Consider the following 57,223-nt stretch of genomic DNA (forward strand, 5'->3'; position numbering starts at 1 on the left):
GCCGGCGGGCGGACCGGGAAGCAGGCGCACCCGGCCGCTTTTGCTGATGCCGGCTGAATGCTGACCCCGGCTTTGCTGCGTATGGCAGTTACCTGCAACAATGTTGCAGCAAGCTGGGTGGGTGGCTGAGAACAACGAATCGAGAGGGCGCCGCGTCCGCACGTCGATGACCCGCAAGGAGTGGGCGAGCCTCGGCGGGATGGCCGCCTTCATCCTGGCGCTGCACGTCATCGGCTGGTTCATCCTCGTGGTGGTCGTCGCGCCCGAGCACTACAGCCTGGGCACCAAGACCTTCGGCATCGGCATCGGCGTCACCGCCGCCGTCACCGGCCGGGCTCGACGCCGATCCTGGTCCTCCACGCCCGGGAGCACGCCTTCTGCCTCCCGTGCAAGAACCGGAAGGCCGACTCGACGTCATCCGCGTAACGCCCGGCCACGTCCTGCCAGTTGACGACGGCCCACATCGCGTCGAGCGCAGCGACCGCGGTGGGCGGCGTGACGCCGTGAGCGCGTCCGTGTCCGCACGGATGTCCTGCTCGTGATCGTCTTCTCCACCTTCACCCGTGGGCGGCACGCCAGAGGGCTCCCGCGAGGCGCGAGGACATGACTTGCGGGAGCCCTTCTGCCGTCGACCACCGTGCCGGCGAGTACGCAGCGGGCCGGCGGACGACTCGCGACCTGCCCCGGTGCACATACGGCCACCGGCCGTGGTCACCGCGACCCCGCGCCCGGCAACTGGCCCACACCGGGTGCCACAGCCGTGCGCGACGGCGGCCCTCGGTGCCTCAGCCTCATGCCACCGGCACCGGCACGGACGAGCGAGGGCCGGGTGCCTCGGCCTTGCGGATGTCCGATCCCGTGCATGGCCGCAGAATTGGCGTTACGGCCTGTTCGTCCCGGAATCGGAGGCGTCCATGAAGGACCTCAAGTTCGAGCAGAAGAGTTCGCTGTCACGCATCGAGGCGGCTGACCGGCTCACGGCGCTCGCAGCCGCCCTGCGGGAAGGCGGGGATGCCGACCTGGAGCTCGGCGCCGGAACGTTGAGCCTGCGGATCCCCGAGAACCTCCGCACCGAGATCGAGGTCGAGATCGGGGGCGGGGAGATCGAGTTGGAGATCGAGTTCAAGTGGCCGACCGCGTCGGCCCGGACCGCGCCGGCCCGCACAGCGTCGGCACGGACGGCCACGGGCTCCGGGACGGGCTCGGGCTCGGGTTCGGGCTCGGGTTCGGGCTCGGGTTCGGACAAGGCCACGAGACGGAAGACCGCGTCGGCGGAGTCCGGCCGAAGCGGCACGGGGGCCGACAGGAGCAAGACCGCGAAGCGGGCCGCCGCGAAAACGTCCTGAGCCGTGCCCGGGACCTCGGGCCGACCGCCACGCTCCGTGCGACGCCAGCTTTCGACGCCGACGTATCCCGCCTTCGCGGCGCGGCCCCTCGCGTCCCGCCCTCGCGGCGCGGCCCCTGCCGAACGGGAGCCGGGTTCCGCGACGGCCCGGGCCACGTCCGGCCCGGGACTGCCACCGTAGTGCCTCAAGGGTGCGCCGCAGCCGGGGGCACCGCACTCCGAGGGGTCGTGGCGGGACTCGCCGTGTCGGCCGCCGTCCGCGGGTCTGCGGGCGGTCACGCCTCCTGCGGCGACGGGGCCGGGAGTTCGCCCGAGCCCCGGACGATCAGGTGCGTGGGGACGGTGATGGTCCGGGCGCGGGAGCGATCGCCGTCGAGCCGGGCCAGGGCCGTGGTCGCGGCCGCCCGGCCGAGTTCCTCCGGGTCCTGGGCCACGACGGTCAGCGCCGGTTCGAGGGCCTCGGCCAGCGACACGTCGTCGAAGGCGACGACGGCCACGTGCTTGCGCCCGCTGCGGGCCAGTTCGGCGACTATGCCCAGCGCCATGATGTTGTTGCCGGCGAACAGGGCGGTGGGCGGATCGGCCAGGCCGAGGAGCCGGGCGGTCGCGGTCTCGGCGCCCCGCTGATCGTGTGCGTTGGTGACGAGCGAGCGGTCGTGGGGGAGACCGGCCTCCTCCAGCGCCGAGCGGTAGCCGGCCAGACGTTCGCGCCGGGTGTACAGCTTCGGGGGCAGGTCGCCGACGAAGCCGATGCGCCGGTGCCCGTGGGCGACGAGGTGGGCGACGCCGTCGTGGGCCCCCGCCCGGTTGGAACTGACGATGCTGTCGGTGGCGAGGCCGACTCCGGGACGGTCGAGGAAGACCACCGGCAGTCCCGCCGTACGGTGGGACTTGAGGTGGGAGTGGTCGGCGCCGACGGACGGCACGACGAGCAGGACGCTGACGCGGCGCGCCAGGAACTTGTCCGTCAGGGCGCGTTCACGCTCGGGGTCGTCCGCGGAGGAGCCCATGAGCAGGGTCAGTCCGCGTTCGCGGACCGTGTCCTCGATGGCGCGCGCCACGGCTCCGAAGAACGGGTTGGCGAGGTCGGGGATGACCAGACCGATGGTGGTGTCCGGGCCGCCGACGCGGATGTTGCGGGCCATCAGGTTCGGCTGGAAGCCGAGCTTGGCCACTGCGGCCAGCACCTGTTCCCTGGTCTGCGCGGAGGCGGGCCCGTCCTCGTTGAGGACCCGGGAGACCGTCTTGGCGCTGACGCCGACTTCTCGGGCGACGTCGGCCAGGGTGGGGCGGCGGTTCGCTGCCATGGAGGAAACCGTCTCCTGAGGGCTCTCGGTTCCGGCCGCGGCCTCGGCCGGAAACTACGGGAGCGGTGTTGTGCTGTCAGGTGGCCTGGACTCCGGCGGCTTTCGCGGCCTCCGAATCCGCTACGACAGTATCTCCGGCCGCGTCGACGGTGAGAGCGCCGGTCATGATGGCGACGACCTCGGCCATGGAGTAGTCGGAGGGCTTGATCACGGCCGCCCGCCGACCGAGGCGGTGGACGTGGATCCGGTCGGCGATCTCGAAGACATGGGGCATGTTGTGGCTGATCAGAACCACCGGCATGCCCTTGTCCCGGACCCGGCGGATGAGGTCGAGGACCTGGCCCGACTCCTTGACGCCCAGGGCGGCGGTGGGTTCGTCCATGACGACGACGCTGCTCGCCCAGGCCACCGAGCGGGCGACCGCGACGGCCTGGCGCTGCCCGCCGGAGAGCGTCTCCACCGACTGCGTCAGCGAACGCAGACCGATCTTCAGGTCGGCCATGTGCTCGGCCGCCTCCTGGCGCATGCGCTTCTTGTCCAGCATGCGCAGGACGCTGCCGAGGACGCCGGGGCGGCGGAGCTCCCGCCCGAGGAACATGTTCGAGGCGATGTCCATCGAGGCGGCGACGGCGAGGTCCTGGTACACCGTCTCGATGCCGTGGGCGCGGGCGCTCTGCGGACCGGAGAAGGTGATGGGCGCGCCGTTGAGGCGTATCTCGCCGGCATCCGGGACCACCGCGCCGGTGAGGGCCTTGATGAGGCTGGTCTTGCCCGCGCCGTTGTCCCCGATGACGGCGAGGACCTCGCCGGGGAGCAGGTCGAAGTCGGCGCCGTCGATGGCGGTGACCTGGCCGTACCGCTTGACCAGGCCGCGGGCCTGGAGGACGGGGGTGGGGGTGGTGGCGCTCATCGGGCCTTCCTCCGGGAGATCTGGTCGACGGTCACCGCGAGGATCACCAGGACGCCGGTGATCAGGGTCTGGTAGATGGAGGCGACGCCCATCAGCTGGAGGCCGTTGCGGAACACGCCGACGATGAGGACGCCGATGAAGGTGCCCAGGACCGAACCGCGGCCGCCGAAGAGGCTGGTGCCCCCGAGGACCACCGCGGTGATGCTGTCGAGGTTGTCGGTCTGTCCGGCCTGCGGGTCGCCGACCCCGGTGCGGGAGATGAGCAGCAGGGCGGCGACGCCGTACAGCAGGCCGGCCACGGTGTAGATGCCGATGGTGAGACGGGAGGTGCGGATGCCGTTCAGCCGGGCGGCCTCGGCGCTGTTGCCCAGGGCGTAGACGTGCCGGCCCCAGCCGGTGCTGCTCAGCGCGTAGGCGAGGAGGAGGAACAGGGCGATGGTGACCAGGGAGCCGTAGGTGATGTCCGTGTGGCCCAGCGGGAAGGTCTCCCCGAGAGCCGTCAGGGGGCCCGGCAGACCGGTGACCGTCTGCTCCTCGGAGTAGATGTGGGTCAGCGCGAACGCCACGTTGAGCATGCCGAGGGTCACGATGAACGGCGGCAGCGGGATCTTCTGCACCAGCAGCCCGTTGAGCAGCCCGAAGCCACCGCAGACGGCCAGCCCCAGCGCGATCGCGACGAGCGGCGGGATGGAGCCCTCGGCCGCCGTCTTGGCGATCACGATGCTGCCGAACGCCATCACCGCCCCGCACGACAGGTCGATCCCCGCCGTCAGGATGATCAGGGTCTGCCCGATGGCGAGGGTGCCCACGACCATGACCTGCTGCACGATCAGCGAGAAGTTCCCGCCGGTCAGGAACCGGTCGGTCGAGAAGGAGAAGAAGGCGCAGGCCAGCAGGAGGGCGGCCAGGGGTCCGGTGGTCGGCGCCGTGAGCAGTCTGCGGGCCGTGGTCGGCGCTTTGAGCTCCGAGTACGGCGTGGTCGTGGCTGTCATGCGAAGTCCTTGTCGGAAGACAGAAGTCCTTGTCGGAGGACGGGGTTTCGAGCGGCTCCGGCGAACGACGCGCGTCCTGCGGAGGACCCGGCCCCGCCGCGGGGACAAGGGAGGGGGCGGACGTCCCCGGTCGGGGGGATGGGCCGACCGCCCCGCCCAGGGGAGTGACGGTGTCGTACGGTCCCGGGGGCCGGGGAGGCTCAGCCCCAGCAGTTCTCCAGGCCGTAGGCGGTGTCCTTCGAGGTGACCCCGGCCTGCGCCTTGTCGGTGATCAGCGTGACGCCGGTGTCGGTGTAACCGGACGCCTTCTTGCCGTCCTTGGCGTACGTCACGACGGCCTTGACGCCCTCGGCGGCCATCTTCAGCGGGTACTGCTGCGAGGTCGCGGCGATCTTCCCGTCCTTGACGGCCTGGGTGCCGGTGCAGCCGCCGTCGACGGAGACGATCAGGACGTCCTTCTCCCGGCCCTTGGCCTTCAGCGCGGTGTAGGCGCCCAGGGCCGCCGGCTCGTTGATGGTGTAGACGACGTTGATGTCCGGCGACTTCTGGAGGCAGTTCTCCATCGCCGTCTGGCCCTTGGCCTGGTCACCGCCCGTGTCCTGGGCACACACGACGTCCTTGTCGGTGGCGCCGAAGCCCTTCAGGAAACCGTTGTGCCGCTGGACGCCGACGGAGACGCCCGGCGCCAGGTCGAGGGCGGCTATCTTCGCGGTCTTGCCCGCCATGGCCGCCTTGGCGTACTCGCCGATCAGCTGGCCGGCCTTGAGGTTGTCGGTGGCGAAGAGGGCGTCGACCGCGGACTCCGGCTCGGTCGGGGTGTCCAGCGCGATGACCAGGACACCCTTGGCGCGGGCCTTCTGGATCGCGGGCACGATCGCCTTGGAGTCGCTCGGGGTGATCAGGATGCCCTTCACCCCGGCGGCCACCATGTTCTCGATGGCGGTGACCTGACCGGCGTTGTCCCCGTCGAACTTGCCCGCCGCGGTGGACAGTTGAGCGCCGTTCTCCTTGGCTGCCTTCTCCGCGCCCTCCTTCATCTTCACGAAGAACGGGTTGGTGTCGGTCTTGGTGATCAGACCGACCTTGACCTCGCCCGAGCCCGAGTCCGAGCCGGAGGAGCCCGAACCGGAGCCGGAACCGCAGGCCGTCAGGGTGAGCGCCGCGACGCCCGTGACCGCGGCGGCTCTGAGGAGGGAGGAGGACAGGCGAGTGGTGCGAGACATGATCGACTCCTGAGGGATAGCGGGCGGTACGGGTTGGGATCGGAGCGGGCCGCTCGGAGTGTCATCGTTGACTTATGTCATCGTTGACACTGCCTGGCCAGGATGATGGACTCCGGATCCCGGCAACGTCAATGCCTTCCACCCGTCACAAATCGGCAACGTCCGTGACCGCCGCCCTCGCACGACCGGTCAGTGGCCGTATCGCCGCCCTGCCCGGCGCACGGTCCTACCGACCCCGTCAAGATCTTCCGAGCCCCGCCAAGACCCTCCTAGACCTTCCGAGACCTTCCGAGCCTGCCGAGAGAGAGCAGCCCATGAGCCCGCGTCAGATCACCGTTCTGGGGGAGTGCGTCGCCGACGCCTTCGCGGAACCGGCGAACGCCTCGAACGAACTCGCTCTGCGGGTGCTGCCCGGCGGCGGACCCGCGAACACCGCGGTGGCCCTGGCCCGGCTGGGCACACCGGCCCGCTTCCTGGCCCGGCTGTCCGGCGATGTGTTCGGCCGGCTGTTCCGGGCCCACCTGGAGGCGTCCGGTGTGGACCTGTCGGACGCCGTCGCTGCCGCCGAGCCGAGCACGCTGGCCGTGGCGGAACTGGACGCCACCGGGCAGGCCGCGTTCTCGTTCCACGCCCAGAACACGGCCGACTGGCAGTGGACCGCGGACGAACTGGCCGGGGTGGACCTGTCCGCGGCGGCCTGTGTGCACACCGGGTCACTCGCCCTGGTCAGCGAGCCCGGCGGAGCGGTGGTGGAGGATTTCCTGGCGGTGGCGGCCCGGCGGACCACCGTCAGCATCGACCCCAACGTCCGGCCGCTGCTGGTGCGCCCCGAGGTCTACCGCGCCCGGCTGGCCCGCTGGTGCGCTCTCGCGGACATCCTGCGCCTGAGCGAGGACGACCTGGCACTCCTCCTGCCGGGCACCCCGCCCGAGCAGGCGTGCGACATCTGGCATGCCGCCGGGGTGCGGCTCGTCGTGATCACGCTCGGCGCCGACGGCGCCCTGGCCTCACTCGACGGCGAACGGGTGCGGCTGCCCGCGGTGGCCACCCGGGTCGTCGACACGGTGGGCGCGGGGGACTCCTTCACCGCCGGCCTGCTGCACCACCTCGGTGCCCGCGGACTCCTCGGTGGCAGACTGACCGGGCTCGGTCTCGACGAGGTCGCGCAGGCCTGCCGGTTCGCCGCCCGGGTCGCGGCCCTGACCTGCTCGGTCGCCGGCCCCAATCCGCCGTGGCAGGACCAGCTGACACAGCTTTCGGCCACCGGCGCCTGACGGGCGACGAGGTCGGGGAACCGGACACGAAGGTCCCGCGACCCCACCGTCGGCGCCCCGCAACCGACGCCCGCCGGGCCACCTCCGACGCCGGAAACGCCGCCGCACGACCGACGCCGGGATCCATGACGCAGAGAGTCCATGACGCCCGCAGTCGACGCCCGTAACGCCACGCCGCCGCACGACCCACGCCCCGCAACCTGCGCCCACCGGCGCCACGACCGACAAGGACACGAGACCGTGAAGAAGACCCTGCTCGCCGAGTTCACCGCCCGTGACGGAGCCGAGGGCGAGGTCGCCCGTCTGATCGGCGACTACGCCCTGAAGGTGCGCGAGGAAGAAGGCAACATCACCTTCGACGTCTACACCAGGGCAACCTCCCCGCGCGCCTTCTGGATCTTCGAGGTGTACCGGGACGAGGACGCGTTCCAGGCCCACCTGAAGGCCCCGTACGGCGGCCCGTTCAACGCCGCACTCGTCCCGCTGATCGAGGAGGATGCCTCCGTGCTGACGTTCCTGGACCCGCTGACCACCCGCCCGTGACGAGCCGTCGTCCGCGAGGGCCCGCCATGTGACCGACGGTCACCGGCGGGCCGTCAGCGCAGCACCAGCGCGTCCCCGTAGTGCCGCAGTGCCACGGCGAGGGCAGCGGCAACGGTGACCGCGAGGGCCGGTGCGGCGATGTCCGCCGCTCGGCGTCCGGTGGCCCACGCGGGCAGGAGTCCCGCGGGAACGGCCGACGCGCACAGGACGACCGCGAGTCCGGCCAGGGAGCTTTCGAGGAGCACGGTGACCAGCAACTCGAACGGATTGCGCCAGTCGCCGAAGCGGGCCGCCCACAGGGCCGTCGAGGTGAGCACGGTGGCGACGATCGCGGCGTACAGGGCATGGCAGAGACCGCCGGATCCCCGCAGCGCGACGAGCACGCCGGCGCAGACGGTCCCGGCACACAGCGCGGTCAGCACATCCAGCCGCCACATTCCGGTCCCGTCGCCGACGGCCGAGGCCGGCCGGTAGGCCAGCCGGGTCACGACCGAGGCGGCGACGGCGGCGACGGCCGTCAGCGCCGCGAGCCGGTACGCGGCCCGGTGGGTGTCGCGTGCGGCGGCCCACAGGGCCGGGACGGCGATCGCCGCCAGTGCCACGGCCTTGTACGCGCCCGACGGTGAGTGGGGGCCGTCCAGCAGGGCGGCGTTCAGCACCCGGTCCGTGCGGAACACGCTGAAGTCCATGGCGAGCCACAACGCGCCGCCGAAGATCAGTGCGCCGACCGCGATCACCGTCAGCCGGTCCCGCGGCCCGATGCGGTCGGCCCCGCGCCGACGGCTCCACAGGTCGGCGAACGCCGTGGTCAGCGCTGCGGCTCCCACGACGGCCACGGGAAGGACGATCAGCAGCGGCCATCCGAGCACGGTCCCCTCCGGGGCGGTGCCTTTCCGGGGTCAGGCGTCCGGGGCGCCCGAGCTCTCGCGGATGATCAGTTCGGTGCCGGCGAACGTCGGGGCGGGGAGCCGGTGGTCGTTCTCCAGTTGGCGGCGCAGCAGAGCGAAGGCGTCGCGGCCCAGCCCCTGGAAGTCCATCCGGACGGTGGTGAGGGAGGGGGTGACGAATGCCGAGTGCGGGGCGTTGTCGAAGCCGATCACGCTGACGTCTCCCGGTACCGTCCGCCCGGCGTGGTGCAGGGCGCGCAGTACGCCCAGCGCCAGGTCGTCGTTGCCGCACAGGATCGCCGTGACGCTCGGGTCGTCGGCGAGTTCCCGGCCCTGGTCGTAACCGGCCCGGGCGTCCCAGCCCTTGCCGCCGTGCGGCTCGGGCGGGGTCACACCGGCCGCCTCCAGGGCCCCTCGCCAGCCCTGCGCGCGCGGTCCTTCCGAGCCTCCGGTGCCCACCGACGTCGGGATCGCGACGTAGTGGACGGTGCCGTGGCCGAGCCCCAGCAGGTACGCGGTGGCGGCACGGGCCGCTTCGCGGTCGTCCGCCCATACGGCCGGACGGGGAGGGGTCCGGCCGTGGGACGGCGCTTCGACGATCGCGGCGCACGGGACGTTCTCCGGAATCCGGTCCAGGGCCGAAGCGGCGAGCCGGTCGAAGCCGATGACCATCAGTCCGCCGCCCTCGGCCGCGGCCGAGGAGATGGTGCGGTCGAGGTCCTCCTCGGGTGTCAGCAGCTTCACGCCGAGTGCGTAGCCCGCGGCTCGGGCCGCCTCCTCCAGGCCCTGGAGGGTGGCCGCATAGCCGTACAGGGTGGTGTTCGACGTCAGTACGGTGACCGCTCGGGTGACGCCGCTGGCCAGGGCGAACGCGGTGGCGTTGCGCCGGAATCCGAGTGTCTGGATCGCGGCCTCGACCCGTTCACGGGTCTCCTCGCGGACGTTCGGGTGGCTGTTGATGACCCTGGAGACGGTCTGGTACGAGACGCCCGCGGCCTTGGCGACGTCCCGGATGCTGGCAGCCTTGCGGGGTTCCCGTTCGGCATCCGGGAGACTGGCAGGGCTTCTGTGACCGGTCACATCCATTTGCCGATTGTCCGCGGTCATCACGTCGACGGTCAACAGAAGGCGTCGATTCGCCGGTGATCGTATCAAGGGGGCAGCCGGCGAGGCGGGCGTGATGCGCGGGAGCAGCGGCGGGGCAGGGTCAGGGGCGGTTGGCGTCGTCCTCAGTCCTGCGTGGCGTAGACGATGAGGTTGTTCACCGGGTGCCCCTGGGCGTCGAAGTCGCCGTCGCAGGTGATCAGCCGCAGGGCCCGGTCCCCCGTCGGGCCGTAGACCTTCTCGGTGGGGAAGGAGCTCTTGCTCACGCTCTCGGTGCTCGTGACGGAGAAGTGCGCAGCCTTTCCCCGCCGGTCGGTGACGGTGATGTCCGCACCCTTCGCGATCTTGTGGAGGTCGTGGAAGACGGCCCTGCCGAACCGGGTGTCGTTGTGGCCGATGATGACGGCGGCACCGGGTTCACCGGGCACGGCCCCGCCGGTGTACCAGCCGGCGGTCATGCCCTTGTCGGCAGGCGGGACCTCGACGGTGCCGTCCGTGTGGAGACCGAGCTCCATCAGCGAACTGCTGATGCCGAGGGAGGGGATGGAGACCTCGACGGGGGCCGGAGACCGCTCGGTCGGCTGAGCGCCGCCGGACGCCGGAGCGCCCGCGGCGGTCGGGGAGGCCGGGTCGGCCGCGGCGGCGGTCTTTCCCGGCGCGGACGAACAACCGGTGAGCACGGCCAGCGTCACGGGTACGGCGAGGACGAGGCGGGCGAAGCGGGCGGTGGCCGGCAGGGTGGCGCGCCGCCGTACCGGACGGTGTGCAGGGGACACGACGGAACTCCAGGCAGGGACGGGCGCAGGCGCGGCGAGACGCGGCGGCGCGGGTGGCACGGGTGACAGGCGATGGCGCCGCCCGGTGAGGGGCGGCGCCACGTGGTGCCGGTCGGACGGGGCGGGCGGGGTCGGCCGGGGTGCCGGCCGCAGGGTGGGCCTGGTGGGCCGGGATGCCGTTCCGCGTCCGTGGGTCAGTCGTGGTGCCGGGCGGCGGTGCGGCGGCGCACCACGAAGGTGCCGGCGCCCGCGAGCAGCAGGGCGCCGGCGGCCGAACCGGCGAGAGCGGTGGTGTTGTCGCCGTCGCTCCCGGTCTCGGTCACGGCCTCGCCCGCGGCGACACCGCCCCGCGGCAGTCGGTCGTCGCTTCCGGCGTCCCTGGGGCCCTCCTTGGCCTCCTTCGCCTTGGCGGCCTTGTCGGCTTCGGCCTTCCTCTTGGCCACGGCCGTGTCCTGGTCCGTGGCGGGGCTCGCCGACGGGGTCGGGTCGGCGGCGACGGCCGCGGTGGCGGGGGCGAGCAGCACGCCGCTCGCGAGGGCGGTCAGTACGGCGAAACGCAGGGTGAGACGGCGGGGCATGTACGACTCCAGTGCCGGCCCGGCCTCCGTGACCGAGCGCTTGACCGAAGACTCGCCCTTAGTTGTGAAGAAGCTGTCAGAGCGTCATGGTCATCGGGTCATCGAGTCACCGGGTCATCGAGGCGGCGGGGCGCGGTCAGAGACTGCGGAACACCTCCACGGTCGTCCATCCGCGCAGCGTCGCGTGAATCGACGAGCGGAATGCGGCCTCGGCCGTGGCGGCGTCGAGAGCCCCGGCCAGTTCAAGAGTCACGAGCCCGTGCAGGGTTGTCCAGATCGAGTGGGCGATCGCCGTTGCGTCGCCGGCGAGGACGGACGAGAAGAAGTTGCAGCCAGGGACCGGCAAAGGCGGGCGAGACTGCGAAGCCGCCCGGGCCCTGCGCGAAGTACGGCCAAGGGTGAACTCACTCCTGGTCCGGAAAGGAACCGTCGGTCATGGGGTCATCGGGTGGTTGCGGGGCGGGGAGCCGCAGGGTGAAGACCGAGCCCCGTCCCTCGGTGCTCGCCACGGTGACCGTGCCCCCGTGCGCCTCGGCGAGCTTGAGCACGATCGCCAGCCCGAGACCGCTGCCGCCGGTGCTGCGGTTGCGGGACTTCTCCGCCCGCCAGAAGCGGTCGAACACGTGCGGGACGTCGGCCGCCGGGATGCCGCTGCCGGTGTCGGACACCTCCACGGCCACCTCGTCCCCGGCCCGCGTGACGTACGAGCGCAGCGTCACCCTGCCGCCGGCCGGGGTGTGGCGCACCGCGTTGGAGAGCAGGTTGCTGACCGCCTGGCGCAGCCGGACCGGGTCGGCCTCGACCGGCGGCACAGGAGGGGAGCCGGGCGCCGTGCGGACCTCCAGGGTCACGCCCGCGGTCTCGGCAGGTGCCAGGTGTGCCGCGGCGACCTGGCCGAGCAGGTCGTCGACCCACACCGGCTCCCGGTGCAGCCGCAGCGCGCCCGCGTCCGCCGCCCCCAGGTCCTGGAGGTCGTTGATGAGGTGCTGGAGTTGCAGCGCCTCGTCGAGGAGCGAGGAGACGAACGCCGGGTCCGGCTCGGCCAGTCCGTCGTGCGCGGCCTCCAGCCAGCCACGGATGTTGCTCAGCGGGGTGCGCAGCTCGTGGGCCACGTCGCTGACCATCACCTTGCGCTGTTCCTCGAGCCGGGCCCGGTGTGCGGCCATGTCGTTGAAGGCCGCCGCCAGCCGGCCGATCTCGTTGTCCGGGCCGACCGGCACGGGCGCCAGGTCCAGGCCGTCCCGCATACGCTGAGCGGCGCCGGTGAGTGCGTGCAGCGGACGTACGAGCCGGGCTCCGGCGATCACCGAGGCGCCGACGGTGAGGGCGAGGACGAGGGCCGTGACACCGGCGATGCGCGCGGTGTTGGCCGGTGAGAGGTCGAAACCGGACACGCTGACGGCGCCGGGGCCGTCGATGAACAGCAGGGCGGGCGCGGCGACATAGGCCGTGAGCTGTTCCCGGCGGGCGCTGCCGACACAGGCGGCCACGGCCCGGTCGTTCCCGCTGTCGCGGGTGCGCGGGGCGGCGTCGGTCGGACGGCCGGCCTCGGCCGCCTTCTTCTCGTCCGTCCGCCGCTTGACCGCCTCCTCCTCGGTCGAGCCGGTCTCGGGCACGGGGACCGGCTCCGCCGAGCCGGTATCCGTGGCTCCCTGCCCGTATCCCCGGTCCCAGGACAGGTCCAGGTTCAGGTTCGGCTTCACGTCCGTCAGGCCCTGCCGCTTCAGACAGGCGTCGGCGAGCTGCTCGAGGGCGCGCAGCGCCTTCTCCTCGGTCGGGGTCGTCCCGGCCCCGTCCGAGGCCAGGCACCTCAGCTCGAGGCCGCGGTCGGCGCCGTCGCTCACGAACCGGACCCGGGGCCGCCCGCTGGGACTGTCGACGACATCCGCGGCGATGCCCATGTCCGCGAGGCACTCCGTGCTGCGCGAAGTGGCCCGGCGCAAGGCCGCGCGCTCCTTCGCGGGCAGCAGGAACGGCCCCACGGCTCGTGGGTCGACACGGTCCGTGCCGACCGGAACGGCGTCGGGCACCAGCACGGTGTCGACCGACAGGGGGTCGACGACCGCCGACGCCTGCCGCGGCAGCGAGGCGGCGGGCGAGGCGCCGGCGGCGGAATCGAGGAGCGGCTGACGGCTCTCGGTGGTCAGCACGATCCGGCGCCCGGACTCCCTGGCCAGCTTCCGCACGGTGCCGGCGGCGCCCGCCCAGTCGGGGTGGCCGGCCGCGTAACCCAGCAGGGTGTCGTAGATCCGGGCGTCGGCACTGAGGTTGCGCCCCTGCTCCTGGCGGATCGCTACGGAGGTCGTCTGCACGGTGAGCCAGGCGGTGGCGGCCACCGAGCACGACGCCACCAGGGCCGACACCGTCAGCAGCCGGCCGAGCAGGCTCCTGCGGAGCGGCGGCCGCGTCGGCTTCATCCGCTTCGTCCGTTCCCCTCGCGGCGGCTGCTCGTCACGACGACGCACGGCGGGTGTCCTTCGCGGGGTCGGTCAGCTTGTAGCCGACGCCGAACACGGTGATCAGCCGGACGGGCCGCCGCGGGGCCCGTTCGATCTTCTTGCGCAGATGCATGACGTGTACGTCGACGGTGCGGCCGCTGATGTACTTGTCGAAGCCGTGCAGTTCCGCCAGGAGCCGCTGTCTGGTGAACACCCGGTCGGGCTCGGCCGCCATCGCCGCGAGGATGCGGAACTCGCCCGGGGTGCACACGACCGGGGTGCCGCCGACCGACACCTCGTGCCGGACCGGATCGACCCTGAGCGCGCCGACCGTCAGCGTCTCGTCACCCCGGACGGGTACGGGTGTCTCGGGTGCGGGTGCCACGGGTACGGCCGCGGAGGCGGGGCCTGGGGCGGGATCGGGCACGGAGGATGTCGTGCGCCGGTTGCGGCGCAGCAGCGTGCGGACCCGGGCCACCAGCTCACGGGGGCTGAACGGCTTGGTCATGTAGTCGTCGGCGCCGAGATCGAGCCCGAGCAGGAGATCGTCCTCGGTGCTGCGGGCCGTCAGCATGAGGACCGGTATCTCCCGGTCCTCGGCGCGCAGGATCCGCACCACGTCGAGGCCGTCGGCCCGCGGCATCATCACGTCGAGGACGAGCAGGTCGGGTTCCCGGTGCCGGACCTCCTCGAGAGCCGCACGGCCGTCCCCGACGACCGTGACCGCGTGTCCCTCGTGTTCGAGGTAGCGACGCACCAGCTCTGCCTGTTTCGCGTCGTCTTCGGCGACCATGATGTTTGCGCACACGCCGAGGATCGTAGCGAGCGCCCCACCGTGCACCGCGGCAAGTGGTCCCGGTGGAAGGGGAGTTAGCTGCCCGGGCAGGTCACCACAGGGCGGTCGTCCAGTCCAGTTGGCGGGCGATCTCGGCGTCGGGCCGAGGCGGCGCCTGGTTCCCTGAGGTGCGGGGCGGGGACGCGTGGACGCCTCGTGAGATGTTGCCGCTGACCGTGGTGTTGTGCTCCACACGGGGGCGGCGCAGCGTCTCGTAGCGGGTGAGCGCGGACTCGGTGTCCGGCGCGTCGCGAAGGCACTTGGCGAGGATCACCGCGTCCTCCAGGGCCATGGAGGCGCCCTGTCCGGTCGCGGGGGAGGCGGCGTGGGCGGCGTCCCCGACGAGAAGGGTCCGGCCGCGGCGCCAGGGCGTGCCGTTGGGAATCTCGGTCGCGTTGGTGACCAGGACGGGGGCCGTGGTGGCCGCGACGATGTCCGCGGCGGGCGTGGCGTCCTCGCGCAGCAGCGGAACGAGCAGGTCACGCCATTGTCCCGGGGTCGCTGAGGCGATCTCGTCGGTGCTCAGCGGGGTGTCGGCGCAGACCCGGGCGAACCAGTACGTCTCCCCGTCCGGTGACGTCGTACAGCCGAAGGCGGCCGCACCGCCCCGGATCATCGTGATGCACGCGGGCTCGTCCGCCTCGGCCTTCGGGGCCGTGGTCGTGTAGCCGTAGAAGACGTGCTGTCCCGCGTAACGGGGCCGAGCGGTCGGGTCGGTGGCCCCGCGGACCGTGGAGTTCAGGCCGTCGGCGCCGAGCAACAGCTCGCCCGACGCCGTGCTGCCGTCGGTGAAGTGCGCGGTGACGCCTTCGGGCCCGCTGTCGACGGAGGCGAGCCGGGCGCCGTGGATCACCTCGATGCCACGGCGGGCGGCCTCCGACCGCAGGGCCGCGCCGAGTTCACCGCGGCGCAGGCACCGGTACCGCAACGCGGGGTCGTCGGCTTCACCGAGCGGAGCGCGGGCCACCTGACCGCCCTCGGCGTCGAGCAGCCGCATGACGGTGAGCGGGAAGCCGACCGACGTGACCGCCGAGGTCGCGTCGAGCTGCGCGAGGGCCCGCATACCGTTGCTCGCGAGGGTGAGGAACGCGCCGATGTCCTCGGCGGAGTCGGGATGCGCCTCGTACACGGCGACCTCCTGCCCGGCCCTGTCCAGCGCCAGAGCCGCCGCCGTGCCGGCGATCCCGCCGCCGATGACCAGTAGGCGCGTCATGCCCCACCCCGACCTTCCGTCACGGACGTACGGACCCCGTTGTCGTACGCCCCCCGGTGGAACGCCCGGCCGGGGGCCCGGAGTTCCGGCCGGGACCCGCATGGCCGGTTCGGGGCCGTCCCGTCACCCGTTCAGCGTCCGGCAGCCGCCAGCAGGGCTTCGAGCTGGCGCAGGGGCTCGGGGCCGACGATGCGCAGGACGACCGTGTCGGCGCCGGAGTCCCCGAGGGCCCGGATGTCGGCGACGGCCCCGTCGGGCCTGCCCGAGACGGTGAAGACCTCCTCCTGGGGCCGGCCGAGCCAGGCCCCGTGACCCTCGGTGTGCGGGTGCAGGGTCCGCGCGACCTGCTCGGGGTCGTCGCCCACGCAGGCGAAGGACAGCACGGTCAGCGTGTGGTCGGGACCGGCTCCGCCCTTGGCGGTGAGGGCCCGGGTGTTCTCCAGATCCCGCGGGCCGTGGCCCTCGGCGATCAGGGTGCCGTCCGCGACCCGGCCGGACAGTTCGAGGGAGCGGGGACGGACCACGCCCGCCACCACCGGCGGCACCTCGACCGGCGGATGCACCAACTTCACACCGTCCAGGCGCACTTCGCGCCCCTCCAGGGCGACCCGCTCACCGCGCAGCAGCGCGCGCACCGAGGTGATCGTCTCCTCCAGGAGGGCCAGCGGCGACCGGGGGGCGGCACCCACCGACTCCATCCACTCCCGCACCCCGTGCCCGATCCCGGCCACCAGCCGCCCGGGGAACACCCGGGCCAGCGTGGCCAGTTCCATCGCCAGCAGCGCCGGACTGCGCAGCGGGGCCGGGGTGATCCCGATGCCCACCCGCAGCCGCTCGGTCGCCCCCAGCGCCACGGCCGCCGCCGACACCCCGCCGTTCCAGCCGAGGTCCTCGACCACCCACAGGTCGTCCACCCCGAGCGCCTCGGCCCGGCGCGCGAACCCGGGCAGGTCCTCGGGAGCCCAGTCGCGGTCGTACATGACACCGAGCCGTACGTTCGTCGTGTTGGTCATGGACCGGAACCTACGGCTGGACGGCGAATGGATCAACGGCGTATCGAGGCCGCGCCGGTCGCCCGGGGAAGCCGCCCGCCGCCTGCGCCCGGGGCATTGTCAGTGGTGGCAGGCAGGATGTGAACCATGACAACACCCGGTGCAGTGATTGTGGACGCCGTCGCCTACGCGCAGGCGATCGAGGACGCGGTGCGCGCCTCGGCCGCCTACTACGCGGGTGGCACCTCGGTGCTGGACGACGACGCCTACGACCGGCTGGTGCGCTCCATCGCCGAGTGGGAGGACGCGCATCCGGAGCAGGTGCTGCCCGACTCGCCTACGGGGAAGGTCGCCGGCGGGGCGGTGGAGGGCGACGTCCCGCACACCAGGGCGATGCTGAGCCTGGACAACGTGTTCTCCCCGGAGGAGTTCACCGCGTGGACCGCCTCCCTGGCCCGGCGCGTCGGCCACGAGGTCACCCGCTTCAGCGTCGAACCGAAGCTGGACGGTCTGGCCATCGCGGCCCGCTACACCCGCGGCCGCCTGACACGGCTGATCACCCGGGGCGACGGGACGGCCGGGGAGGACGTCTCCCACGCGATCGGCACCGTCGAGGGCCTGCCGGCGGAGCTCACCGAGCCGGTCACGGTGGAGGTGCGCGGCGAAGTCCTGATGACGACCGCCCAGTTCGAGCACGCCAACGAGGTCCGCACCGCGCACGGCGGCGCGCCGTTCGCCAACCCGCGCAACGCCGCGGCGGGCACCCTGCGCGCCAGGGACCGCGCCTACACCGTGCCCATGACCTTCTTCGCCTACGGCCTGCTGCCCGTGGACGACACCGAGCCGGAGCTGACCGCGCTGCTGGAGGAGGGCGCGCACAGCGACCTCATGATCCGGACCGGCGCGTACGGAGTGCACACCACCGCGGCCACGGCCGTTCCCGGCATCACCGCGAGCACCGTCGAGGAGGTCCTGGCCCGCGTGGGCGAGATCGCCGCGCTGCGGGCCTCGCTGCCGTTCGGCATCGACGGGATCGTCGTCAAGGCGGACCTCGCCGACGACCAGCGGGCCGCCGGCTCGGGCACACGGGCTCCGCGCTGGGCGACCGCCTACAAACTGCCCGCGGTCGAGAAGATCACCCGGCTGCTGGCGGTGGAGTGGAACGTGGGCCGGACCGGCATCATCGCCCCCCGAGCCGTCCTGGAGCCGGTGCGGATCGACGGCTCCACGATCACCTACGCCACCCTCCACAACCCGTCCGACATCACCCGCCGCGACCTGCGCCTCGGCGACCACGTCATGGTCCACCGGGCCGGTGACGTCATCCCCCGCATCGAAGCACCCGTCGCCCACCTGCGCACCGGCGACGAGCAGCCCATCGACTTCCCCGAAGCGTGCCCGCGCTGCGGATCGGAGATCGACACCAGCGAGCAGCGCTGGCGTTGCGTCAACGGCCGCAACTGCCACCTCGTCGCCTCCCTGTCCTACGCCGCAGGACGCGACCAGCTCGACATCGAGGGCCTCGGCCACACCCGGGTCGTCCAACTCGTCGAAGCCGGCCTGGTCGCCGACCTCGCCGACCTGTTCGCCCTCACCCGCGATCAGCTCCTCGGCCTCGACCGGATGGGGGAGACCAGCACCGACAACCTCCTGGCGGCTCTCGCCACGGCCAGGAACCAACCGCTGTCCCGCGTCCTGTGCGCCCTCGGCGTCCGCGGCACCGGCCGCTCCATGTCCCGCCGTATCGCACGCCACTTCGCGACCATGGACCGCCTTCGTGCCGCCGACGCCGAAGCGATCCAGCAGGTCGACGGCATCGGCACCGAGAAGGCCCCGTCCATAGTCGCCGAACTCGCCGAACTCGCCCCGCTCATCGACAGACTCGCCGCCGCCGGGGTCAACATGACCGAGCCCGGCGCCACCCCGCCCGCCCCGGCAACGCCCGACGGAACCGAGGGGCCGGAGGGGGCCGGGGGTGAGGGCACGCGGGCCGCCGGTGCCGGGCCGCTGGCCGGGATGACCGTGGTCGTCACCGGCGCGATGACCGGAGCCCTGGAGAAGCTCAGCCGCAACCAGATGAACGAGCTCATCGAACGCGCCGGCGGCCGCTCCTCCTCCAGTGTCTCCAAGAAGACCAGCCTGGTCGTCGCAGGAGAGGGCGCCGGATCCAAGCGGGCCAAGGCCGAAACCCTGGGCGTCCGTCTCGCCGCGCCCGACGAGTTCGCCGTTCTCGTCGCCGACTACGTCGAGGCGGGTCCGAGCGGGGAGCCGGCCGTGTAGACGAGGTCTCCGGCCGAGGGGACGAGGTCTCCGGCGGGACGAGGTCCGGCAGGACGGTCCCCGGCGGGACGAGACGGAGAAGGTCCGCGTCCGCGTCCCTGGGCAGCGGGAAGCGCGTGCGGGCCCGCCGACCCTGAGGTCGGCGGGCCCGTGGCGGTGACCGGTCGGGCGAGGCGCGATGGGGGACGCTGCCTCGGGCCGGTCACAGGGGGAGGGTCGCACCCGGCTGCCAGGCCACTTGGGCCTTCGGCGGCGTCAGCCCTTGACGGGCTTGCCGCGGCCCCACGCCCAGGCGAGGCGGTCGGCACCGGACTGGTTGGTGGTGGCCAGCCAGGGGCGGGCCGTGGTGCCGGTCAGGGTCTGCACCGAGTACGTGTCGTCGGTGCGCAGACCCGGCCAGTACACGGAGCCCATCTTCAGCTCGCGGAAGGTGTCGGTGACGGCCTGGACGTAGTTGACGAAGTTGTTGTCCGGCGTCTTCACGTTGTAGTTCAGCCCGGTCGTCATCGGGGCGCCGAACTCGTCCGCGACGGTGCGGTTCGCGCAGTCGCCGATGCGCACCTTGAGGTCGGCCACCCACTGGTCGTAGGTCGCGTAGTCCTTCCAGAACCCGTAGTGGTGCAGGGAGAGGTACGTGCCCTTCAGGCGCGGGTCGGCACAGACGGTGGTGACGTGGTCGTTGTATCCCGCGCCGCTGACGAACACCCGGTTGCGCGGGACCTTCGCGTACGTCGACAGCCACTTCGCCGCGATGTCGGCCCACTCGGTGTCGGTGTAGCCGTGCGGCTCGTTCATCGGCTCGAAGTAGACGCGCTCGTCGTTCTTGTACGCCTTGACGACGGTGTTCCACATCGGCCAGTAGGTGGCCGTGTCGTCGATGTAGCCGTCCTTGCGGGCGCCCGTGCCCTCCCAGTAGGACACGATGACCTTGAAGCCCTGGTCCGAGGCCGCGTCGATGACCCCTCGGTACGACTTCCAGTACGCGCCGTTGACCGTGTACGGGTTGATGGGCAGCCGCACCGTGTTGGCGCCGAGGTTCGCGCGGAACGCCGCGATGATCCGGCTCGCCTTGGTGTAGGTCTGCCGGTACGTGTCGGTCGTCGACAGGCCGGAGAGCTGGAGCAGGTCGTCGGCGAAGTTGTCGCGCGGGTCGGCCCAGTTCACGCCCTTGAACTGGGTCGTGTCGGTGGCCCGTGCAGCGCCGGAGGAGGCGGAGGCCGGACTGCCGGCCAGGGTCGCGCCGGCGACGGCGGCGACGGCGACCGCGACGAGGCCGGTACGCAGGCGTGGGGTGCGGGAGGTGCTGGTGGGGGGCTTGCGCATGGACGTGCCCTTTCGGGAGAGGCGGCCCGGCGCAGGGGGGAACGCGCGGGCTGGGCGGCGACCGCCACACGATGTTTGCGTAAACATGAAGTCCCTGGAGTGGCTGGATGTTTACGTAAACACGGCGGCGCCGGAATCGTGACACCCGGCACTGTGATCGTCAAGGTTTCGGGCACGTAACGTCTGAAGCGGGAGTGACGGACGGGGTGTTGGTCGGCCTTGGCGAGGTCCCCCTCCCGGAGGCCGGACCTCACCCCGTTCTGATGATCCCGTCGGCCGACACCCTGGCGATCGCGTCGGCGGACACCCTGGTGATTCCGTCGGCCGACACTCCGGCGATCGCGTCGGCGGACACCCTGGTGATTCCGTCGGCCGACACTCCGGCGATCGCGTCGGCCGACCCTCCTGCGGCCCCGTCGGCCGACAGGCGGTCGGCGCAGGCGGGACGGGTCCCGGGGCGGGCGTCCAGCGGGGCCCGGTCCAGGCGGCCAGCACCCGGGGTCCGGCGTCCAGCGGTCCAGGGCCGGACGCCCAGGGTGCGGCGTCCAGCGGTGCAGGCGTCCATCGCTCGCGGGCCGGGGCGGGGTGTCCGGGCCTCCAGGCCAGGCGCCAAGTTGTCTCGGCTCAGGCGCCCAGCGGTCCAGGGCCGGACGCCCCGGGTCCGGCGTCCAGCGGTGCGCGTCCATCGCTCCCGGCCCGGGGCGGGGTGGCCAGGGCGTCCAGGGTCTCGCGCCCAGTCGGTGCCCGGCTCAGGCCCAGCGGTCCAGGGGGCGCCCAGCGTGTCCCGGGTCAGGCCCCCAGCGGGTCCAGTGTCAGGGGTTCGATCTTGCCTTCCAGCATGGCGCCCAGGCCCTGGGCGGCACAGATGTCGGGGCGTTCGGCGATGTGCACCGGCATGCCGGTGGCCTGACGCAGCATCTGGTCGAAGCCCGGCAGCAGGGCGGAGCCGCCGACCATCATGATCCCGCGGTCGGCGAGGTCGGCGACCAGGTCGGGCGGGCATTCACGCAGCACCCTGCCGATGCCGTCGAGCACGGCGGTCAGCGGAGTCTCGATGGCGTCCCGTACGGCCGCGGTGTCGACCCGCACGGAGCGCGCGAGGCCGGTGGCGACGTCCCGCCCGTGGATCTCGGTGGACACGGGCCCCTGCGAGGTCAGGCCGTTGCCCGAGAGGGCTACCTGAAGGGGCCGCACGGACTGGCTCGGCAGCATCAGCTCGTGCTCGTGGCGCAGGTGCTGGACGATCGCGTGATCCACGGCCTCGCCGCCGACGGGGATGCGCTCGGCGGTCACGATCGAGCCGAGCGAGAGGACGGCGACCTGGGTGGCGGCCGCCCCGCACACCATGATCATGGTGGCCTCGGGGCGTTCGACGGGCAGCCCGCAGCCGACGGCGGCGGCGATGAGGGTGTCGACGAGTTCCACCCGGCTGGCGCCCAGGCCCACCAGCGTCTCGATCGCGGCGCGCTGGGCTAGCGGGTCGGCGTCGTGCGGGGTGCAGGCGGCGGCCCGCAGAAACGGCTTGCGGCGCAGCTGACGGCGGACCTTGTCCCCGAGCAGATGACGCAGCATGCGCTGCGCCATCTCGATGTCGACGACCGTGCCGCCGGAGACCGGGCGCACGACGCGGATGTAGTGCGGCGTGCGCCCGGTCATCTTCTCGGCGAACTCGCCGACCGCGATCAGCGCGCCGGTGCGGGTGTTGACGGCGGCGGCGGACGGCTGGTCGACCACGAGCCCGGCCCCCTTCACATAGACCCGCGTCCGCGCCGCTCCCAGGTCGACGGCGAAGTGGCAGCGGCGCAACTGCTCCAGACTGGCGGTCATGGGAGGTCCCTCCGAGAGCACAGACCGTGGGGGCTCGCCGGGCCGGCGGGCCTCTCGTGCGGGGGCCGCCGGGCGGTCGGCCTCCTTCGCATCGTGCGGGGGCGGGGAGGGAGCCGCCTTCTCAGGGGGGCCGGGCGGGGCGCCGCCGAATGGGGGTTTCGTCCGTGGCACGCGGAGCAGGTGACACGCGATCGGTGAGTGTCGGTCGACGATCTCCCGACCAGGGACCAGGATCCCCCGCGGGCTGTGGGTGCGCTCCGCCGACTTCGGTCCCGGCCAGGCAGGACCCGCCGACTTCGGTCCCGGCCAGGCAGGACCCGCCGACTTCGGTCCCGGCCAGGCAGGACCGAAGCGGGTGCGCCGGTCGGCGGGCGTGGGCGGATGCTGCCGACGGGACAGTGCGTGCCCCCGGTGGCGGCGGGTCTCCAGGCGGAGCGGTCGGCCGCGAGCGGGCGTTCGCTCGCGGCGCTGTCGTCCGGCGGTGGCGGCGCTCGGCAAGCAGTTTTCCCCGGAGATCTTCATGAAGTCGCCAAGTCCCTGACAGAGGAAGCCAGTTCATCCCGCCCGGTGCTGAATTTCGCCGTTACCCGTGCCGGGCCGCGCCCGTGCCCGTGCCGGGCCGCGCCCGTGCCCGTGCCGGGCCGCGCCCGTGCCCGTGCCGGGCCGCGCCCGTGCCCGTGCCCGTGCCGGGCCCGTGCCCGTGCCCGTGCCGGGCCCGCGCCCGTGCCGTGCCGGGCCCGCGCCGTGCCCGCGCCCGTGCCGGGCCCGCCCGCGCCCGTGCCGGGCCCGCCGGCGCTACAGCGCGCGGGCCGCTTCCAGCACTGGTGTGAGGGAGGGGACCACCGCGTCACAGCCCGCCCCCAGCAGGGCCTGCTCGACGGTGGGGTTGCGCGCCAGACCGATGAAACGCAGGCCGGCGGCCCGGGCGGCGGCGAGCTCGGCGAGCGTGGAACCGATCAGGACGGCGGTGGCGGCGGGCGCGCCGAGCGGCTTCAGGGCGCCCAGCAGCCGGTGCGGGCTGGGCGTGAGGGTGCCGAGGTCGTCGTCGCGGCCGTGGACACCGGCCGTGAGCGGAAGCCGGTAGGACTCCAGACAGCGGTGGACGGCGGGCGCGCAGACGTCCGTGGCCACCCCGACCCGGCGGCCTCTGTCGTGCAGGGTGCGGACGAGGACGACGCAGTGGTGCGTCCTGGGCGCGTCCGGTACGGCGTTCAGCTCCAGGTGGTCGAGACGGTCCCGCAGGATCGGGCCCGACCGGTCCTGGGCGAAGGTCCGCAGCACGTCCAGCGGGTGCACGAACAGTTCCCGGCCCGCCCCCGCGGCGCCCGGGCCGCCCAGCGGGCGGCCGGCGAGGGCGTCCTCGGGGTCGCGGTGTTCGGCGACGATCCTGAGCAGGTCGAGGGCGGCCTCACGGGCGGTCGTGGCCGTGAACAGCCGGACCAGCGGGCCGTCGAAGCCGAACAGTACGGTCTCGGAGTCGGCGAGCAGTTCCTGGAGCGGCCGTGCCGAGGGCCCGGCCGGCCGGCGCACCTCGGGAGGCGGGGCGTAGTCGGGCGCGAGCGTGACCGCGCAGCTCACCGTCAGACCCGGCACCGGCCACCTGCCGAGCTGCGCGTTGACGGCCCGCTGCGCGCCGGCCGCCCGGCGGACGGAGTGGTGGCGGGTGACGAGGGAGGCCGCCTCGCGCAGATGCGCCAGCAGCCGTCCGGGCACGCCGGTGGCCTGCGCGCGCACGAACGCCACCGGGTCGTGGACCCGCCAGGTCAGCTCGGCGGCGGCGGTGAAGACGCCCTTGCCGGAGCTCGGCAGGGAGATCCGGTCGGCGGTGTGCCGGGGGGTGAGGTCGACCTCGTAGTACGTCGCCGTGCGGGGCGGCCGGCCGTCGTAGGGCAGGACGGGGTCGAGGAGGGTGAGGGGGCAGTCGGGGCGGGTGTGCACGATCGCGGTGCGGCCTGGGGCGGGTATGCCGAGCAGGCGGAGGTCACGGGTGAGGAAGGGGCCGCGCACCAGGTCACGAACGTCTTCGCGGTCGTCCGCCCCGCCTGTTCCGTCCGCCCGTCCCGTCCCCTCCACGTCGTCTCGGCCCAGCGGGCAGTACCAGGCGTGCGGCGGGGCGTCCGGGTCGTCGCCGAACAGGGGCCGGAAGCGGTGCGGACCGGCGGCGGCGGAGCTGTCGGCGAAGGCCGCGTAGAGGTCCGGGGGGACGGTGAGGACGACGGGGGCGGTGCTCGGCGGGGGCGCGGGCATCCCGGGTCCGTCACCGAACGTCACCCGCAGGAGAGGCCGCCCGGCCGGCTCGGCGAGCGGACCGGGGAGCCCTCGCAGGGCGGCGGCCAGCACCGGAAGGAGGTACGTCCCGGGCCGGATCCGTACGAGGTAGCCGTTCTCGCGGACCCGGACCTCGTACTGCTGGGGAGTCAGATCGCCCCTGGCGAGGACCTCGTGGACCGCGTATTCGAGGGTGATGCGGGTTTCGGGGCTGGCGGTGAGGTCGGTGGCGGTCTCGAAGAGGAGCGTGGTGCGCTCGCTCGCTCCCGCCACCGGCCGCTCCGCCACCGGCCGCTCCGACTCCGGCCGCTCCGCCACCGGCCGCTCCGACTCCGGCCGCTCCGACTCCGGCGAACCGGCGCCCGACGGCGGCGGCCCGGGCGTCTCCGATGCCGGCGGTTCGGACTCCGGCTGTTGCGGCCAGGGCCGTTCCTCGACGTTGCCGCCCAGCCTGCGTACCGTCTCCTCGCTCACCGTGGCGAACGCCGGGGCCGTGCCGTCGGGGCCGCCGGTCTCCGCGCGGAACTCGCCCGTCCTGAGACCCGCCCGCTCGTCGATCAAGGCGCCGATCCGGTCAAGGAGTCCGCGGGCGCGGCCGCGTGCCGTGCGGGGCAGGGTGCGGAGCAGCAGATCGCGGACGCCGGGGCGGAAGTCGTACGAGCCGGGCGGGCCGGGGGCGGTGGTCAGCAGGCCGCTGAGGATCACCTCGGCCAGGTGCTGGGGCCGCGGGTCGCGGCTCACGGCCCGCTGGACCAGGCGCATCACCGGGACCGAGGGGACGGCCAGGGCCAGATGGCCGGCCAGTCGGAAGGCCTCCCGGGAGGCGGTGGAGCGAAAGCGCAGGACCAGGTCCTGCGCGGACAGCGCGGCCCCACCGGGCTCCTCCTGTCCGGAGGAGGGGGGTGGAGCGGGCGCCGCCGGCAGCCAGGCCACCGCCCCCGGGACGCGGGCTCCGCCCGGGTCCGCCACCAGCGCCGCCCAGTTGGCCAGCCAGGGGGCGCCCGGTTCCAGGACGGGGAGCGGGAGCGCCCCGCCGGGCCGGGGCGCGGCGTCGGGGTCGTACGCGGTGAAGGCGAGCGCGCGCAGCGGGGCCGCCCTGGTGGCGGACGAGAGCAGTCCCGGCTCGGCCGGGAGGGCCGTGGTGGGCCACAGATGTTCCGGGAGCGGCTGCACGACGGCCAGCGGCATCCTGGTCGCCCAGTGCCGCAGGGTCCGGTACCAGTGCTCGCCCGCCGGACCGGGGCGCCACTGCGGGCCCATGCAGTCGCTCACGATCAGGGTGACCGTCCGGCCGTCCGCCGGGTCGGGGACGTGCCGGGCCTCGCCGTCGGGCGTGGCCGGGTGCAGGGTGACCGTGCGGAAGACGCCCGACTGGGCCAGGGCGGTGTGAAGTTCACGGACGAGGGGTCGCCAGACCGGCATCGTCGGGCCGGTGTCGTGGACGAGGTTGAGCCGCAGCCAGCGGTCGCGCGCGGGGCGCAGCACGGGGAGCCAGACGTCGGGGTGGGCGCCCAGCCGGGCGATGCGGTCGGCCGTCGCCCGCTCGTCGAGGAGACGGGCGCGCGCCGAGGGCACCGTGCGCTTCAGCGGACGCAGGGCCCGCTGGAGGGCGAGGGGGTGCGGGAGCATCGTGGGAGCGGGGGCGAGGACGGGACTGCTCCCGGCGGTGGCGCCGGAGGCGGGCGCGGGTGTGGGAAGGCGGAGGGGGACCCGCTCGGCGGGGGCCGCGGGTGTCGGCCCGGCCGGGGCACCGTCGTCCGCACCGCCGTCCGCACGCCCGGCCGTACCGCCGGCCGCGCCCGAGGGCGTGCCGGCGTTCGTGTCGCCGGCCGTACCGGCGCTGTCGCGCTCGGCCCGCTCGGCAGCCGCCGAGGCCGCCGGGTCCGTCCCGTCCGGCGCGTTCCGCTCCACCGGGTCGCCCGACAGCTGGGCCAGCCACAGGAGTTCGGCCAGCTCGCGGGGTGTGGGCGGGGTGTCCGCCGCCGCCGTCAGCAGCGCGGTCAGCCGTTCCAGGGCGGACGGGACACCCTTCGGTTCGCGCATCGGGTTCGTCGTCGGCGCCTCCTCAGAAGCCATCGCCGTCCGCCGTGGCGCTGAGGTAGGGCATCAGTCGCTCCGCCAGCCCGTCGCGGGAGTCGGCGTCCAGACCGGCGACGCCGGTGAGGTAGAGGGCGTTGAGGAGCTGGTCGGTGGCGAGTTCGCCGTCGGCGGCGCGGGTCAGGAAGCGGTCGATGAGGTGTTCCGCCTCGCCGGGCGGAGTGTCGAGGTGGGCCCGGACGATCTCGGTGAGCTGGTCGCGGCCGGGTCGGCGCAGCTTCAGCCGGACGCATCGGCGCAGGAACGCGGGCGGGAACTCCCGCTCGCCGTTGCTGGTCAGCACGACGAACGGGAAGGCGCGGCAGCGGATCCGGCCGCGGGTGACCTCGACGGGGGTGTCCGAGCCGTCGGCCAGGACCTCGGCGGTGACGTCCTCGGCGGAGTGACGGGCCGCGCGCATGAGTTCGGGGATCTCGTACTGACCCTCCTCCAGGACGTTCAGCAGGTCGTTGGGCAGATCGAGGTCGCTCTTGTCGATCTCGTCGACGAGGAGCGCGCGGGGGCGTTCGTAGGGCAGCAGGGCCGTGCCGAGGGGGCCCAGGCGCAGATGGTCCTCGACCCCGCCCCCGGATTCGCCGTCCCGCTCGCGCCGGGCGGCCTGCCGGGCCGCGTACAGCCGGGACAGCGGGTCGTACTGGTAGAGGCCGTCGGCCAGGGTGGAACGGCTGGTGATGTTCCAGCGCAGCACAGGACCGAGGCCCAGCTCGCGCGCCACCGCGTACGCCAGGGAGGACTTGCCGGTGCCGGGCGGGCCGGTGACGAGCAGGGGGCGGCGCAGCACGAGGGCCGCGTTGACGAGTTCGACGCTCTCCGGGGTGGCGACGTACGAGCGGGCGCGGTGGACACGGTCGGGGGAGACGGCCGCCTCGTCGTCGGCGTCCCGGGGCGGCGGCACGACGGGCTCCCCGTCGAACGCCCGCCAGGGCGGCGGCGCGGGCAGCCGGGCGACGCCGTCGTGCGGCTCGCTGTTCCCGGTGTAGACGGACCAGTGCGGCATGGTTCTCCGAAACTCGCGGTGACTCGGTGTGGCCGGTGGGGCTCGTGCGACTCGGTCGTGTGCGGGGGCGGGGGCGGGGGAGCGCCGGGGCTCAGGTCACGGGTGAGCGGGGGTGGCCGGACGTGCCGCCGTGCGGGTCGGCGAAGAGGCGCGGGTCGTCCCACAGCAACTGGATGTCGTGCGCCCAGTGGCCGTCCTCCGCGTCGGCCTCCTCCCGCAACGCGAGGATCCGGCGCGGGAGTTCGGCGGGCGGTACCCCGGACACACAGGTGTCGAGCTCGTCCAGGAACGTCTTGCCCGCGCAGCCGTCCCCGCCGGCGCACGACTCGTCCGGCCCGGTCCGACAGCCCTCGCGGGACCAGATGACCATCGGGGCGGGCGCGTTGAGGGAGGTGTCGAAGTGCGGGCGGGTGTGGGAGGCGGCCGGGGCGGTCGCGAAGCCGGCGAGACAGGCGTCGTCCTGGCGCAGCCGCATCCGCAGCCGGCGGGGTTCCTCGGGGCTGCCGCACTCGACCCGGTGCACCCGGGCGCCGGGCGCCGCGTCGAGCCGGTTCCACACCCGGGTCAGCTGGTGCCGGACACCGGCCCTGCGGCGCGCCTGGTCGGTGACGACGAGCGGGTACACACAGCCGAGCGGGGTGTCGTCGTCGGGTGTGCTCGCCCACCGGTCGACGGGCAGGTCGATCCAGTCGCGGGGCAGCGCGAACGCGAGCAACTCGTCGCAGCCGGGCGTCAGATACCGGAAGGCGGCCTCGATCCGCTCCTGCACGTAGGCGCGCAGCCCGGTCTGCGGGACGGTGTCCGAGCCCACCGGGTGCCGGCGGCCCCCGCTGTACGCCGACACCTCGACGCGCACGTGTCCCTCGCCCGCGCCGCTGTGCTGGAGGTCGACGAGGATGGGCGACCAGTCGGGTGCGGCGGCCGTCTCGACGGGGGCCCGGAGGATCGCCTCCACATGGGCGGTGAAGCGGGCGACCGTGGCGGCCGCGTCGGCGCCGTCCACCTCGCAGAGCACGAACAGGGCCGCCGACCACAGCGAGTCGAACCCCTCCTCGGGCGCGTCCGGGTCCAGCGGACCCCTGGCGGACTCGTAGAGCCGTACGCGCCGCGCGCGATCGCCGTCCAGACCCGCGCGGACGGCGCGCTCGACGAGGGCGCGCAGCCGGGCGCGGTCGGCGGTGCCGTGGTCCGAGGTGGGGACGAGGCCCTCCAGGTCGGGCCAGTAGCGGGCCATGACCTCGGTGGGCATCATCCGCCCGTTGTGCACGCCCCGGTCACCGGCCGCCGCGGTGACCATGCCGACGACCTCACCGGTGTCGGCGAGCGTGACCGCGGCGCCGCTGAACCCGGGGGCGAGCGGCTGGCCGCCGGGCTGCCACGCCTCCAGCTGGATCCACTCGCGGTTCAGCAACTGCGTCGCGGTGATGCGGTATTCGGCGAGAGTGCCCTCGTCGAAGCCGACCGGGAAGCCGTAGACGACGAGCTTGCGGGGCCGGTCGGGCCGCCGGTCGTGGGCCGCGTCCACGGGGGCCAGCGCGGCCGGGGCGACCGGGACCTCGTGCGCCAGCTCCAGGACGGCCAGGTCGCCGAGGTCGGCGGTGCCGCCGCCCCAGCCGCCGTCGGCGACCACGCGGGCCGGTACGGCGGGAGAGCCCGGGCGTTCGGTGAACGTCACCGTCAGGGCGTCCTGGTCGGCCCCGTGCACGACATGGGCGCAGGTCAGGACCCTGCGCGGGGTGACGAGGAAGCCGGCGCCCGCCACCTGGCCCGCGCTCTCGATCCGGGCGTGCCATTCGGCGCTGTTCATGAGGTGGGGGAGGGCGACCACGTCAGCCGCACGACGAGGTGACCCTCGGCCGTGCCCTTGGCGATGATCGCGCCGGTCTCCGCCGACAGCTTCACCCCGAACTCGATCTCCACCCCGTCAGGCCGTAACGTCCCGTCCCGGAACACCCGCAGGGCGGACTCGGCGGCCGCGCGCACGCCCTCCAGGGCGCCCTCGAAGGTGCGGGCCGCCTGAACCGTCCCGTCCCCCCGGGCCACCAGCCGGGAACCCGGCCGCCCCTCCGCGACCGCCTCGACGGAGACGACGGCACCGTCGTCGGTCTTGAACTCCACCAGTCCGTCCACGACGCCCCCGTAACCCCTTTCCGGAACTCCCGCGTCTTCGCACTCCTGCGGCGCTGCGCGCACCCATTGTCACGGACGGTACTGGGGATTGTCCTGCGTTCCATGCGCCTGCGTGATCCGGATCACCCCCAGCTCCACCAAGTCCTGTGGCCGGATGCGAAGTTGATCGGCCGTCGCCTCCACCTCCCGCGGGGCCCGCTTGAGGATCGCCGCCGCCGACTCGGGCGCGATGACCGAGAAGTAGCTGTCCGGGGTGGCCCAGGTGCGGCCCGGCGCGGCCAGCGCCAGCGCGCCGCCGGAGCCGCCCTCGCCGATGACCAGCGTGGTGAGCGCGGTGCGGGCGGTGGCGACCGCGCCGAACAGCTCCGCGATCGCCGCGCCCGCCCCCTGCCGTTCCGCCTCGGCGTCGTTGGCCGCGCCCGGGGTGTCGACCAGGGTCAGCACCGGTATGCCGAGCCGGTCCGCGAGGCGGATCAGCCGGGTGGCGGTGCGGTACCCGGCGGGCCGGGTCGCCGCCCCGGTCTGGGCCGCGTAGGCGACCGTACGGCCTTGGTGCACGCCGAACCCGCACAGCATCCCGTCGGGGTCGACGCCGCCGCACCGGTCACCGGAGATCGCCAGCCGGTCGCTGAAGTAGGCGTCCAGGTAGCCACGGGCGCGCGGTCGTTCAGCCGCCCGGGCCCGCCGGACCGCCTCCCACCCGGTACGCGGCAGATCCGTGGCGCCGAGAGCGCCGGGAACGGGCGCCGGGGCGGGCACGGAAGGTGACCGCGGTGCTCCGCCGGTCAGCAGGCGCAGCCACCGGCCCAGGACGTCCCGCAGCTGCGCCGCAGGCACCACGGCGTCCGCCGCTCCCGCCGCGACCTGGGCCCCGGCCGTGTAGGCGGCGGGGTCGGCGTCCGGCGGGCGGACGCGGGAGCCCGCGAAGCCGACCTGGGCGTCCGGCAGGGCCAGCACGACGTCGGCGCCCGCGCCCAGGGTGGCCCAGCCGCCGCCGGTCGTCGGATCCCGCACCACCGCGACCTGCGGCAGCCCCGCCTCCCTGGTGAGCGCCGACTGCCGCGCCACCCGCTGGAGCTGGGTGAGGGCGAGCATGCCCTCCTGCATCCGGCTGCCGCCCGTGGCGACCAACGGCACGACCGGGAGCCGGTGTTCACGGGCGTAGGTGTACGCCGCCTCCAGACGGTCGCCGGTGCGCTCACCCAGCGAACCGCCCAGGAAACCGAACTCGAAGGCGATCAGCACGGCCCGGGTGCCCCCGACGCTCGCGGTGCCGCAGACGACGGACTCCGACTCGCCGGTGCGCCGGGCGGCGCGCTCGCGCGAGGCGCCGTAGCCCGGCCAGCCGAGGGGTCCGTCCGGAGCGGAGGCCCACTTCCCGCCCGGCGGGTCGGGGAGAGCGATGAAGTCGTCGGCCACGAGGGCGATGGCCTCCCGCGCGCTCGCCCGCTCCGCCGTCATGACGGCAGCGCCCGCTTCATGATCTTCCCCATGTCGTTGCGCGGCAGCACCTCGAGATACCGGACCACGCGAGGCCTCTTGTGCGGCGCGAGACGTCGGGCGACATGGCCGGCCAACTCGGCCTCGGGCGGCGGGGATCCGGGATCCGCGGGGACGACCCACGCGACGATCCGCTCCCCGAGGTCCGCGTCCGGCTCACCGGTCACCGCCGCCTCCCGCACCCCCGGATGCTCCAGCAGCGCGTTCTCGATCTCACCGGCCCCGATCTTGTACCCGCCGCTCTTGATGAGATCGGTCGCCTTGCGCCCCACGATCCGGACGTAGCCGTCAGGATCGCGCACCGCCACGTCCCCGGTCCGGAACCAGCCGTCGGAGGTGAAGGCGGCGGCTGTCGCCTCCGGCCGGTTGAGGTACTCCGTGAACAGGTTCGGCCCGCGCACCTGGATCTCGCCGACGCTCTCCCCGTCGTACACCCCGACGGCCGAGCCGTCCTCGTCCACGAGCCGCAGCTCCACGCCCGGCAGGGGCACCCCGACGGTCCCGGCCCGTGCCTCCCCGTCCGCCCGGACGCTGGTGTTCATCAGCGTCTCCGTCATCCCGTACCGCTCGATCACCCGCCGCCCCGTCGCGGCCGCGATCCGCTCGTGGTCGTGCACGGGCAGCGCCGCCGATCCCGACACCAGCAGCCGCGCCCCGGCGAGCGCCTCGGCCAGCCCGGGGTCGTCCGGCAACGCCTCGGCGATGCGGTGGTACATCGTCGGCACCCCGAAGAGCATGCTCGCGCCGGCGCTCAGCTCACGCGTCACGCCCTCGGTGTCGAACCGCCCGAGGTGCCGTACGGCCCCGCCCCGGCGCAGCGGACCGAGGATCCCCAGCACCAGCCCGTGCACATGGAACAGCGGCAGCCCGTGCACGAGGACGTCCTCCCCGGTCCACTGCCAGGCGTCGGCGAGCGCGTCCAGGGTGGTGGCGACGGCCCGGCGCGGGATGACCGCGCCCTTGGGCGGCCCGGTGGTGCCGGAGGTGTAGACGACGAGCGCGGGGTCCTCCTCGCCCGCGGGCGCCCCGACGGCCGGCCCTCCGGCGCCGCGCACGCCGCCGACCGTGACGCCGCCCTCGACCTCCACGTCGATCCGCGTCAACTCATCCAGCGCTCCCGGCAGTTCGTCGCCCGGAGCCGCCAGCACCACCCCCGGCGCGCTGTCGCCCAGGATGTGCCCGAGCTCCTTGTCCCCCGACTTCGGGTTCAGCGGCACGGCGGCCACCCCGGCGAGCAGCAGGCCGACGACCCCGACGGCGGTCTCCAGCGTCGGAGTCGCCCAGACGGCGACCCGCCCGCGCTCTGCGCCGCGGCCCGATGCGGCACCCCCCGTCGCACCCCGCACGCGCTCACCGACGGCACCGGCCGCCGAGGCGAGCTCCGCATACGTCAGGGAGCGCTCACCGAAGCGCAGAGCGGGGCGCCCGGACGGGTCGTCCGTCAGGGCCGGGAAGAGAGAGGACACGGGACGGGCTCCTTGAGTGGCTGCGTGACACGTCGAAACCGTCCTACCCCACTCGCCCCGTGCCCACCTGTCGAGCCGCCGCTCCCACGATGCCGGGGCCTCCCCGGCCCGAAGGCTCAGGTCAAACAGGTTGTGCCCACCGCGGGGACGCCGGATAGCCTGCCCGGACACGACACGGACGTACCGCAGCGTGCGGGCGTACGCACGTACGGACGTGCTGAAGTGCGGCCGCGGACGGACAGCAGACCTGCGACCGGCGGATCAGCGGTCCGGCGACCGACGGAACGACAGACGTACGAGAACGGAGTCCCGCTGTGCCCCGAGTCGCTCTGGTCACCTACGACCCCCGGCCGGAACCGAGCAAGGACCGCGATCTCCCCGTGCTGCGCGCGGCGCTGGAGGCGGCCGGGGCCGAGGCGGACGCCGTGTGCTGGGACGACCCGGACGCCGACTGGGCCTCCTACGACCTCGCCGTCATCCGCTCGACCTGGGACTACAGCTGGCGCGCGGCCGAGTTCACGGCGTGGACCGAGCGGTGCGGCAAGCTGACGCGGCTGGCGAACCCGGCCGCCGTCGTGCGCTGGAACACCGACAAGCGGTACCTCGGGGAGCTCGCCGCGGCCGGGGTGCCCACGGTCCCCACCCGCTACCTCGCCCCGGGCGGTCCCGAAGGCGCCGCCGGTCTGCCGGGCGACCACGAGTACGTCGTCAAGCCCACCTCCGGCGCCGGCGCCCGCTACGCCGCCCGCTACACGCCCGAGCGGCGCGAGGCGGCCGAAGGGCACCTGGCGCGGATGCACGCCGAGGGGCTGACGGCCATGGTGCAGCCGTACATGCGGAGCATCGACACCGGCGGTGAGCGGGCGCTCCAGTTCTTCGGCGGACGCCTGCTGCACGCCAGCCGGAAGCGGGCCGTACTGGCCCCCGGCACGGCCTTCGACGCGGACAAGGTCGCCCACCCCGGCCTGGAGCCGTGGACCCCGACGCCGGCCGAGCTCGCCGTCGCCGGACGCGCCCTGGCCGCGGTACCGGACGCGTCGGAGCTGCTCTACGCCCGGGTCGACCTCGTGGACGGCGACGACGGGGAGCCGCGCGTGATGGAGCTGGAGCTGGTCGAGCCGAACCTCTTCCTGTTCCTGCACCCGGGGTCGCTGCCGGCCGTGGTGGCGGCGATCCTGGCGGCGGCCGTCACTCCCTGACGACCGCCCCGACGGCCGCTTCCACGGCCGCCCCGCTCCCGCTCCACCGCGGCGGACGCCCTACTCCCGGACCGCCGTGCGTTGCAGCAGGCCCCAGGTGAACTCCGCGACGGCCTCCCGTCTCACGCCCAGGCCGTCGGGTGCGGTGAAGGCGAGTCCCCAACGAGTGGGGGCGGTGCCCTCCAGGGGGCGGGCCGGGGCGAAGGCGCGGGCGACCTCGTCGACGGTGCAGGACCAGGGGGTGAGGTCGTCGAGGGTCGTCAGGAGCGGGGGCGTGGCTCCGGGGGCGCGGACCAGCCACTCGTTCCAGACGCCCCCGTTCGGGGCGACCAGCGCCTCGAAGCGCAGCTCGGGCCAGAGCGGCAGCGGCCAGAGCCAGGCCTCGCAGTCGAGGTCCCCGACGCGGCGGGGCGTCCGGGACTCCGGCTCGCCGAGGACCGAGCGGTACCGGGACAGCGAGCCCCGTGCGTGCGGGGAGTGGAGCATCGCCTGCCAGCGCTTGTTGGCCTCCCGCATCTGTGCGAGGGAGACGCCCAGTCCGTGGCGGGCGTCCTCCACCAGATCCGGGTTGTGGTCGGCCATGCGGCGCAGCAGGACCTGCTGGAAATCGAGCGCCGCGAAGGAGCCCGCGAGGCGTTTCTGGGTCGGCATCCCTCCATCCTGGCCCACCGGGCGTACGGTGCTGGGCCACTGTGCGTTTCCCGACCATTGCCCGGCGCAACGCCGTATGACAGTGTTCGCCATGCCGATCGCCTGTTGAAATCTCGAACGCAGGCACTGAGACGACTAACAAAGGGAGGGGGCCGGTTGTGGGACGCCTCGTACCTGCCGTGACCCGAGCGCTCGACATCCTCGAGCTCTTCCTCGACGGAGACGGTTCGCTCTCCGCCCCCGACATCGTGCGCAAGCTCCAGCTTCCGCGCACCACCGTGCACGAACTGGTGACCACGCTCTCGGCGCGGTCGTACATCGTCGGCGTTCCGGGACAGCCCGGACGCTACCGCCTCGGGGTACGTCCGTACCAGCTCGGCAGCCGCTACGCCGAGCAGCTCGACCTCGCCGCCGAGGGTCAGCAGGTCGCGCGGTCCGTCGCTGAGACGTGTGACGAGACGGTGCACGTGGCGATCCTGGAGGGCGCCGACGTCATCTACATCGCCAAGGTCGACTCCACGCACGCGGTCCGGATGGTCTCGGCCGCCGGACGTCGCCTTCCCGCCCACTGCACCTCCGTCGGCAAGATGCTGCTGGCCTCGCTCCCGGAGCCGGAGCTCAGCGCGCGCATCCCCGACGACGCCGACCTGATCCGGATGACCCCGAACAGCATCACCGAGCCCGGCGCCCTGCGCGAGGCCCTGGCGGAGATCCGGGAGCGGGGCGTCGCGGTCGAGAGCCGCGAGTCCAATCCGGACGTGAGCTGCGTGGCGGCTCCGGTGCGCGACCGCACGGGGCAGGTCGTCGCCGCCCTGTCCATCTCCGTGCCGATGATCCGCTGGAGCGAGGAGCGCCGCGTCGAACTGGAAGAGCTCGCCGCGAAGGGCGCCGCCGAGCTGTCCGAGCTCCTGGGCTACCGGAGCGTGGCATGACGACGACCGGCGCGGCCTGGGAGGTGGCGGTCCGCGCCGAGGCGGCCCTCGGCGAGGGGCCGACCTGGGACCCGGCGGCCGGCCGCCTGCTCTGGCTGGACATCCTGGGCTCCCGCCTGCACGGCTACGACCCTTCCACGGGCCGTCGCACGGTGCGGGTGACCGACCAGCACGTGGGCGCGGCCAAACCCCGCGCGGGGGGAGGGCTGGTCCTCAACCTGCGGGACGGCGTGGGCCTCCTCGACCCCGACGGCGGCTTCCGCTGGCTGCACCACCAGCCGGTTCCCGGCCGCCGCGCCAACGACGCCGCCGTCGCCCCGGACGGCTCCCTCTGGGCCGGCACCATGCGCTACGACGAGGCCCCGGGCGGCGGCACGCTGTCCCGGCTCACCGGCGACGGCCCGGCCGAGCTGATCCTCGACGACGTGGCGGTCAGCAACGGGACGGGCTGGAGCCCGGACGGCACGCTGATGTACTACGTCGACTCGCCGACCCGCCGGGTCGACGTCTTCGCGCACTCGGCGGACGGGCGGGTGAGCGGCCGCCGCCCCTTCGTCACGATCGAGGACGGCGCGGGCTTCCCCGACGGCCTCACCGTGGACGCCGACGGCTGCGTGTGGGTGGCGCTCTGGGACGGGGGAGCGGTCCGCCGTTACACCCCGGAGGGCGAACTCGACCGGGTGATCGTCCTCCCGACCCCCAGGATCACGGCCTGCGCGTTCGGCGGCGCCGGCCTGACGGACCTGTACATCACGACCGCGCGCGTGGGCCTGACGTCACCGCACCCGGTGGCGGGCTCGCTCCTGGTCGTACCGGGAGCGGGCAAGGGCCTCCCGCAGCCGGCGTTCGCGGGCTGAACGGACGGACCGGGGACGGAACCGACCGACCGCCGTGCGGGCCGGTTCCGGGCCAGGCCCATCCTGAGTGGGGCCGCCCCGTAACGGATCCGCCGCCGAGCGGGCCGGGTCCGAGCGGGCCGGGTCCGAGCGGGCCCGCTCCCGGCTACTCCAAGCCCGCTCGCTTCAACTCGTCCCCGGTCAGCGGGGGTCCGTTCAGGGCCGGTTTCAACGGGCCCAGCGCGGCCGCGAGCAGCACCGACGGACTCAGCAGCACCTCCGGCCCGCGCTCCAGCGACGTCACGTCCGTCACCCGGCGGGCGATCCGTCCGTTGCCGGTGGCGGTGAGCATCAGGCGTCCCACGTACGCGGCCACCAGCCGGTCCCGGGCCGTGGGCCCTTCCTCCGTCGCGCCCTCACAGAACACGTCCTGGCCGACGGCGAGGTCCCACGCGGTGCCCACCGGGCGGGCCACCGCCTTCTGGATCCGCCGGGACAGTCCGGCGGCGCCCCACCCGCGCCGGCGCACCACGTCCCGAAGGATCACCGCGCTCTGGGCGGCGACGGCGAGGCCGTGGCCGTAGAGCGGGTTGTACGCGGCGAGGGCGTCCCCGACGACGACGAAGTTCTCCGGCCACGCCGGCATCCGCTCGTAGAAGTGGCGGCGGTTGACCGTGGCGCGGGTGAACGACACCCCGGACACCGGCTCGGCCTGCTCGAGGAGCTGCCCGATGACGGGGTGGCGCAGTTCCTCGCGGGCGAAGCGGAGGAAGTCGTCGTCGGCGGCCGAGGGCTCGCCGCCCCGGGTGCCATTCAGGGTGACGATCCAGTGGCCGTCCTCGATGGGGAGCAGGAACCCCGCCCGCCCCGGCACGTCCTCGCGCGGGTCGGGCTGCACGTTGACGACCGGGTAGCCGGAGCGGGCCTGCTCGGGCGCGCGGTAGAGACGGCTGGCGTACGCCAGCCCGGCGTCCACCTCACGCCGCTCCACCGCGGGCAGCCCCAGCTCCTCCAGCCACCGCCCGGCCCGCGACCCCCGCCCGGTCGCGTCGACCACCAGCCCACCGGACACCACCCGCTCCTGGGAACCCCGTGCCCGCACCCGTACCCCGGTGACCGTGCCCGCGTCGCCCTCCAGGCCCAGGACCTCGGCACCGGAGAGCAGTTCGATCCGGTCGTCCATGAGGACCTGGGCGCGGATCGTCGCGTCCAGGAGGTCGCGGCCGGCCAGGATCACGTGGTGGGACTCGGGCCAGCGGCGGAACCAGCCGCGTGCCCCCATGACCACCATGTCCGTCGTGACCGGCGTCCGGCGGGCGCCGGCGGCCCGGAGGGCCTCGGTGACGCCCGGCAGCAGTTCCTCCACCGCCCGTACCCCGCCCGACCACAGCATGTGGGCGTGGCGGGCCTGGGGCAGGCCCTTGCGGGGGGCGGGCCCGTCGGGCAGCGCGTCCCGCTCGACGACGACGACCCGTTCGGCGACGCCGGCCAGTGCGCGTGCCGCGAGCATGCCCGCATGGGATCCCCCCAGGACTACGGCGGTTCTGGCGGGGTTGGAGGGCTCACTCATGCGTGGACATGCTCTCTGCCGGGGCGGCCGCGTGGGCACGGACCGCCTGGATGTCGTCGGGGTGGCGAAGTACGTGGGACACGGCCTGGATCTCCCGCAGGAGGTAGGTGGTGTCCGGGCGGGAGGAGCCGGACGGGGCGGTGGGAGAGGTGGAGGAGGCGGGGCGCTCGGGCTCGGCGGCCGCCGACGGCTCGGCGGACTCCGGTTGCCGCAGGGCCCGTTGCCGGGCGTCCAGCGCGTCCAGGAGCGTCACGGCGGCGGCGAGCGCCTGCGCCCGGCCGCGCTCGAAGCCGAGGGCGACGGCGGCCTTGTAGGACCGGGCGCGCAGGTCGTCGTCGAGGTGCCGGGCGAGCTGGAGCAGCGCGTCGCGGATGAACGTCTCGCGGCGGATCAGGCGCAGTTCCGGCGTGGCCCGCAGGGCGAAGGGCTCCCGGGCGCCGGTGACACCCCTCATCAGCCGGGACAGGGGCTTGAGGCTCCGGTGCCGGCGGCGGACCCGCCACCGCTCCTGGAGGTACTGGCCGGCGTGCGGCACGATGAAGCCGATCGCGACCAGGGTGGCGGCGATACAGGCGGCCGACGGGGCGATGTTGGTGTTCAGCCAGTCCAGGTCGTGCCCGGTCCAGCGGGCCCCGACGGCCGTCAACTTGGCAGCGCTGAACAGCAGGTTCGTGACGTAGCCGGCTCCCAGGAAGCGCAGTCCCCAGCGCAGCCAGGCGTCGAGGCCCTCGGTGCGGCTCCAGTTCCAGACGAGCCGGGCGGTGACCGAGCAGGCCACCGTGTGCGCGAGCAGGTAGAGCAGGATCTCCTCGCGCATGAAGGGCGTGTTGGCGTAGTAGGTGTCGAGGTCCTGGATCTGCTCCACGGGCACGTCGGCGAGCGCGAAGAGCACCCAGAGGGCGACGACCACCGCCGCGTAGACGGAGACCACCCAACGGGTCGCGCGCCGGGTCTGGGCCGAACGCTCGCTGCGGCCGTTGCGCCACGCGATGATCAGCAGCAGCCAGGACGCGGAGAGCGCGGTGAGCAGGGAGTACACCCAGGGTGCCGCGATGTTCGGCACGCCGGTGACCCGGTTGGTCCAGGCGATGGTCTTCGGGGCCGCGAAGACGAACACCGCACAGGCGAAGATCAGCAGCCCGCCGACGGCACGCAGCAGCGGGTCGCGCCAGAGTTTGAGGATGCTGGGCAGCTTGATGGCGAGGGCCGCGCCGAGGACCACGGTGGGCAGCCAGAAGGAGACGTACAGCCCGTGGTTCACCGCGCCGTGCCCCTGCGCCCGCGATAGCCGAGGGTCCGCTGGACGGCGGCCGTCTCCCCGTCCGGGCCCGCGGCGGCCGGTCCGCAGTCGGAGAGGTAGCGCCGGAAGCGGGCGGCGAGCCGGTGGCCGAAGTCGTCGGCCTCGGCCTCCTCGTCCTCCCGGGAGCCGTTGCGGGCGGCGACGGTCAGCGCGAGGGAGTCCCAGCCGGACCGGCCGGCCAGGACACCGGCCGCCACCGTGCCGACGCCGTGGTGGTGGTGCCGGTGACCTGCGTGCAGGTGCCACAACTCATGGCCCAGGATGACCAGTTGCTGGACGTCCTCGGCGCGTTCCTCGACGATGACGAGGTCGAAGTCATGGAACTCCACCCACAGTCCGGTCACTTCGATCTCGTCGGGGAACCTCTCGAACCGCACCTCGACGGGCCGCCCGCCGCGCCGCGCCGACATCTCCTCGCACAGCACCCGGCACACGTCCCGCACACCGGCGGGCCGGCCGGGGCGCGCCCGTACGGCGGCGGAGAGATCGCCGGTCAGCTCGCGCATGGCCGGTCCGGTCCTCGGGCGCCGCAGCGCCGAGCCGATCCGGGCCGCCCTCCCGAGCGCGCCCGCGATGTCCATCAACTCCCCCTCCTCGACCGCCCTGCGGCAGCCCGCTCGAGCCTACGCGGCCGGTTGTGCTCACGTCACGGGAAGTTTTCGCGGGGGTGTTGCAGGAAAGCGCTGTCAGAGAACGCGTCGAAACCATTGACGGGCGGGCACATCGATTTTACGGTCCCGTTCGAAGTCACGAGCACAATCCGAAATATCGAACCAAGCCGAACGGTGAACCGCGCGAACCAGCCACGGACCCACCCGTGACCGCCTACGGACAAGCACCCCCTCCTCGAAAGGCGTACATGCGCACCGCACGACTGACCCTCGACCCCGCCTTCACCATCGGCGAAGTCAACCCCCGGCTTTTCGGCAGCTTCGTGGAACATCTCGGGCGCTGCGTCTACACCGGCGTCTTCGAGCCCGGCCACCCGACCGCGGACGAGGCGGGACTCAGGACCGACGTCCTGGACCTGGTCCGCGAACTCGGCGTCACCGCCGTCCGCTACCCCGGCGGCAACTTCGTCTCCGGTTACAAGTGGGAGGACTCGGTGGGCCCCGCCGAGGACCGTCCGCGCCGCCTCGACCTGGCCTGGCGCTCGACGGAGACGAACCGTTTCGGCCTCTCCGAGTACATCGCCTTCCTGCGCAAGATCGGCCCGCAGGCCGAACCGATGATGGCGGTCAACCTCGGCACCCGCGGCGTGGCGGAGGCCCTGGAGCTCCAGGAGTACGCCAACCACCCGTCAGGCACCGCGCTCGCGGAGCGGCGCATCGCGCACGGCGACAAGGACCCCTTCGGCATCCGGCTGTGGTGCCTGGGCAACGAGATGGACGGCCCCTGGCAGACCGGCCACAAGACGGCCGAGGAGTACGGCCGTCTGGCCGCCGAGACGGCCCGCGCGATGCGCCAGATCGACCCGGCCGTCGAACTCGTCGCGTGCGGCAGTTCCAGCCAGTCGATGCCCACGTTCGCCGACTGGGAGGCCAAGGTCCTGACGGAGACCTACGACCTGGTCGACCACATCTCGCTGCACGCCTACTACGAACCCCACGACGGCGACCTCGACTCCTTCCTCGCCTCGGCGGTGGACATGGAGTCGTTCATCGAGAACGTCGTCGCCACCTGCGACCACGTGGGCGCGAAGCTCAAGTCGAAGAAGAAGATCAACCTCTCCTTCGACGAGTGGAACGTCTGGTACCTGTCGCGGTGGGAGGAGCACGCCCGCACCGCCGACCCGGCCGACTGGCCGGAGGCCCCACGGCTGCTGGAGGACAACTACAGCGTCATGGACGCGGTCGTCTTCGGCTCGCTCCTCATCGCGCTGCTGAGGCACGCCGACCGGGTGACGGTCGCCTGTCTCGCCCAGCTCGTCAACGTCATCGCGCCGATCCTCACCGAGCCGGGCGGCCCGGCCTGGCGGCAGACGACGTTCTTCCCGTTCGCCCAGGCGTCGAAGCACGGCCGGGGCACGGTCCTCGACGTACGCGTGGACTCACCGACGTACGAGACCGCCAGGTACGGCGAGGCGGACCTGCTGCACGCCACCGCCGTGCGCGCCGACGACGGCACGGTCACGGTGTTCGCCGTCAACCGCAGCCGTACCGAGGCACTCCCCCTCCACATCGGTCTGACCGGCCTCGACCTGACCTCGGTCGTCGAACACAGCGTGCTCGCGGACGCCGATCCGGACGCCCGCAACACCCTCGCCGATCCCGAGCGGGTGGCCCCGCACGCCGCCGAGGGCACCGCGCTGACGGACGGTGGCCTCACCGCGACGCTGGAGCCGTTGTCGTGGAACGTGATCAGGCTGGCTTGACCGGGACCGGCCCGACGTGGCCGGGCCAAGGAGAGTGAACGCCGATCGCCGGCCGGTCCTGCCCGACCGGCCGGCGATCTGTTCGCTCATCCCTCGGCCGGCTGCTCACCGCTGCCGTCCGGGGCGGCCTCGGCTTTCGTGTGGAGGACCTCGCGGGCCTGCTCGGCGGCGCGCAGGGTGCTCTCGCTGACGAAGTCCACGAAGCGGGCGATGTTCTCCAGCCGGGTGCCGGCCGGGGTGTCGGGGCCGAGGATGCGGACGCCCTGCCGTGAGGTCTCGACGACCTGGGCGAGGGACCGGGCGCTGGCGACCGTCGCCTGGTACCAGACGTCGTCGTCGATGACGTAGCGCTCGCGGCGGCGGTCGTCGCGCTCCCGGCGGGCGAGCCCCTGGCTCTCCAGGAACGTGATCGCCTTCGAGATGGACGCCGGGCTGACCTGGAGGCGCTGGACGAGTTCGGACGCGGTGAGGCTGCCCGTGTCCGTGGTGTAGAGGCAGACCAGCACCCGGGCCATCATCTTGGGCAGGCCCGACTGTATGAAGACGGTGGTGAGCGTCTCCTCGTACTCGCGCACCGCCTCGGCGTCGCGACCGTGGGCCGGCGGGGCCGCCTGCGTCCCCCGGGGCGCCGCCGGCCTGCGCTGGTGGGCGCGGCGTTCGGTGGCGCGGTGGGCGAGGTCGGCGCGGTAGGCGGTGGGGCCGCCGTTGCGCATGACCTCACGGGTGATCGTCGAGGTGGGACGGTCCAGCCCTCTGGCGATCTCCGCGTAGGCGAGGCCGTCGGCCAGGCCCGACGCGATCTGCTGGCGCTCCTGCTGCGTGAGCCTGCCTCCCGGCATCGCGATCTCCTCCGTCGTTCATGAGGCCTCCAGCATAGCGTTCAGTTCTGAACCATTGCAACGCGCTAGGTCCCGGTTGTTGCGTTAGCTTCCAATCCATTGCAACGAAATAGTGGCCTTGAACTGCAAGTATGGTAACCGGATGCAATGAATGTGTTGCTGAATCTATGAACGCAACGTAGCGTTTCCCTCATCAGAAACAACGCACCGAAGGAGCGCACGATGCAGAAGTTCGCCACCACCGCCCCCGTCTCCGCCGTCCTCGCCCTCTCCGCGGGACGCATCCGGATCATCGCCGCCGACCGGGCCGACACCACGGTCGAGGTCCTGCCCGCCGACGCCTCCAAGGCCCGCGACGTGAAGGCGTCGGAGCAGATCACGGTCCAGTACGCCGACGGCGTCCTGCGGATCGAGACCGCGCCGGCGAGGAACCGGATCCTCGGCACCACCGGCTCCGTCGACGTGACCGTCCAACTCCCCGCCGGCTCCCACGTCGAGGCGAAGGCGGCCGCCGCCGAGTTCCGGGGCGTCGGCCGGCTCGGCGACGTCGTCTTCGAGGGCGGCTCCGGCGCGGTCAAGCTCGACGAGGCCGACAGCGCCCGCCTCGCCGGCCTCGACGCCGACATCACCGTCGGCCGCCTGAACGGGCCCGGCGAGATCAGCACCCAGAAGGGCGACCTGAACATCACCGAGGCCGTGCGCGGCTCGCTCGCGCTGAGCACCCGGATGGGCGACATCACCGTCGGCGCCGCCCGCGGAGTCTCCGCCTCCCTGGACGCCGGCACCGGTCACGGCCGGATCGACAACTCGCTGAAGAACACCGACGGCACCCCCGGCCTCGTCATCCGCGCCACCGCCACCCAGGGCGACATCACCGCCCGCAGCCTCTAGACCTCCGCCCCGCAGCCTTTCGAAGGAGCCCCCTCTCATGACCAGCTTGGCCATCGCGGCGAACGGGCTGCGCAAGTCCTACGGCGACAAGGTCGTGCTCGACGGCATCGACCTGGCGGTCCCCGAAGGAACGGTCTTCTCCCTGCTCGGGCCGAACGGCGCCGGCAAGACCACCGCGGTCAAAATCCTCTCCACCCTCGTCACGGCCGACGCCGGTGACCTGCGCGTCGGCGGCCACGACCTCGCCGCCGACCCGCAGGCGGTCCGGGCCGCGATCGGCGTCACCGGCCAGTTCTCCGCCGTCGACGGCCTGATCACCGGTGAGGAGAACATGCTCCTCATGGCCGACCTGCACCACCTGACGAGGGCCGAGGGGCGCCGGGTCGCCGCCCGGCTCCTGGAACGCTTCGACCTGGTGGAGGCCGCGAAGAAGCCCGCCTCCACCTACTCCGGCGGCATGAAACGCCGCCTCGACATCGCCATGACCCTGGTCGGCAGCCCGCGGATCATCTTCCTCGACGAACCCACCACCGGCCTCGACCCCCGCTCCCGCCACACCATGTGGCAGATCATCCGCGAGCTGGTCCGCGACGGCGTCACCGTCTTCCTCACCACCCAGTACCTGGAGGAGGCCGACGAACTCGCCGACCGCATCGCCGTACTGAACGACGGCAGGATCGCCGCCGAGGGCACCGCCGACGAACTCAAGCGACTGATCCCCGGCGGCCACATACGGCTCCGCTTCACCGACCCGGCCGCCCACCGGACCGCCGCCGCCGCCCTGCGCCAGGTCACGGAGGTCACGAGCGACGACGAGAACCTGGCGCTGCGGATCCCCAGCGACGGCAGCCAGCACGCACTGCGCTCCCTCCTCGACCGGCTCGACACGGCCGGCATCGAAGCCGACGAACTGACCGTGCACACCCCCGACCTCGACGACGTCTTCTTCGCCCTCACCGGCACCGCCGAGGTCCCCCGCCGACCGAGCCAGCCCGACCAGCCCAAGGAGAACGTCCGATGAGCACCCCTGCGGCCACCCGCCCGGCCCGTGTCTCCCTCGCCGTCCGCGACTCGACCACGATGCTGCGCCGCAACCTCCTGCACGCGCGCCGCTACCCCTCCCTCACCCTGAACCTGCTGCTCACCCCGGTGATGCTCCTGCTGCTGTTCGTCTACATCTTCGGCGACGTGATGAGCGCCGGCATCGGAGGCGCCGACCGCTCCGACTACATCGCCTACATCGTCCCCGGCATCCTGATGATGACCATCGGCGGCACCGTCATCGGGACCGCGGTGTCCGTCTCCACCGACATGAACGAGGGCATCATCGCCCGCTTCCGCACCATGGCGGTCTACCGCGGCTCGGTGATCGTCGGGCACGTCGTCGGCAGTGTGCTGCAATGCGTCGCCAGTGTCCTCCTCGTCGGCGCCGTCGCCGTCGCCATCGGCTTCCGGTCCGCCGACGCCACGGCCGTGGAATGGCTGGCCGCGTTCGGGCTGCTCGTCCTCTTCGGCCTGGCGCTCACCTGGATCGCGGTCGGCATGGGCCTGGCCAGCCCGAACGCCGAGGCCGCCGCGAACAGCGCCCAGCCGCTCATCCTCCTGCCGCTCATCTCCAGCGCCTTCATCCCGGCCAGCACGATGCCGGGCTGGTTCCGGCCCATCGCCGAGTACCAGCCGTTCACCCCGGCCATCGAGACCCTTCGCGGCCTGCTGCTCGGCACCGAGATCGGCGACAACGGATGGATCGCGCTCGCCTGGTGCCTCGGTCTCGCGGTGCTCGGCTACCGCTGGTCGGCCGCGAGGTTCAACAGCGAGCAGAAGTAGGCGTCATGACGCCGCGGGCCACCTCCCGCGACCCGTCCCGACCGGGGCGGCGCACCCCGGCAGCGTGCCGGAGCGCGCCGCCCCGCCCGTGTCGCCGGCCGCGTCCTCGGCCTCGAGTCCCCTGACGGCACAATGGGCTCATGAGGATCTCGGCACGCGCGGACTACGCGGTACGGGCGGTACTGGAGCTCGCCGTGCGGCAGGGCGGCGACCCGGTGAAGGCCGAGTCGATCGCCGCCGTGCAGGACATCCCGCACAAGTTCCTCGAGGGGATCCTCGGAGACCTGCGGCGCGGCGGGATCGTCGACAGCCGGCGTGGCGGGGGCGGCGGCTACCGGCTGGCCCGCGACCCGGCGGCGATCACCGTCGCGGACGTGATCAGGGCGGTGGACGGCCCGATCGTGTCCGTACGCGGCGAACGCCCGACCGGTCTGTCCTACACGGGTTCGGCACAGCCCCTGCTTCCGCTCTGGATCGCCCTGCGGGCGAACGTCCGACGGATCCTGGAGGGTGTCACGATCGCCGACATCGCGGCGGACGCCCTGCCGGACCCGGTGCAGGCGCTGGCGGCGGAACCGGCGGCCTGGGAGAACCCGTAGCCGATCCATGGCACCGGGCGCCGCGGGCTGCCGCGGGGCTGGTCCGGACCGTGTCGGCTGTGGGGGCCCGAGGCTCGTTCCACGGTCCGGACCGTGTCGGCTGTTGGGGGCCCGAGGCTCGTTCCACGGTCGATCCACGCTGATCGCAAGGGAGTTCAGGGAGTGATCGACAAGGAGTGACCGGGTGTGAACGGGCCGTGGTGAATGGCCGGAGTTCGGCCTGGGCGCGCCCCACCGCTCTCCCTACGATGCGATCGCCCCGGTTCTTCACAGCAACTCCATTGATCCTGCACAGAGTTGCCGAGGGGACCCGGACGCGCATCCACCCCCCACCGATCCGAGCGAAGGACAGAGACCATGGCAAGTGGGCTGCTCCTGGGCGGTGCGGTCGCCGCTCTCATCACCGCGGCGATCCCCACGCACAACTCGTCCCCCGTGTTCGACAACCCGCCCCCGGACAAGATCGTCATCGACGTCGCCACGGTGAACGGCTCCGGCTGTCCCGCGGGCACGGCGGCCGTCGCCGTCTCCGAGGACAACACCGCCTTCACCGTGACCTACAGCGACTACCTCGCCCAGGTGGGCGGGGGTTCCAACCCCACGGCGTTCCGCAAGAACTGCCAGCTCAACCTGATCGTCCACGTCCCGTCGGGCTTCACGTACGCCATCGCCAAGGCGGACTACCGTGGCTACGCCTCGCTCCAGTCCGGCGCGAGCGCCGTGCAGCGGGCCTCGTACTACTTCCAGGGCTCGTCGCAGACGGTCTTCAAGAACCACAACTTCAGCGGCTCCTACAACGACAACTGGCAGGCGACCGACAGCACCGACTGGGCCCAACTGGTCTGGGCGCCCTGCGGAGTCCAGCGCAACTTCAACATCAACACCGAGCTCCGGGTGAACGCGGGCTCGTCCTCGCCGAGCAAGGTCAGCTTCATGACGATGGACTCCACCGACGGCGACCTCAGCACGGTGTACCACATGGCCTGGCAGCAGTGTCCGGGTAAGTAGGTCACCAAGGGGTCGCCCGGCTCCTTGCGGGGCCACTTGTTCCCGAACTCGCTCCCGTCTTCGCCGGCGTGGGGCTGATGGTTCGTGCCGCGCTCCCGCATGTCGCCTGGGCGTCACCGCGTACCCGGTGACGCCCAGGCGGACGAGGGAGTGATCAGGTGCGCCGGGTCAGCGCTCGACCCCGAGGGTCAGCGTTCCCGCGTAGCCGGACGAGGCCGAGCTGCCCAGGGCCGTCAGGGTCAGAAGGCCGGAAGCGGCGCCTCCGCCGTCGTAGACGGAGTCCCGGGCGAGAGTGGTGCGGGTGACCCTGTTCGCCGAGTAGGGGGAGAGCCTGCTGACGGCGGTAGTGATCGTCTCGCTGAAGTAGAGCTGGCCGGTGTGGAGTTCCTGGCCACCGGTGAAGGAGCCGTCGGGGGTCAGGGTGACGTTCGTGTGCACCTTGATGTGGACGTGGATGCAGCGGCCCACGTACCAGCCCGGGTAGATCGTGGTGATGTCGGCGACGCCGCTGGAGTTGGTGAGGACTCCACCGCGCAGGAAGGTGCCGTCGTCCGGTTCGCTGTGGCCGTTGGCGCCCACGAAGCCGGAATACTCGCCGAGGTGGTCGGCGTGCCAGACCTCCACGAGGGCGTTGGAGAGGGGCACGCAGGTGTCGTCGTCGACGACCGTGAGGGTCAGCTTGAGCGGGATCCCCGGCTTGCCTTCGGTGATGTCGGGGCGGACGTACTGTCCGTCGAGGTAGTAGGGGCCTTCGGTCATCTCCCTGGTGAGGGTGCAGACGGCCGCGGCGGCGACGGGGGTGGTGTCGGCCGCGTCGGCGACGGGGGCCTCGGGCGTGGCAGCGGCGCCTACGGCCAGGGCCGCTGCGGTCGCGCCCGAGGCGACGAGCACGGTGCGGCGCGCGACGGAGCGGCGCGCATCTGAAGTGTCTGTCATGAGCACGACACCGTAGGGACGGTTCCTGTCGACAGGCTGTCAGTCCGGCAAAGTGACAGCCCGTCAAGTTGCTTCCAGGGCAAGTGTCGACAGACGTCCCGGATGGCACAACGGTGCGCCGGCGCCCGGGGCGTCATGGTGCGAGGTGTCAGCCCGCCTGACCCATCCCCGCCGCGTTCGGCCAGCTCTGGGCGTTCGGCCAGCCGGTCGCCGCCGCGGGCGAGAGGCCGTTGGTGCCCCGGACCTGGGCGGCCGTGAGCCCGCCGCGGGCCGGGACGCCGGGCGGGGTCGGGCCCATCGGCGGGGTGGGCGCCGGTGCCATGGCGGGCGCCATCGCCGCCGGCGCCATGGCGGGGGCCATAGCGGCGGGAGCCATGGCAGGGGGTGCCATGGCGGGGGCCATCGCCGCCGGGGTCATCGCCGCGGGTGCCATGGCGGGAGCCATCGAGGCCGCCGGGGCCATCGGCGGAGCCGCGGCCGGGACGGGGGCGGGAGCCGGGACGGGCACCGACTGGGGGAAGATCTGGGCGGCGGCCGGGAGCGGCATCCCGGCACCGTCGGACGGCGGGGTCTGCGCCATCGCAGGGGCCATCGCGGGTTCGGGCATCGACATCGGGGCGGCGGCCGGGGCGGCCGCGACCAGCCCCGGCATCGCCATGCCCATGGCCTGAGCGGCAAGGCCGGGCATGCCTGCCCCGTTGGTGACCAGTCTGTCCACTGCCGCCGTGCCCGAGCTGTAGCCGGCGCCGGCGCTCAGCTCGGGTACGGCGGCTCCCCTCCTGGTCCCGTAGAGCACCTGTTCCAGGCCGGACACCAGGCGACGGACGTCCACCTGGGGGCGCACCACGAGCCGCAGGAAGCGGCTGGACGAGCCGATCTTGTTGCCGCACTCGCGGACCAGGATGCGGTGCTCGGCGAGCAGCCGGTCGCGGACCACGGTGCCCTCGGCGCCGACGGGAAGGCGCACGAAGAGGAAGTTCCCCTGGGAGGGGTAGACGGTCAGCCCGGGCAGCGCGCTGAGCTGACTCGCCATGTCGAGACGGTCCCGGCGCACCTGCACCAGGCTCTGCGCGTACTCGGGGCCGTGCTCCTTCAGCATGAACACCACGTACTCGGCGAAGGCGTTGAGGTTCCACTTCGGGAGCATCGAGCGGACCCGGCCGGCCAGCGAGGGGTTGGCGACCATGTAGCCGAAGCGGATGCCGTGCAGACCGAAGTTCTTGCCGAGGCTGCGCAGCACGATGACGTTCGGCCGGATCATCGCCTCCTGCACGACGCTCGGTTCCTGCTCCGCGTCCGCGAACTCCAGGAACGACTCGTCGATGATGATCAGGTCCAGGTCGGCCATCGCGTCCATGAACTGCACGAGCGCGCGCTTGTGCAGGAAGCCCCCGTCGGGGTTGTTCGGGTTGCAGATGACGGCGACCTTGGTTCCGCGGGTCCGGATGAACTCGGCGTACTGCGCGAGATCCAGGGCGAAGCCGCTGGACTCCTGGAGCGGGAACATGTCGACCCGCTTGCCGGTCTCCATGGGCTGGTCGGTCCAGCGGCCGAAGGTGGGCACGGGGACGGCGAGGGACTCGCGGACCAGCAGATGGTCGATCCAGGTGATCAGCTCGGTCGACCCGTTGCCCATCGCCACGGCCTGCGGCGGGAGTTGGAGCAACTGGCACAACTCTGCCGTGATCGTGTCGGCGCCGCTCGGGTAGTACGTGATGATGTCCCGCAGCCGCGCGGCCATGGTGTCCATCATGGCCGGGGTGGGGAAGTACGGGTTGCAGGGTATGCAGAAGTCCACCGGGCCGACCCCCTCGCCGCCCTCCCGTGTCAGCGCCGCCATCGACGGGCTGTGCGCCGCGGTGTTGCGGAACAACGAGGAGACGTTGTCGGCCATGGAACCTCCGTATGGGGCGGGCCCGGCGGGGACGACCGGGCCCGTCGTCATTGGGTGGCCCGCGCGGGGGAGCGCGGGCCGCTCTTACATACGGACGCTCCCGTGACGCTGTTCAACCGCTGAGAAATCGGTAAGAAGTTGTGGTTTAGCTGTGGAGGCGGTCAGGAGCCGAACGAGTGGATCGTCGTCGTCCGGTAGGTCTGCCCAGGTCGCAGCAGTGTCGAGGGGAACGCCGACTGGTTCGGCGAGTCCGGGAAGTGCTGGGTCTCCAGGCACAGGGCGTCGCCCTGACGGTAGGCGCGCCCACCGGTGCCGACGAGGGTGCCGTCCAGGAAGTTGCCGGAGTAGAACTGGAGCCCCGGCTGGTCGGTGGCGATCTCCAGGGTGCGGCCCGAACCGGGGTCGCGCAGCGTGGCCACATGCACCGGTTCGGCGGTGACGCCTTTGTCGAGGACCCAGTTGTGGTCGTAGCCCTGGGCCCGGACCTGCTGGACGTGACCGGCCCGCAGGCCGCTGCCGATCGTCCTGGGCTCGCGGAAGTCGAAGGGTGTGCCGGAGACCTCGGCGAGCTCGCCGGTGGGGATCAGTCCCGCGTCGGTGGGCGTGTAGCGGGCCGCGGCGATCATGAGTTCGTGGCCCTCGACGGTGCCCGCGCTCTCGCCCGCGAGGTTCCAGTAGACGTGACTGGTGAGGTTGACGACGGTGGCCCGGTCGGTGGTGGCCTCGTAGTCGACGCGCCAGTCGCCGCGCCCGGTGAGGGTGTACGTCACCTTCACGTCGAGCGTGCCCGGGTAGCCCATCTCCCCGTCGGGGCTGGTGCGGTACAGACGCAGGCCCGTGTCGGAGCCCTCGGTGAACGGTTCGACGTCCCACACCTGCCGGTCGAACCCGGTGGCGCCGCCGTGCAGGCTGTTCACGCCGTCGTTGACGTCGACCTGGTGGGCCTCGCCGTCGAGGGTGAAGCGCCCCTCGGCGATGCGGTTGCCGTAGCGGCCGATCAGCGCGCCGAAGTACGGCGTCCTGGCGACGTAGTCCTCGATGGTGTCGAAGCCGAGACAGACGTCGGCGTGGCGGCCGTGCCGGTCGGGGATCTCCAGGGACTGGACGATGCCGCCCCAGGAGAGGACCTTCATCCGGGTGCCGCCGTTCTCCAGCGCCCAGCTGTCGATCTCCGTGCCGTCGGCGAGCCTGCCGAAAAGCGTCTTCACCACGTCGTGCCCTCCCTGACCCGCCCGCCGGGCTCCCCGCCCGCGGTTCCCTGCCTGTCCGGAAACAGAGCGGGCCCCGCCTTCCGGCGGGGCCCGCTGTGGTTCAGGAACCTGACTTGCGCTTGTTCCAGACGTCGAACCCGACCGCGATCAGCAGGGCGAGGCCCTTGATGACCTGCTGCCAGTCGGTGCCGACGCTGAGGAGGTTCATGCCGTTGTTCAGCACACCGAGGACGAGACCACCGATGATGGCGCCGAGCACGGTGCCGACACCGCCGCTCATGGACGCGCCGCCGATGAAGGACGAGGCGATCGCCTCGAGTTCGAAGCTGAGGCCCGCCTTCGGCGAGGCCGCGTTCAGACGGGCGGCGACCACCAGACCCGCCAGGGCCGCCAGTACGCCCATGTTCAGGAAGACGAGGAAGGTGACCTTCTTGTCCTTGACGCCGGACAGCTTCGCGGCCGGCAGGTTGCCGCCGATCGCGTAGATGTGACGGCCGAACACGGCGTTGCGCATGACGTAGCCGTAGCCGACGACCAGCGCGCCGAGGATGATCAGGATGATCGGCGCGCCCTTGTAGCTGGCGAGCAGCATCGTGACGGTGAGGACCGCGGCGGAGATGGCGACGAGCTTGAGCAGGAAGAGGTTCCTGGGCGGCACCTCGAGCGAGAACTCCTGCTGACGCTTGCGGTCGCGGACCTCCTGGAGCACCACGAAGGCCAGCAGCGCGAAGCCCAGCAGCAGTGTCAGGTTGTGGTAGTTGGTCTCGGGACCGACCTCCGGCAGGAAGCCGTTGCCCATCTTCTGTAGACCGTCCGGGAACGGGCCGAGCGTCTGGCCCTTCAGGAACATCTCCGTCAGACCGCGGAAGATCAGCATGCCCGCGAGGGTGACGATGAACGAGGGTATGCCGAGATAGGCGATCAGGAAGCCCTGTGCCGCGCCGGCGGCCGCGCCGATCGCCAGGCACAGCACCAGCGCCAGCGGCCACGCGACGCCGTGCTGCACGGTCAGTACGGCCGCGAAGGCGCCCGTGAACGCCGTCAGCGAACCGACCGACAGGTCGATGTGACCCGCGATGATCACCAGCATCATGCCGATCGCGAGGATCAGGATGTAGCTGTTCTGCAGGACCAGGTTGGAGACGTTGCGCGGCAGCAGCAGGTCGCCGCCGGTCCACACCTGGAAGAGGACCACGAGCAGGCCGAGCGCGATCAGCATGCCGTACTGCCGCATGTTGCGCCGCAGCCCGTCCACGATCAGCTGCAGCAGCCCGCCGCCGGTGGCTGAGCCCCCGCTCTTCCCGGGCGGCGCCGCCGCCGGGCTCTTGTCGGTCACGTCCGTGCTCATCGCGTTACCTCTTTGTCCTTCGTCATCTGACGCATCAGCACTTCCTGCGTGGCCTCGGCCCGCGGGAACTCGCCCGTGAGCCGTCCGGCGGCCATCGTGTAGATGCGGTCGCACATGCCGAGCAGTTCGGGCAGCTCGGAGGAGATGAAGACGACCGCCTTGCCCTGGGCGGCCAGCTGGTCGATGACCGTGTAGATCTCGAACTTGGCGCCGACGTCGATGCCGCGCGTCGGCTCGTCCAGGATCAGCACGTCAGGACCGGCGAAGATCCACTTGCTGAGGACGACCTTCTGCTGGTTGCCGCCTGACAGCTTGCCCACCGGCTCGAAGACGGTCGGCGCCTTGATGTTCATCGACTTGCGGTAGCCCTCGGAGACCTGCCGCTCCTCGTGCTCGTCGACCACGCCCCGCTTGGCCACCTTGCGCAGGGCCGTCAGCGAGATGTTGCGGTTGATCGTGTCGATGAGGTTGAGGCCGTAGTGCTTGCGGTCCTCGGTGACGTACGCGATCCCGTGGTCGATCGCCTCGGCGACCGTCCTCGTGCGGATCTCCTTGCCGTCCTTGAGGACCGTGCCGCCCGCGTGCCGGCCATAGGTGCGCCCGAAGACGCTCATGGCGAGTTCGGTGCGGCCGGCGCCCATGAGGCCCGCGATGCCGACGATCTCGCCGCGGCGCACCTGGATCGACACGTCGTCGACCACCTTGCGCTGCTGGTCGATCGGGTGGTGCACCGTCCAGTCGCGGATCTCCAGGGCCGGGGCCGCGTCCTTCTCCGGGTCGTGCGGGGTGCGCTCGGGGAAGCGGTGGTCGAGGTCGCGGCCGACCATGCCGCTGATGATGCGGTCCTCGGTCGTCTCCGCCGACTTCACATCGAGCGTCTCGATGGTGTGCCCGTCGCGGATGATCGTCACCGAGTCGGCGACCTTGCGGATCTCGTTGAGCTTGTGGGAGATGATGATCGAGGTGATGCCCTGCGTCTTCAACTCCAGGATGAGATCCAGGAGTTTGCCGCTGTCCTCGTCGTTCAGCGCCGCCGTCGGCTCATCCAGGATGAGCAGCTTGACCTTCTTCGACAGCGCCTTCGCGATCTCCACGAGCTGCTGCTTGCCCACGCCGATGTCGGCGACGCGGGTCTCCGGGTGGTCGTCGAGACCGACCCGGCGCAGCAGCTCCGAGGCGTGCCGCAGGGTCTCCCGCCAGTCGATGAACCCGCCCTTGGCGTGTTCGTTGCCGAGGAAGATGTTCTCCGCCAGGGAGAGGTACGGCGACAGCGCCAGCTCCTGGTGGATGATAACGATGCCGTGCTGCTCGCTCGCCCGGATGTCCTTGAACTGGACGACCTCTCCCTCGAAGAGGATGTCACCGTCGTAGGTACCGTGCGGATGGACGCCGGAGAGCACCTTCATCAAGGTGGACTTCCCGGCGCCGTTCTCACCGCAGATGGCATGGACCTCGCCCTGACGGACGGTCAGTGTGACGTCCGACAGCGCTTTGACGCCGGGAAAGGTCTTGACGATCGAGCGCATTTCCAGGACGGGTCCCGCCATGGTCGTGCCTTCCAATCCGTAAGGTTCGACGCTTACTTGAGCTGGTCCGCGGTGTAGTAGCCGCCCTGGACGAGCTCCTTCTCGTAGTTCGTCTTGTCGACGCTGACCGGCTGGAGCAGGTAGGCGGGGACGACCTTGGTGCCGTTGTCGTACGACTTGGTGTCGTTGATCTCGGGCTTCTTGCCGTTGAGGGTGGCGTCGACCATGTCCGTGGCGACCTGGGCGAGCTTGCGCAGGTCCTTGTAGACGGTCTGCGACTGCTGACCCGCGATGATCGACTTCACCGAGGCGAGCTCGGCGTCCTGGCCGGTGATGACCGGCAGCGGCTTGGCGGCGGTGCCGTAGCCGTCCGACTTCAGCGCGGCGATGATGCCGATGGAGATGCCGTCGTAGGGCGAGAGCACCGCGTCGACCCGGCCGGTCTTGTAGGACGAGGTGAGGTTGTCCTCCATGCGCTTCTGGGCGGTGGCGCCGTCCCAGCGCAGCGTGGTGACCTGGGTGATCTTGGTCTGGCCGGACTTGACCACGAGCTTCTTGCTGTCGATGTACGGCTGGAGCACGCTCATCGCACCGTTGAAGAAGTACTTGGTGTTGTTGTCGTCGTTGGAGCCGGCGAACAGCTCGATGTTGAACGGACCCTTGCCGCTCGCGAGACCCAGCTTGTCGACGATGTAGCCGGCCTGGAGCTTGCCGACCTTCTCGTTGTCGAAGGACGCGTAGTAGTCGACGTTCTTCGTGCCGAGGATCAGGCGGTCGTAGGAGATCACCGGGATCTTGGCGTCGGCGGCCTGCTGGAGGACGTTGTTCAGGGACTTGTTGTCGATGGCGGCGATGATCAGCGCCTTGACACCCTGGGTGATCAGGTTCTCGATCTGCGAGACCTGCTGGTCGGGGTCGTCCTCGCCGAAGACCAGCTTGGTCTTGTAGCCCTTGGCCTTGAGGTCCTTCTCGACGTTGGCGCCGTCGGTGATCCAGCGCTCGGAGGACTTGGTCGGCATCGCGATGCCGATCGTCCCGCCCTTGGAGTCGCCCGCCTCCGCCTTGCTGCCGCCGTCACCCGACTGCCCGCAGGCGCTCAGGGTCAGGGCGAGGGAAGCGGCTCCGGCTATGGCGGCGAGGGCGGCTCTGCGGTTACGCATGGTCATCATCCTTGATGTGTGTGCAGGGATCGGTCTCGCGGTGCGAAGGGCGCTCCCGGAAGTGACGCCGGAAAGACCGAGAGGAGATGTGTGGGATTCTGCGCGCCTGTGTCGGCTTCTGTGAAGCAGGGTTTCCGGAACGTTATGACTGAATGTCGAACCGGTTCAGTTCACCCGGCAGACGTGAGCCCAGAGGGGCCATGTCGCCGTCCGCTCCGTGACGCGCGAGGAGGTCGAGGGCGAGCCGTCCGCGGCGCACCCGCTCCCGGGCGGTGGAGAGCGTCAGATCCCGCATGTGGTGGCCGTACGGGTAGATCGCCGGGGCCTTCGACAGGCCGAACTTGAGGTAGAGCGGTGCGCCGCGCCGGATGAGTTCGGCGACCTCGTACATCCGGATGTAGCCGCCGAGATCGTCGGGAGCCTCGATGTACATGTCCATGGGGGCGCCCGACACCCGCCGGATCTCCGTGAGGTGATCCAGCGTCAGGTCGCTGGGCACATTGACGGAGTCGGCGCCGAGACGCTCGTACACCGCGTACGCCGCCGGGTTGACGGGGCCGATGAGCGCCGACACCTTCAGCGTCGTATCGGCCGGGATGAGACCGGCCGTGCGGGCCCGGTGCAGCGTCCACAGCACGCCCTCGTCGGCGACGAGCAGGCACTTGACGCCCAACTCCGTTGCGCGGACCGCGTCTTCGACGCATCCGGCCACGGCGTCATGGCCGCGGGCGCGGAGCCCGCCGCCTCGGGAGTCGGTGCGCGTCGAGCCGCCGATGTCCCAGGTGCCGCGCGGCCCGGTGAACAGGCAGAGCTCGATGTCGCGTTCGCCGGTGGCGTCGACCATCTCGGTGATCTCGGCGTCGTTCAGCATCCACACGCCGCTGCCCTGGCTGATCCGGTGGATCGGCACGTCGAGGCGCGAGGCCTCCTTGAGGATGACGGCCAGCGCTTCGGGACCCTCGCACGAAGGGACCTCGGTGCGCCAGCGGCCGCCGCCCGGGAAGGAGTGGGGGGAGGCGTCGGCGGGGTCGAGGGCGGGCGCGCCCAGGCCGAGCGCGGTGAGCGCCTGCTCACCGGGTCGGCGGGCCGCCGTGGCGGAAGCGTCGGTGGTCACATCTCGTCCTTCGTGTTCGATATGTCGGTCAAGGTTCGCGGCTCAGGTCGTGCGGGGTTTGGGTGTACGCCGGTGCGGGGCGGTCAGGTCGCCTCGCACCGGCGTACGGCTTGTCGGGAGCTACGGCTTGAGCAGCACCTTTCCCACCTTCGGATCACCGGATCCCACCAGCTCGATCGCCTCGGAGAACTCGGCGAGCGGCAGCTCGTGCGTGACCAGCGGCAGCGGATCGAGCAGCCCGGCGCCGAACACCCGGACGGTGTGCGACCAGGCGTCCGGCGGCGCCCCGAAGACGGTGTGCACCTCCAGCTGCCGTACGACGAGGTCCGTCGGGTCGAGCCCGTCGGCGCCGGCCGCCGGGATCCCCGTCAGCACCAGCCGTCCACCGCGCCGCAGCAGCGAGGCCGCGGTACGCGCGGCGGACGCCGATCCCGCCGTCTCGATGACGACGTCGAAGTCGTCCGGCAGCTCCTCGTCCCGGGTCAGGAAGCCGGAGGCGCCGAACTGCCTGGAGAGAGCCTCCCGGTCCCGGCGGGTTCCCACGACCAGCAGCTCGGCCGGTGAGCCGGCCTTGAGGAACTGGACGGCGAACATGCCCAGGGTGCCGGTGCCGACGACGGCCACCTTCTCGCCGGGCAGCGCCCGGGCCTTGATCGCGGCGGCCGCGATGCAGGCGGCGGGTTCGAGCAGGGCCGCCGCCGTGAGGTCGGCGTCGTCGGCCAGGACGTGCAGCAGCCGGGCCGGCAGGGTGAGGGTGGCGGCCATGGCCCCCGGCTGGGTGAAGCCGGTCTCCTCGTACCCGTCCGTGCAGAGCGTCGTCTCGCCCGCGTGGCAGCGGTCGCAGACCTGGCAGTTGCGGAAGCCCTCACCGACGACCTTGCGGCCGACGAGCGACGAGGGGACCCCGGCGCCGACCGCCTCGACCGTCCCGGACCACTCGTGGCCGGGGGTCAGGGGGTAGCGGACGTACCCGTCGGGCCGGTTGCCCTGGTACACCTCGCGGTCGCTGCCGCAGATTCCGGTGGCGTGCACGCGGACCAGCGCCTCGCCGGGTTCCGGGTGCCGCGGCTCGTGCGGGACGAGCCGGTGCTCTCCCGGCGCCTCGACGACGACGGCTGTGCTCACTTGGTGCTGCCCTTCGGCTTGCGCTGCTCCCAGCCCTCGGCCCACAGGTCGAACCGGGCCTGCTGCTGCGGGAACTCCGCGGCCGCGTCGACGTCCAGCTCGACACCGAGACCGGGCTTGTCGGAGAGGTGGAAGTAACCGTCGATCACCTCGGGCGCGCCCTTGACGACCTTCTTGATCTCCGCGTCCGCGAAGTCGTTGAAGTGCTCGAGGATCTTGAAGTTGGGGGAGGTGAACCCGACCTGGAGCGAGGCGGCGGTCAGGACCGGGCCGCCGACGTTGTGCGGGGCGACGAGCACGTAGTGCGCCTCGGCGGTGGCGGCCAGCTTCCGGGTCTCCCAGATGCCGCCGATGTGGCCGACGTCCGGCTGGATGATGTCCACGGCCTGGCTCTCGAAGAGCTCGCGGAACTCGACGCGGTCGTGGATGCGCTCACCGGTGGCGACCGGGATGTCCACCTTGGCGGCGACCTTCTCCAGGGCCTTCAGGTTCTCGGGCGGGCACGGCTCCTCCAGCCACGCGGGCTTGAAGGGCGCGAGCTCGTTCGCGAGCCGGACGGCCGTGGCGGGGGAGAAGCG

Annotated in this window: 48 protein-coding genes and 2 pseudogenes (1 of these 50 cut by a window edge); 14 read left to right on the top strand and 36 right to left on the bottom strand. The window is 72.5% G+C overall.

What is annotated here, in order from left to right:
• Nucleotides 1-100: 100 nt before the first annotated feature.
• Both OHS71_RS28030 and OHS71_RS28035 read left to right on the top strand, forming a co-directional pair.
• Nucleotides 101-331, top strand: a pseudogene (locus OHS71_RS28030) (hypothetical protein); the annotation flags it as partial.
• A 583-nt stretch (nt 332-914) separates the two neighbouring features.
• Entirely contained in the window at nt 915-1,346 is a 432-nt protein-coding gene (locus OHS71_RS28035; RefSeq protein ID WP_328482090.1) for an amphi-Trp domain-containing protein, read from the top strand.
• A 274-nt stretch (nt 1,347-1,620) separates the two neighbouring features.
• On the opposite strand, the gene OHS71_RS28040 is transcribed toward OHS71_RS28035, so the two are convergent.
• The 4 genes from OHS71_RS28040 to OHS71_RS28055 form a co-directional block, all read right to left on the bottom strand.
• A complete protein-coding gene (locus OHS71_RS28040; RefSeq protein WP_328482091.1) occupies nt 1,621-2,652 on the bottom strand; it encodes a LacI family DNA-binding transcriptional regulator in 1,032 nt (343 codons plus the stop codon).
• A 76-nt stretch (nt 2,653-2,728) separates the two neighbouring features.
• Nucleotides 2,729-3,562, bottom strand: a complete 834-nt coding sequence (locus OHS71_RS28045) for an ATP-binding cassette domain-containing protein (RefSeq protein WP_328482092.1) — start codon at nt 3,560-3,562, stop codon at nt 2,729-2,731.
• Nucleotides 3,559-4,554: an ABC transporter permease gene (locus OHS71_RS28050; RefSeq protein WP_328482093.1), complete on the bottom strand. Its 996-nt coding sequence runs from the start codon at nt 4,552-4,554 to the stop codon at nt 3,559-3,561. The genes OHS71_RS28045 and OHS71_RS28050 overlap by 4 nt, the downstream gene beginning before the upstream one ends.
• A gap of 200 nt (nt 4,555-4,754) precedes the next feature.
• Entirely contained in the window at nt 4,755-5,777 is a 1,023-nt protein-coding gene (locus OHS71_RS28055) for a sugar ABC transporter substrate-binding protein (protein ID WP_328482094.1), read from the bottom strand.
• 314 nt (nt 5,778-6,091) lie between these two features.
• Here OHS71_RS28055 and OHS71_RS28060 point away from each other — a divergent pair, with 314 nt between their 5' ends.
• Together OHS71_RS28060 and OHS71_RS28065 are read left to right on the top strand one after the other, a co-directional pair.
• Nucleotides 6,092-7,051 carry a carbohydrate kinase family protein gene (locus OHS71_RS28060; RefSeq protein WP_328482095.1) on the top strand — a complete coding sequence of 320 codons (960 nt, stop codon included), beginning with the start codon at nt 6,092-6,094 and terminating at the stop codon, nt 7,049-7,051.
• Nucleotides 7,052-7,291: 240 nt separating this feature from the next.
• Nucleotides 7,292-7,594, top strand: a complete 303-nt coding sequence (locus OHS71_RS28065; protein ID WP_328482096.1) for a putative quinol monooxygenase — start codon at nt 7,292-7,294, stop codon at nt 7,592-7,594.
• Nucleotides 7,595-7,647: 53 nt separating this feature from the next.
• Here the strand turns inward: OHS71_RS28065 and OHS71_RS28070 are convergent, their stop codons facing one another.
• From OHS71_RS28070 to OHS71_RS28110, 9 genes and pseudogenes are all read right to left on the bottom strand, one after another.
• Complete coding sequence (locus tag OHS71_RS28070) at nt 7,648-8,463, bottom strand: hypothetical protein (protein WP_328482097.1); 816 nt, start codon at nt 8,461-8,463, stop codon at nt 7,648-7,650.
• Between the two features lie 30 nt (nt 8,464-8,493).
• Nucleotides 8,494-9,567, bottom strand: coding sequence for a LacI family DNA-binding transcriptional regulator (locus OHS71_RS28075; RefSeq protein WP_328482098.1), 1,074 nt, complete (start codon nt 9,565-9,567; stop codon nt 8,494-8,496).
• A 143-nt stretch (nt 9,568-9,710) separates the two neighbouring features.
• Nucleotides 9,711-10,361: a class F sortase gene (locus OHS71_RS28080; RefSeq protein ID WP_328482099.1), complete on the bottom strand. Its 651-nt coding sequence runs from the start codon at nt 10,359-10,361 to the stop codon at nt 9,711-9,713.
• Between the two features lie 194 nt (nt 10,362-10,555).
• Nucleotides 10,556-10,939, bottom strand: a complete 384-nt coding sequence (locus OHS71_RS28085; RefSeq protein WP_328482100.1) for a sortase-dependent protein — start codon at nt 10,937-10,939, stop codon at nt 10,556-10,558.
• Between the two features lie 136 nt (nt 10,940-11,075).
• Nucleotides 11,076-11,258: pseudogene (locus OHS71_RS28090) on the bottom strand (TetR-like C-terminal domain-containing protein); the annotation flags it as partial.
• An 85-nt stretch (nt 11,259-11,343) separates the two neighbouring features.
• A complete protein-coding gene (locus OHS71_RS28095) occupies nt 11,344-13,356 on the bottom strand; it encodes a sensor histidine kinase (protein ID WP_328482101.1) in 2,013 nt (670 codons plus the stop codon).
• Between the two features lie 34 nt (nt 13,357-13,390).
• Nucleotides 13,391-14,170 (bottom strand): response regulator transcription factor, encoded by a 780-nt coding sequence (locus OHS71_RS28100; RefSeq protein ID WP_328484670.1) that lies wholly within the window; start codon nt 14,168-14,170, stop codon nt 13,391-13,393.
• 94 nt (nt 14,171-14,264) lie between these two features.
• Nucleotides 14,265-15,425 carry an FAD-dependent oxidoreductase gene (locus OHS71_RS28105; protein ID WP_328482102.1) on the bottom strand — a complete coding sequence of 387 codons (1,161 nt, stop codon included), beginning with the start codon at nt 15,423-15,425 and terminating at the stop codon, nt 14,265-14,267.
• A 131-nt stretch (nt 15,426-15,556) separates the two neighbouring features.
• Entirely contained in the window at nt 15,557-16,438 is an 882-nt protein-coding gene (locus OHS71_RS28110; RefSeq protein ID WP_328482103.1) for an LLM class flavin-dependent oxidoreductase, read from the bottom strand.
• Between the two features lie 126 nt (nt 16,439-16,564).
• Between OHS71_RS28110 and ligA the strand changes: the two genes are divergently transcribed.
• The gene (gene ligA / locus OHS71_RS28115; RefSeq protein WP_328482104.1) at nt 16,565-18,697 is read left to right on the top strand and encodes an NAD-dependent DNA ligase LigA; all 2,133 of its coding nucleotides are present in this window, start codon (nt 16,565-16,567) and stop codon (nt 18,695-18,697) included.
• A gap of 255 nt (nt 18,698-18,952) precedes the next feature.
• Here ligA and OHS71_RS28120 read toward each other — a convergent pair whose 3' ends face one another.
• From OHS71_RS28120 to OHS71_RS28160, 9 genes are all read right to left on the bottom strand, one after another.
• Complete coding sequence (locus tag OHS71_RS28120) at nt 18,953-20,020, bottom strand: glycoside hydrolase family 5 protein (RefSeq protein ID WP_328482105.1); 1,068 nt, start codon at nt 20,018-20,020, stop codon at nt 18,953-18,955.
• Between the two features lie 250 nt (nt 20,021-20,270).
• On the bottom strand, nt 20,271-20,585 hold the full coding sequence (locus OHS71_RS28125; RefSeq protein WP_328482106.1) for a hypothetical protein: 315 nt from the start codon (nt 20,583-20,585) through the stop codon (nt 20,271-20,273).
• Between the two features lie 224 nt (nt 20,586-20,809).
• Entirely contained in the window at nt 20,810-21,847 is a 1,038-nt protein-coding gene (locus tag OHS71_RS28130; RefSeq protein WP_328482107.1) for a rod shape-determining protein, read from the bottom strand.
• 795 nt (nt 21,848-22,642) lie between these two features.
• On the bottom strand, nt 22,643-26,191 hold the full coding sequence (locus OHS71_RS28135) for an SAV_2336 N-terminal domain-related protein (protein WP_328482108.1): 3,549 nt from the start codon (nt 26,189-26,191) through the stop codon (nt 22,643-22,645).
• Complete coding sequence (locus tag OHS71_RS28140; RefSeq protein ID WP_328482109.1) at nt 26,181-27,209, bottom strand: AAA family ATPase; 1,029 nt, start codon at nt 27,207-27,209, stop codon at nt 26,181-26,183. Before OHS71_RS28140 ends, OHS71_RS28135 begins: the two co-directional genes overlap by 11 nt.
• A gap of 91 nt (nt 27,210-27,300) precedes the next feature.
• On the bottom strand, nt 27,301-29,016 hold the full coding sequence (locus OHS71_RS28145; RefSeq protein ID WP_328482110.1) for a VMAP-C domain-containing protein: 1,716 nt from the start codon (nt 29,014-29,016) through the stop codon (nt 27,301-27,303).
• Complete coding sequence (locus OHS71_RS28150; RefSeq protein WP_328482111.1) at nt 29,013-29,339, bottom strand: CU044_2847 family protein; 327 nt, start codon at nt 29,337-29,339, stop codon at nt 29,013-29,015. The genes OHS71_RS28145 and OHS71_RS28150 overlap by 4 nt, the downstream gene beginning before the upstream one ends.
• A gap of 69 nt (nt 29,340-29,408) precedes the next feature.
• Complete coding sequence (locus tag OHS71_RS28155; protein WP_328482112.1) at nt 29,409-30,800, bottom strand: carboxyl transferase domain-containing protein; 1,392 nt, start codon at nt 30,798-30,800, stop codon at nt 29,409-29,411.
• Entirely contained in the window at nt 30,797-32,305 is a 1,509-nt protein-coding gene (locus OHS71_RS28160; protein ID WP_328482113.1) for an acyl-CoA synthetase, read from the bottom strand. Before OHS71_RS28160 ends, OHS71_RS28155 begins: the two co-directional genes overlap by 4 nt.
• 314 nt (nt 32,306-32,619) lie before the next feature.
• On the opposite strand from OHS71_RS28160, the gene OHS71_RS28165 reads away from it, so the two are divergent.
• Entirely contained in the window at nt 32,620-33,504 is an 885-nt protein-coding gene (locus OHS71_RS28165) for an ATP-grasp domain-containing protein (protein ID WP_328482114.1), read from the top strand.
• Between the two features lie 60 nt (nt 33,505-33,564).
• Here the strand turns inward: OHS71_RS28165 and OHS71_RS28170 are convergent, their stop codons facing one another.
• On the bottom strand, nt 33,565-34,155 hold the full coding sequence (locus tag OHS71_RS28170; protein ID WP_328482115.1) for a hypothetical protein: 591 nt from the start codon (nt 34,153-34,155) through the stop codon (nt 33,565-33,567).
• A 158-nt stretch (nt 34,156-34,313) separates the two neighbouring features.
• On the opposite strand from OHS71_RS28170, the gene OHS71_RS28175 reads away from it, so the two are divergent.
• A complete protein-coding gene (locus OHS71_RS28175; RefSeq protein WP_328482116.1) occupies nt 34,314-35,087 on the top strand; it encodes an IclR family transcriptional regulator in 774 nt (257 codons plus the stop codon).
• The gene (locus tag OHS71_RS28180; RefSeq protein ID WP_328482117.1) at nt 35,084-35,944 is read left to right on the top strand and encodes an SMP-30/gluconolactonase/LRE family protein; all 861 of its coding nucleotides are present in this window, start codon (nt 35,084-35,086) and stop codon (nt 35,942-35,944) included. Before OHS71_RS28175 ends, OHS71_RS28180 begins: the two co-directional genes overlap by 4 nt.
• Nucleotides 35,945-36,089: 145 nt before the next feature.
• Here OHS71_RS28180 and OHS71_RS28185 read toward each other — a convergent pair whose 3' ends face one another.
• The 3 genes from OHS71_RS28185 to OHS71_RS28195 are packed head-to-tail and all read right to left on the bottom strand — an operon-like array spanning nt 36,090 to nt 39,374.
• Nucleotides 36,090-37,493: an NAD(P)/FAD-dependent oxidoreductase gene (locus OHS71_RS28185; protein ID WP_328482118.1), complete on the bottom strand. Its 1,404-nt coding sequence runs from the start codon at nt 37,491-37,493 to the stop codon at nt 36,090-36,092.
• The gene (locus OHS71_RS28190; protein ID WP_328482119.1) at nt 37,486-38,754 is read right to left on the bottom strand and encodes an MAB_1171c family putative transporter; all 1,269 of its coding nucleotides are present in this window, start codon (nt 38,752-38,754) and stop codon (nt 37,486-37,488) included. The genes OHS71_RS28185 and OHS71_RS28190 overlap by 8 nt, the downstream gene beginning before the upstream one ends.
• Nucleotides 38,751-39,374: a toxin-antitoxin system, toxin component family protein gene (locus tag OHS71_RS28195; protein ID WP_328482120.1), complete on the bottom strand. Its 624-nt coding sequence runs from the start codon at nt 39,372-39,374 to the stop codon at nt 38,751-38,753. The genes OHS71_RS28190 and OHS71_RS28195 overlap by 4 nt, the downstream gene beginning before the upstream one ends.
• Before the next feature lie 278 nt (nt 39,375-39,652).
• Here OHS71_RS28195 and arfA point away from each other — a divergent pair, with 278 nt between their 5' ends.
• Nucleotides 39,653-41,167: an arabinosylfuranosidase ArfA gene (gene arfA / locus OHS71_RS28200; protein ID WP_328482121.1), complete on the top strand. Its 1,515-nt coding sequence runs from the start codon at nt 39,653-39,655 to the stop codon at nt 41,165-41,167.
• 86 nt (nt 41,168-41,253) lie between these two features.
• On the opposite strand, the gene OHS71_RS28205 is transcribed toward arfA, so the two are convergent.
• Complete coding sequence (locus OHS71_RS28205; protein WP_328482122.1) at nt 41,254-42,006, bottom strand: GbsR/MarR family transcriptional regulator; 753 nt, start codon at nt 42,004-42,006, stop codon at nt 41,254-41,256.
• 222 nt (nt 42,007-42,228) lie between these two features.
• Between OHS71_RS28205 and OHS71_RS28210 the strand changes: the two genes are divergently transcribed.
• The 5 genes from OHS71_RS28210 (at nt 42,229) to OHS71_RS28230 (ending at nt 46,331) form a co-directional block, all read left to right on the top strand.
• Entirely contained in the window at nt 42,229-42,897 is a 669-nt protein-coding gene (locus OHS71_RS28210) for a DUF4097 family beta strand repeat-containing protein (RefSeq protein ID WP_328482123.1), read from the top strand.
• A 37-nt stretch (nt 42,898-42,934) separates the two neighbouring features.
• Nucleotides 42,935-43,918 carry an ATP-binding cassette domain-containing protein gene (locus OHS71_RS28215; protein WP_328482124.1) on the top strand — a complete coding sequence of 328 codons (984 nt, stop codon included), beginning with the start codon at nt 42,935-42,937 and terminating at the stop codon, nt 43,916-43,918.
• Nucleotides 43,915-44,724 carry an ABC transporter permease gene (locus tag OHS71_RS28220; RefSeq protein ID WP_328482125.1) on the top strand — a complete coding sequence of 270 codons (810 nt, stop codon included), beginning with the start codon at nt 43,915-43,917 and terminating at the stop codon, nt 44,722-44,724. Before OHS71_RS28215 ends, OHS71_RS28220 begins: the two co-directional genes overlap by 4 nt.
• 140 nt (nt 44,725-44,864) lie before the next feature.
• Nucleotides 44,865-45,323, top strand: a complete 459-nt coding sequence (locus tag OHS71_RS28225; RefSeq protein ID WP_328482126.1) for an RrF2 family transcriptional regulator — start codon at nt 44,865-44,867, stop codon at nt 45,321-45,323.
• A 357-nt stretch (nt 45,324-45,680) separates the two neighbouring features.
• On the top strand, nt 45,681-46,331 hold the full coding sequence (locus OHS71_RS28230; protein ID WP_328482127.1) for a DUF4360 domain-containing protein: 651 nt from the start codon (nt 45,681-45,683) through the stop codon (nt 46,329-46,331).
• 168 nt (nt 46,332-46,499) lie between these two features.
• Here OHS71_RS28230 and OHS71_RS28235 read toward each other — a convergent pair whose 3' ends face one another.
• From OHS71_RS28235 to OHS71_RS28275, 9 genes are all read right to left on the bottom strand, one after another.
• Nucleotides 46,500-47,267 (bottom strand): intradiol ring-cleavage dioxygenase, encoded by a 768-nt coding sequence (locus OHS71_RS28235; protein ID WP_328482128.1) that lies wholly within the window; start codon nt 47,265-47,267, stop codon nt 46,500-46,502.
• Between the two features lie 148 nt (nt 47,268-47,415).
• Complete coding sequence (locus OHS71_RS28240; RefSeq protein WP_328482129.1) at nt 47,416-49,161, bottom strand: pyridoxal phosphate-dependent aminotransferase; 1,746 nt, start codon at nt 49,159-49,161, stop codon at nt 47,416-47,418.
• A gap of 161 nt (nt 49,162-49,322) precedes the next feature.
• Complete coding sequence (locus OHS71_RS28245) at nt 49,323-50,372, bottom strand: aldose epimerase family protein (RefSeq protein ID WP_443047075.1); 1,050 nt, start codon at nt 50,370-50,372, stop codon at nt 49,323-49,325.
• Nucleotides 50,373-50,472: 100 nt separating this feature from the next.
• Complete coding sequence (gene mmsB, locus OHS71_RS28250; RefSeq protein ID WP_328482130.1) at nt 50,473-51,720, bottom strand: multiple monosaccharide ABC transporter permease; 1,248 nt, start codon at nt 51,718-51,720, stop codon at nt 50,473-50,475.
• Nucleotides 51,717-53,267: a multiple monosaccharide ABC transporter ATP-binding protein gene (mmsA, locus tag OHS71_RS28255; RefSeq protein WP_328482131.1), complete on the bottom strand. Its 1,551-nt coding sequence runs from the start codon at nt 53,265-53,267 to the stop codon at nt 51,717-51,719. Before mmsA ends, mmsB begins: the two co-directional genes overlap by 4 nt.
• A 32-nt stretch (nt 53,268-53,299) precedes the next feature.
• Entirely contained in the window at nt 53,300-54,406 is a 1,107-nt protein-coding gene (gene chvE / locus OHS71_RS28260) for a multiple monosaccharide ABC transporter substrate-binding protein (RefSeq protein WP_328482132.1), read from the bottom strand.
• Between the two features lie 142 nt (nt 54,407-54,548).
• Nucleotides 54,549-55,520, bottom strand: a complete 972-nt coding sequence (locus OHS71_RS28265) for a hypothetical protein (protein WP_328482133.1) — start codon at nt 55,518-55,520, stop codon at nt 54,549-54,551.
• Between the two features lie 120 nt (nt 55,521-55,640).
• The gene (locus tag OHS71_RS28270) at nt 55,641-56,645 is read right to left on the bottom strand and encodes a zinc-dependent alcohol dehydrogenase (protein ID WP_328482134.1); all 1,005 of its coding nucleotides are present in this window, start codon (nt 56,643-56,645) and stop codon (nt 55,641-55,643) included.
• Nucleotides 56,642-57,223, bottom strand: the 3' portion of a protein-coding gene (locus OHS71_RS28275) for a mandelate racemase/muconate lactonizing enzyme family protein (protein ID WP_328482135.1). It continues 579 nt past the right edge of the window; 582 of the gene's 1,161 nt are visible here — the last part of the coding sequence; its start codon lies beyond the right edge, outside the window; its stop codon occupies nt 56,642-56,644. The genes OHS71_RS28270 and OHS71_RS28275 overlap by 4 nt, the downstream gene beginning before the upstream one ends.

Origin of the sequence: Streptomyces sp. NBC_00377, from assembly GCF_036075115.1 — a bacterium.
Lineage (GTDB): Bacteria > Actinomycetota > Actinomycetes > Streptomycetales > Streptomycetaceae > Streptomyces.

Bases quoted from the DNA above. Each gene is read 5' to 3' on its own strand.
- OHS71_RS28060 (WP_328482095.1), top strand. From the start codon at position 6,092: ATGAGCCCGCGTCAGATCACCGTTCTGGGGGAGTGCGTCGCCGACGCC.
- OHS71_RS28075 (WP_328482098.1), bottom strand. From the start codon at position 9,567: ATGGATGTGACCGGTCACAGAAGCCCTGCCAGTCTCCCGGATGCCGAA.
- OHS71_RS28140 (WP_328482109.1), bottom strand. From the start codon at position 27,209: ATGCCGCACTGGTCCGTCTACACCGGGAACAGCGAGCCGCACGACGGC.
- OHS71_RS28210 (WP_328482123.1), top strand. From the start codon at position 42,229: ATGCAGAAGTTCGCCACCACCGCCCCCGTCTCCGCCGTCCTCGCCCTC.
- OHS71_RS28045 (WP_328482092.1), bottom strand. From the start codon at position 3,562: ATGAGCGCCACCACCCCCACCCCCGTCCTCCAGGCCCGCGGCCTGGTC.
- OHS71_RS28100 (WP_328484670.1), bottom strand. From the start codon at position 14,170: ATGGTCGCCGAAGACGACGCGAAACAGGCAGAGCTGGTGCGTCGCTAC.
- OHS71_RS28095 (WP_328482101.1), bottom strand. From the start codon at position 13,356: ATGAAGCCGACGCGGCCGCCGCTCCGCAGGAGCCTGCTCGGCCGGCTG.
- OHS71_RS28230 (WP_328482127.1), top strand. From the start codon at position 45,681: ATGGCAAGTGGGCTGCTCCTGGGCGGTGCGGTCGCCGCTCTCATCACC.
- OHS71_RS28235 (WP_328482128.1), bottom strand. From the start codon at position 47,267: ATGACAGACACTTCAGATGCGCGCCGCTCCGTCGCGCGCCGCACCGTG.
- arfA (WP_328482121.1), top strand. From the start codon at position 39,653: ATGCGCACCGCACGACTGACCCTCGACCCCGCCTTCACCATCGGCGAA.
- OHS71_RS28120 (WP_328482105.1), bottom strand. From the start codon at position 20,020: ATGCGCAAGCCCCCCACCAGCACCTCCCGCACCCCACGCCTGCGTACC.
- OHS71_RS28085 (WP_328482100.1), bottom strand. From the start codon at position 10,939: ATGCCCCGCCGTCTCACCCTGCGTTTCGCCGTACTGACCGCCCTCGCG.
- OHS71_RS28220 (WP_328482125.1), top strand. From the start codon at position 43,915: ATGAGCACCCCTGCGGCCACCCGCCCGGCCCGTGTCTCCCTCGCCGTC.
- OHS71_RS28155 (WP_328482112.1), bottom strand. From the start codon at position 30,800: ATGACGGCGGAGCGGGCGAGCGCGCGGGAGGCCATCGCCCTCGTGGCC.
- ligA (WP_328482104.1), top strand. From the start codon at position 16,565: ATGACAACACCCGGTGCAGTGATTGTGGACGCCGTCGCCTACGCGCAG.
- OHS71_RS28040 (WP_328482091.1), bottom strand. From the start codon at position 2,652: ATGGCAGCGAACCGCCGCCCCACCCTGGCCGACGTCGCCCGAGAAGTC.
- mmsA (WP_328482131.1), bottom strand. From the start codon at position 53,267: ATGGCGGGACCCGTCCTGGAAATGCGCTCGATCGTCAAGACCTTTCCC.
- OHS71_RS28225 (WP_328482126.1), top strand. From the start codon at position 44,865: ATGAGGATCTCGGCACGCGCGGACTACGCGGTACGGGCGGTACTGGAG.
- chvE (WP_328482132.1), bottom strand. From the start codon at position 54,406: ATGCGTAACCGCAGAGCCGCCCTCGCCGCCATAGCCGGAGCCGCTTCC.
- OHS71_RS28240 (WP_328482129.1), bottom strand. From the start codon at position 49,161: ATGGCCGACAACGTCTCCTCGTTGTTCCGCAACACCGCGGCGCACAGC.
- OHS71_RS28050 (WP_328482093.1), bottom strand. From the start codon at position 4,554: ATGACAGCCACGACCACGCCGTACTCGGAGCTCAAAGCGCCGACCACG.
- OHS71_RS28145 (WP_328482110.1), bottom strand. From the start codon at position 29,016: ATGAACAGCGCCGAATGGCACGCCCGGATCGAGAGCGCGGGCCAGGTG.
- OHS71_RS28105 (WP_328482102.1), bottom strand. From the start codon at position 15,425: ATGACGCGCCTACTGGTCATCGGCGGCGGGATCGCCGGCACGGCGGCG.
- OHS71_RS28130 (WP_328482107.1), bottom strand. From the start codon at position 21,847: ATGACCGCCAGTCTGGAGCAGTTGCGCCGCTGCCACTTCGCCGTCGAC.
- mmsB (WP_328482130.1), bottom strand. From the start codon at position 51,720: ATGAGCACGGACGTGACCGACAAGAGCCCGGCGGCGGCGCCGCCCGGG.
- OHS71_RS28180 (WP_328482117.1), top strand. From the start codon at position 35,084: ATGACGACGACCGGCGCGGCCTGGGAGGTGGCGGTCCGCGCCGAGGCG.
- OHS71_RS28055 (WP_328482094.1), bottom strand. From the start codon at position 5,777: ATGTCTCGCACCACTCGCCTGTCCTCCTCCCTCCTCAGAGCCGCCGCG.
- OHS71_RS28205 (WP_328482122.1), bottom strand. From the start codon at position 42,006: ATGCCGGGAGGCAGGCTCACGCAGCAGGAGCGCCAGCAGATCGCGTCG.
- OHS71_RS28110 (WP_328482103.1), bottom strand. From the start codon at position 16,438: ATGACCAACACGACGAACGTACGGCTCGGTGTCATGTACGACCGCGAC.
- OHS71_RS28185 (WP_328482118.1), bottom strand. From the start codon at position 37,493: ATGAGTGAGCCCTCCAACCCCGCCAGAACCGCCGTAGTCCTGGGGGGA.
- OHS71_RS28125 (WP_328482106.1), bottom strand. From the start codon at position 20,585: ATGGACGCCTGCACCGCTGGACGCCGCACCCTGGGCGTCCGGCCCTGG.
- OHS71_RS28035 (WP_328482090.1), top strand. From the start codon at position 915: ATGAAGGACCTCAAGTTCGAGCAGAAGAGTTCGCTGTCACGCATCGAG.
- OHS71_RS28170 (WP_328482115.1), bottom strand. From the start codon at position 34,155: ATGCCGACCCAGAAACGCCTCGCGGGCTCCTTCGCGGCGCTCGATTTC.
- OHS71_RS28195 (WP_328482120.1), bottom strand. From the start codon at position 39,374: ATGGACATCGCGGGCGCGCTCGGGAGGGCGGCCCGGATCGGCTCGGCG.
- OHS71_RS28215 (WP_328482124.1), top strand. From the start codon at position 42,935: ATGACCAGCTTGGCCATCGCGGCGAACGGGCTGCGCAAGTCCTACGGC.
- OHS71_RS28135 (WP_328482108.1), bottom strand. From the start codon at position 26,191: ATGGCTTCTGAGGAGGCGCCGACGACGAACCCGATGCGCGAACCGAAG.